Here is a 57,671-nt window from a genome sequence, read left to right on the forward strand (position 1 = left end):
AACTTTTCTATTATTAAGTCAGTAATATTTTCTTCAATCATCTCAATACTTTTTGGCATAAGCATGTGGAAAGCAATTAAAGATTTATTAATCCAAGTAGAAGAGGGAACAGTTAAAGAAATAGATGAATTTTTTTAATGAAAATAGATTTTATACACTGTATTTTGAAATCAACATAGTATTTAGTTTATAAATAATGCCACTGAATAGATTACAAAAGATAATATCTGACTCCGGTCTTTTATCAAGACGAAAAGCTGACTTAGTCATAAAACAGGGCAGAGTAACATTAAACGGAAGGCAAGCTGTTCTCGGAGAGAAAGCAGATCCAAACTCTGATCATATTTTGGTTGACGGGAGAGATTTACCTAAAAAGCTAAATCATAAAGTTTTTCTATTAAATAAACCTTATGGAGTCATATCTAGCTGCGAAGATAATCATGGAAGGAAAACAATTTTAAGTTTTATTCCATCTCACTTACGTCTTGGTATTCACCCTGTGGGAAGGTTAGATTTTGATAGCAGAGGAGCAATTCTATTGACCAATAATGGAGAGTTAACACTTAGACTTACACATCCAAAATACTCCCACACAAAAACATATCTTGTTTGGGTAAGTGGCAAGCCAAGTCAATCAATACTAGATAATTGGAGAAGGGGGATTTTACTTGATGGCAAAAAAACACTGCCAGCGAAAATAGAATTTTTGGATAACGACTCTCGCAAAACTCTTCTTAAAGTGATTTTGAAAGAGGGTCGCAATCGCCAAATTCGAAGAATAGGAGATCTCATTGGACATCCAGTTCAAGATTTGCAAAGAATATCGATCTCAAATATAAACTTAAATGGACTACAAGAAGGTAAGTGGCGAGAGCTGAAAAGGAAGGAATGGAGCTCAATAATCAATTAAAAAAATTTGCATTTTATGGCTCTAAATTTTTACTTCAAAAAATCCTCATCCAAGTTTTCTCCGGAGCAGGATAAACCTGTTTCTGATAATGATTTTTCAGAAGCAATTAATTTATTTAAAGCTGAAAGAAAGAAATCTGGGATTTCTTTAGAGCAACTATCTAATGAGACCAAGATTTCAAAAAATGTCTTAATATCTATTGAAAATGGATGGAAAAAGTATCTACCAGAGAAAACTTATTTGATTTCAATGATCAAAAGTATTGAGACTAAGTTCAATTTAGAGAAAGGTAGTTTAAATGGTTTAGTCGCACAAAAAGATAGTATTGATAAAATATCTAGGTTTAAATTTAATTTCATAAATATAGACTTTCTTAATAGCTGGGTTGGGAGCTTATTATATATTGTCTTTATGCTTTCATCGATATTAGCACTTAATATTCAACAAAGATATCTTATAAAAATAAATAGTGTTACGACTGAACCAATAATGTTAGAAAATACTAGTGTAAAAAATGAAAATAAATTCAACAAAAAAGACAAGTAATTTTATCTCTTATTTGCTTTAGCTATGTCACCATATCTTTTTAAAGATTCTTGAATATTCAAATCATTTCTAGATAATCTCCATGACCAATTATTTTCTACTGTCCCAGGTTTGTTATAACGAGACTTGTTATCAAGATTTAATAAATCTTGCATAGGCGCTACAAATAATTTGGCTTTTGTTTCCATACCCATTCGAATCAACTCCCAAGAAGTGAAATTATCAAAATCAAGAATTCTTTCTCTAAGTTGTTCTCTTCTTTCTTGATCCATTTCTCTCCACCAGCCTTGAGAAGTTGAATTATCGTGCGTTCCTGTATAAACAATCCAATTTTCATTTTTAATATTCTCTGGCAAATAGGGATTATCTAAATTCCCATCAAAAGCAAATTGAAGTATCTTCATTCCTGCTAATTCAAAGTCATCGCGCAACTTTTCAACATTTGATGTGATAAGACCGAGGTCTTCTGCAACTAAAGGAAGAAAACCACTGCAATCTTTTTTTATTAAACCTAGGATCTCTCTCCCTGGGGAAGATAACCAAAAACCATTCTCAGCTGTTTTATCTTTACCAGGAATTGCCCAAAAAGCTTCAAAAGCACGAAAATGATCAAGTCGTAAAAAATCAACTTGTTCTAGATGTCTTGAAATTCTTTTTCTCCACCATCTATATTTGCCGGCTTTATGCCTACTCCAGCGATACACAGGGTTCCCCCAAAGCTGGCCGGTTTCAGAAAAATAATCAGGAGGAACTCCACTTTGAAGGTATGTATTTGAATTCGTTAAAATAGAAAACAATGATCGATTACCCCAAACATCAGCACTATCTTTAGACACGTAAAAAGGGACATCTCCAAATAAATAAATCCCCAGATCTTTCGCAAGTTTTCTGATTGATTTCCACTGCCTGTCTAAATGCCATTGGAGCAGATTATGACCTAACAATTCTCTTTGATTATTAATTTTCCACTTTGCTAATTCTTTCTTATCCTTGGCTGCATATTTATCTGGCCATTTCCACCATGGAAGATCGTTGTTTTGAATTTTTAGTTCCATAAATATGGAATGATCATCCAACCAAAATTGTCTTGAGCACCATATTTCAAATTCTTCTTTAATAGTTCTATTTTGTTTGTCCCAATAATCAACCAAAGAAGACCGCAAGGCCTTAACTTTTGAATTAGCTAATTGAAAATCGACTCTATCAACACAAAAAATATTTTCAGGAGAGTCTATTTCTAGACTATTAGCTAAGAAACCGTCTCTCACTAAATCATTCTGATCAAGGAACCATGGATTAAAGGCAAAACTTGATGGAGAACTATAAGGAGATCCAAATGAATCCGTAGGAGCTAAAGGTAAAAATTGCCAAACTCCTATCCCAGATGCAGCTAGTTCATTCAGCCAAATTCGAGAAGGGTTGCCAAAGGTACCGCAGACAGGGCTATCAGGCAATGAGGTTGGATGAAGAAGGATCCCTGAATTTCTTTCTAATTTCACTTTTTTTATCTCTAAAAAACACGAAGAAAAACTAATAATGCTATTTTTTTATTAAATTCAAAATGGATTCCATTGTAAAATGGGAAATCTTTTTCTTAAGTATCAAAAAAATATATTAAGTATTTTTATACTAACAAATCTAATAATAATTAAACATTTATTTTAGAAAAACCAAATCTTTTTTGAATTAAAACAAAAATTATTATTATATTTCTTTCCATCAATAGCATTATTTATGCATACCGCCAAAATATTTTTCTTTTAATAAGCCACTATCAAAGGCGACTATTTAATTTGAGATTTTATATTTTTCATTCGAGGAGCCTGCTCCTCAAGATGACCCTATTTCGAAAATTCAGCTCTCTTTATCTTTGTGTTTTCAGCAAAAGCACCTTTAAAAATCTTTGAGCCTTTACCAGAAAACAAATTATTAATGTTTTCAAAAGAAAATTCTTTAGAAGATATTTATTTTACCCCATCACCCAAAAAGAAGACAGGGCAGTGATTCCAGGTTTCACAAAAGCTGATGAGATCTTTTAAGAAAAAATTAAACAACGCTTTTAGATGATCATGTATCAACATAAAGGTAGATTAGTAAATACTATTTCTTGCTTGCGGTGGAACGGTGACTAGTTTTATAACTGCAGCACATCCTGAACCTACTAGTCTCAAGCATGACACTAATAGACTCAGATTGATTAGCGGGACATCAAATACAGCATTAGCAACAGAGATTGCGACTTATATGGGCATAACCAATGTCCCTCTAGTTTCAAAAAGGTTTGCGGATGGAGAGCTATACGTTCAAATCCAGCAATCAATAAGAGGATGTGATGTTTTTCTAATACAACCAACCTGTGCTCCTGTTAATGACAGCTTAATGGAGCTCATGATCATGGTGGACGCCTGCAAAAGAGCATCTGCAAGACAAATTACAGCTGTAATTCCATACTTCGGTTACGCCAGGGCAGACAGAAAGACAGCAGGTAGAGAGTCAATAACCGCGAAACTAACCGCAAATATTCTTGTCAAATCAGGAGTAGATAGAGTATTAGCTATGGATTTACATTCGGCACAAATACAAGGTTATTTTGATATTCCCTGCGATCACATATATGGTTCACCGGTTTTAGTTGATTATCTATCAACGATGAAACTTGATGAAATCGTGGTCGTCTCTCCTGATGTAGGCGGTGTAGCCAGAGCAAGAGCCTTTGCCAAACAAATGAAGGACTCACCTCTAGCCATTATTGACAAGCGCCGCTCAGGGCATAATGTTGCCGAAAGTCTCACGGTAATTGGGGAAGTCTCAGACAAAACTGCAATATTGATTGATGACATGATTGACACTGGAGGAACTATTTGTGCAGGAGCTGAATTACTTAGGAAAGAAGGCGCAAAAAAAGTAATTGCATGTGCATCTCATGCTGTTTTCTCTCCACCTGCTTACGAGAGACTTTCAAAAGAAGGCCTTTTTGAACAAGTTATTGTCACTAATAGTATTCCAGTACCTACTAACTTAGATTTCTCTCAATTAAAGGTCTTATCAGTTGCAAATATGCTTGGAGAAGCTATTTGGAGAATTCACGAAGAGAGTTCTGTTAGCTCAATGTTCAGATAATTCTGTAAATTCACTTCAAAATTAGTTCCACTACCTCTCTTGTATTTGGTGAAATATTTGCTCTATTAATTTTTAAAATTGATTTATACATTCCCTCCTTATTTTCATCGACGTATGTTTTCCATTTACTAAAGATTTTCACCATTCTTGAGGCAGTTATTGGATTAATTTTATCTAAATCTATTAATTTATCAGCAAAAAACAAATAGCCTTGTCCATCAAGAGAATGAAACAACTCAATATTTTGACTAAATCCTCCTAGAACAGCTCTTATTGCATTTGGAGCCTTCCAATCAAATTTAGGGTGTGATAATAATTTCTCAATCACATCAATTCCTTGCTTATTAGGTCTTGACGCCTCATATGCGAACCATGAATCCAAAACCACTGCGTTGTCATTCCAGAGGTTATAAAACAAATTTGAAGCTTCATTTGTCTCAACGCAATCAAGTGGTTTCAATGCACCTAGTGCTGCCTTTGAAATAGTCATTGAAGAATGATTGATTGATTCAACACAATTCTTTTTTACATTATTATCGCCCGCAAGAGTTAAATAAGACCAAATAGTTCCTAATAGTTTTCTTTGACCTTTGCCCTCAGGCCATTCATGGTCAATATCGACAAATAATTTATAAGCTAGTGTTCTTAACTCTTGAAGAATTCCCTTACCAATTAAAACTTTGAAATCAAGTGACTTTCTATATATATTTATCGGATCCACTTTTTCAAATAGAGATTCCAATTCCGTTAAACCAGGAGTCTTTAAAAGAGTTGCCAAGAAAAAAGGATCTTTTATTTCTAAAGATTTAATGGATTGCTTGATAGCAAAAATAAACTTATCTTCCAATGAGGAATTTGCTTTGTTAAAAAGCCTATTTTTAATCATTTCACGCATTAAAAACTGACCAGAGTCCCACCTCGAGAAATAGTCATTATCGTTTAAGAAAAGAAAAAGATAATCATCTATAGACAAATCAGATTCCCAAGCAACAGGGGAAGAGAAACGTCTGAAAATTGATAGAACTGGGGCTTCTTTCTCAAATGGGAGTTTAATTTTTAGATTCTTATTATTTTTATCTAAGATAAATAAATTTTCCTCAAATATAGGTATAGCTCCTTTTTCTCTGCTATAACAAGAATAAAGAATTGGAATAATCATTTCAATATTTTCACTAGTCTGATCACTCTCTATCTTCTGCTTAAAAGAGACATTTAAAATTGAATTTTTCGAATCCCAAGATTGATTAACATATACTTTTGGTGTACCTGATTTATAATACCAATTAAGAAATTTTGATACATCAAAAGGACAATTGCTTTCTTCTATATAGGCGCCTTTGATTAATGAATCAATGAAATCCTCAGTTGTAGCGGCAGTGCCATCAAAAGTTTTAATATAGATATCAATACCTCTAAAAAACATTTCTCTGCCAAGCAATAGCTCAAGCATTCTTATCAACTCAGCGCCCTTTTCATATATAGTTGTTGTATAAAAGTTATCGATAGCCACATACTCTTTAGGCTTCACAGCATGTGAAGTAGGTCCCTTATCTTCAGCAAATTGATAATTCCTAAGAAATGAAACATCTTCTATTCGTTTAAGTCCAGTGCTATGAAGATCTGAAGTAAAAGATTGATCTCTAAAAACTGTCAACCCCTCCTTCAACGAAAGCTGAAACCAATCTCGACATGTAATTCTATTACCGGTCCAATTGTGAAAATATTCATGAGCTATAACACTTTCTATTCTCTCTAATTCATCATCAGTTGCAGTCTTTGAGTCTGCTAAAACCAATTTTGAATTAAAAATATTTAGTCCCTTATTTTCCATTGCCCCCATATTAAAATGCCTAACCGCAACAATTTTATATTCATCTAAATCATATTCAAGACCATAAGTATCCTCATCCCATTTCATTGCTTTCTTTAGAGAATTTATAGCATGTTTTGTATATTTTTCATCTCCAGATTCAACATATATTAGAACATCAATCAATCTTCCTGTGTTTGTGATATATTTATCAGAAACTGAGTTAAGCTTACCAGCAACTAAAGCGAATAAATAGCTTGGTTTAGGGAAAGGGTCCTCCCATACCACTTGATGTCTATGAATATTATTTTTTAATTTTCCTGAATATTTCTTATTTCCATTTGACAATAAGACAGGATATAATGAAGTGTCAGCTTCTAATCTTACTGTATATTTACTTAAGACATCAGGCCTGTCAGGATGATAACAGATACGTCTAAATCCTTCAGCCTCGCATTGTGTAGTTAACATCCCTGAGCTTATATATAATCCCTCTAATGATGTATTTCTAAAAGGATCAATTTGCGATCTTATTTTCAATTCAAACTCTGCACCTGGCGGACTCTTTATAATCAAGCATTTATCGGTAACTAAATATTCTTCTGACTTAAGTTCTCTTGCGTTTATTGATATTGATAATAATTCAATTTGACTACCATTAAGAATAAGCTTTGTGGATTCTTTATGCTTTGGTTTAATTATCATTCTTGATTGCACAAAAACACAATCAGTTCGAATATCAAAATTTAAATCTATTCTCGGTATTAAGAAAGGATATTCAACATAGTCTGATAATTTAATAGATTCCTGAGTGGACATATTAAATAAATTTCTTTAATTTAGAATATAATTTATTTCTTTTGGTTTAATTGTTCAACAGTTTTTAAGAATTTTTTCTTATCTTCATCTGGCACCATCTCCGGGCAATTCTTTATGGCACCATCAAGAATTTGCAAAATTGCTCCATTATAGATATTTTTTTCTGGTAATTTTTCTTTTCCTAATTCTTTAATTAATCCGCCATGTCTACTTGTTATGAGCAATTCATAATTTTTCGCAGCCAAGGAAATAGCCTTAGGGAATTCAACTTCAATTTGTCTTGCCATACACAAATAGTTTATTCCTATTTGTCTATATAAAAAAATATCTTCATCACTAGCAGGAATAATATTAATTTCCGTTTTGTCAGTTCTAATTTTGGGTGTATTAGATTCCGACTTTATGGAGTTGCTGCAACTTGATAAAAATATTGAAGCAAACATAATTGATAAAGCCAAGATTTTGTGTCTTGGTGAATTTTTAATTTTTCTCAAGAGATTTTAGTCGGTAAGAAACATATGATGCAGGGAAAAAATCTATTGAAAATTCTTCACTTGCAAATTAAATATATAACATACATTGATTTCTATCAAAATAGATTTAACAAACTCTTCAGTTGGGATTCTTAATCCTTATTTCATGATGATTTTCAACTATCTTCAACTTATCGTTAAACCAACTGTAAATAGTTCTGGATCTAAATTTATCTTGATCTATTAAGCGTGTATGTTCCAATACGTGCCAATTATCGTAATTAGTATCAAAGATCAATTCGTGTTCATCAACTTGCCTAATGTTTGATATTCCTGAAGAATCGGTTAAATAAGAACAATCACGTATTAGTTGATGCCCTTGTAATCGAGCAATTATTTCTCCTTCACTTTTATAAGTTGGTCGTTTAATAAAAAAATCTTTTTCATCCTCGCACCACCACTTAAACCGATAGCTTTCAAATTCCGAATCTCGTTGATTTAACTTGCTTACATTAATATACATTTCCAAATTAATAGCCTTTTCTTTATCAAAAAAATATTGTCTTTTAGAATGCCACAAACCAATATTTCGACCAAACCATCGCCTTAAATTACTATCAAAGTTGATTCGCAGTCTATCAATACCTACAGAAGAGTCTCTAGTCTTTTCAATACCAGATGAATGTGAAATAGCCATTTTCTGGAACTGAGAGATTTAAAAAGTATTCACTTAATTATTAGCCAATACCTAAAATGAGTCTCATTACCTTAAGGTATGCGTAATTATTTAGATCGCTCGACACTGTGGATAGTGCCGAAGCTCAGGACCGACGACAGTTAAAACTGTTGCTTGTGGCATCTCGCCACCATCTCTCAAGGGGAGATATTCGATCGTTAATTGAATATTTGGAAAAAGAGGATAGTGGTTTCATTGTAAACTTAGAATTTTCAGATCCTTCTGAAAACCCAGAATTACTAGAGCTATATAGATTGGTGGCACTTCCTGCTCTAATAAAATTAGAGCCTTCGCCCAAACAAATTTTTGCTGGAAGTTCAATTTGTTCACAAGTTAAAACTTGGGTACCAAGATGGAAACATGAAGGGCTAATCAACTCTGTTGGCATCAGTCTTAGAGCAAAGACACTTGAATCCAATCAAACACAAAAAGAACTTCTTCTAGAGGATGATCTTCTAGTTCTCCGACAAGAAAACGAAACACTCACTAAAAAAATACATTCGCAAGAAAGTCTTTTAAGAATGGTTGCTCATGAATTGAGGACTCCTTTAACAGCTGCAGGTTTAGCTCTCCAAAGTCAAAAGCTTGGACAAATAAGCATGTCAAAATTTCAAGAAGTCTTAAAAAGAAGGTTAGAGGAGATTGAACTACTTTCAAAGGACTTATTAGAAGTTGGAAGTACTCGGTGGGAAACTTTATTTAATCCTCAAAAAGTTGATTTGGCGAACTTATCTGCTGAAGCGATACTCGAGCTTGAGAAGCTATGGCTCAATCGCAAAATTAAAATAAATACTGATATTCCTTCTGATTTGCCCTCGGTCTACGCAGATCAAAGAAGAATGATGCAGGTTTTACTAAACCTCATCGAAAATGCCTTGAAGTTTTCCGATGATGAAGGTGAAATTTTTATAACAATGCTTCACAGAACAAATCAATGGGTTGAAGTAATTGTTCGAGATAATGGACCTGGAATCCCATCAGAAGAACAACATCGAATATTTGTTGATCGAGTGAGACTTCCACAAACTTCTCACGAGACAACCGGCTTTGGCATTGGTCTTTCAGTTTGTAGAAGAATTGTCGAAGTCCATGGTGGCAAGATCTGGGTAGTTTCCAAACCAACTGAAGGTGCATGTTTTTACTTCACCGTTCCAGTATGGCGAGGACAAAACAAGGATCAAGAAACCTTGACGAGTGGCAAGGCGGGCCCGTAACTTTCAATTGTGACAACAATTACTTATTCAGTGATTTGTCACTTCATCTGGCCCCATCGTCTAGAGGCCTAGGACACCTCCCTTTCACGGAGGCGACAGGGGTTCGAATCCCCTTGGGGCTATAAATAAAATTTATTTAAAACTTTTTATAGGGGAAAAACCCCCTATTTTGATTGGAAAAATTTAAATGGTATTTCCGTTTTTTTTTAATCCTTTACCAGCAGAACAATGAACATAAAAATTTAGAAAAAATTTTTCGGTCAATCAAAATCAATATCTAAAAGAATTTAAAAAGATGCATATTTGGAAGAAATCAGCTTGTGACGGTCTAAAAAGGTGAACCAGAAATTAGTAATATGATCATAAAACAGCTAAAAGTTACCTCTTATTGGTAATCTCAGGATCTAATTTAAGTTTTTATGGCTTACTCAGAGACAAAGGTAGTTCTTGGTGGTCTTGCACATATTCCTATCATAATTGGTTTTTTCTACCTAATTCAGAGACAATATTCATTTGGTGCAATTTTGCGAACTGGTAAAAATGCATTGAGCGACAAAGTTAAAGCCAAACCTGCTGCTGCTAAAACCTCTGCACCTGCAAAATCTGCTGCTGCTAAAACCCCTGCAACTGCAAAGCCTACTGCTGCTAAAACCCCTGCGACTGCAAAACCTGTGTCCGAATCAACCCCCTCTTCACCTGCAAAAGCACCGGCAACAAAAAAACCCCATGCAGATGTGCCAGTAAATACTTACAAACCAAAAGCACCTTTCACTGGGACAGTAACCGAGAATTATTCAGCTCTCAAAGAAGGAGCAATAGGGAAAGTTCAACACATAACTTTTGATATATCAGGAGGTGACCCAGACTTTAAATATGTTGAAGGTCAAAGTTGCGGAATACTTGCTGCTGGCGAGGATGCAAAAGGTAAGCCACATAGGCCAAGACTTTATTCAATTGCTAGCACTAGGTATGGTGATAACTTTGCAGGGAACACACTCTCATTATGTGTACGCCAACTTCAATACGAAAAAGATGGTGAAACAATAAATGGTGTTTGCTCTACATATTTGTGTAACCTATCCCCTGGAGATAAAGTAAAAATCAGTGGTCCAGTAGGCAAAGAGATGCTTCTTCCAGAGGAAGAAGATTCGAACATAATAATGCTTGCCACAGGAACTGGTATAGCTCCAATGAGAGCCTATTTAAGAAGGATGTTTGAACCGACGGAAATTGAAAAACATCAGTGGAATTTTAAAGGAAAAGCTTGGTTGTTCATGGGTGCACCAAAAACAGCAAACCTTCTATACGATGCTGACTTTGAACACTACAAATCAAAATTCCCAGAAAATCTTAGATACACAAAAGCAATCAGCAGAGAACAGCAAAACACAAAAGGTGGAAGAATGTATATCCAAGATAGGGTCCTAGAACATGCTGACGAAATATTTACCATGATTGAGAATCCTAAAACACACATTTACTTATGTGGACTAAAAGGAATGGAGCCAGGAATAGATGAAGCAATGACAACAGCGGCTTCTGCGAAAGGTTTGAACTGGTCTGAACTAAGACCTAAGCTAAGAAAAGCAGGTAGATGGCATGCTGAGACTTACTAGTAAAATAAGAAAGTCTGGAAAGCGATAATTATTAATTACTTTATAAATATTTTTTCTATATTTAATCAATCAATATCAATTTTGTTTTTGGACATCCGACCAGAAAATGGCGGAATGATTAGAAGCAATTTGGATAATATTTCAAATCTAATTGGCAAGGAATTTATCAATGAGCATGCCAGTAACAAACCCGTTGAGAATTGGTCTTCGCCAAGAGCGAGTAGTACCTCCTCAATGTCTGGTTATTTTTGGTGCTTCAGGGGATTTGACTCACCGGAAACTTGTTCCTGCTTTATTCGAGCTCTTTAAGCAACGAAGATTACCAAGTGAGTTTGCAGTTTTAGGCTGTGCAAGAAGGCCATGGAATGATGAAATATTTAAAGAAAAAATGGAGGAAGCTCTTTCTTCTCGAATAAAAGAAAGTCCAAAAGAATGGGAATTATTTTCTCAAAATCTTTTCTATGAACCTGTAGACCTTCAACAACCTGAGCACCTTGTAAAGCTTGGAGAAAGACTAGAAGTAATTGATAAGTTAAGAGCAACTCATGGCCATCGAACTTTCTACCTTTCAGTTTCTCCCAAATTTTATGGGAGTGGATGTAGAGCTTTAGCAGCCGCAGGATTATTAAAAGATCCTAAGCGCAGTAGAGTTGTTATTGAAAAACCTTTTGGAAGAGACTTCAATAGCGCTCAGATACTCAATTCTCTGGTTCAGAGTTGTGCTCAAGAAAGTCAAATATTTCGAATAGATCATTATTTAGGTAAAGAAACAGTTCAAAATATTCTTGTTCTCAGATTTGCAAACACGATTTTTGAACCTATTTGGAACAGAAATTACATATCGAGTGTTCAAATCACCAGTTCCGAAACAGTTGGAGTTGAAGATCGAGCAGGCTATTACGAATCTTCAGGAGCGTTAAGAGATATGGTTCAAAACCATCTAACTCAAATGCTTGCACTAACCGCAATGGAACCACCTGGGCATTTTGATCCAGAAGCCATAAGGAATGAAAAAGCCAAAGTACTACAAGCAGTAAAGCTTGCCAATGAAGAGAAGCCTTGGGATTGCTGCGTAAGGGGACAGTACTCAAAAGGAGGAAGCGATGCGGATCCACTCCTTGGATATAGAGAAGAACCTGGTGTTAATCCAAACAGCACAACCGAAACATATGTAGCAATGAAGCTTTTCATAGACAATTGGAGATGGCAAGGGGTCCCTTTTTACGTGAGGACAGGAAAACGATTAGCTAAAAGACTTAGTGAGGTTGTTCTTACATTTAGAGAAGCTCCTGTTCACCTTTTTGATGCAGCTGGGGGATGCCCAACATCAAACCAATTAATCCTCAGAATTCAACCCAACGAAGGAGCTGAATTTAGTTTTGAGGTGAAATCCCCAGGTTCTGGGATGAGAAGTAGACCTGTAAATATGGAGTTTTCTTATGATGAATCCTTTGGAGAGCCATCAGATGAGGGTTATGTAAGGCTCCTAGCTGATGCAATGCTTGGAGATCCAACATTGTTTACTCGAAGCGATGAAGTAGAGGCTGCTTGGCGTTTATATACTCCTCTTTTAGAGAAAATTGAGGATTCACCTTGGGAATTACCTGTTTATCCATATGAATCAAGGACATGGGGGCCTACTGAATCAGACTTACTAATTGGAAAAGATCAGCTTCTATGGAGAAGACCTTGAAAAAATTGAATCTAAATCTTTTATTCGAACCAAATTAAATGTCTCCTCAACTAACACTTCAAACGCCTCTTCAGCTACCTCCAGCTGAAATTCCTACTTACCTTGAGCAACTATGGTCTCATGAAGAAAGAGGAGATAAAGGAGCCAACACTTTTTGTTTAATTGTCTGGCAACCTGCTTGGATCGAACAAAAACTAGTCAAAACTGGAAAAATATCTGGGCCAGTAGTAGGTAGTCAAAGAAATGATCTTATAGAGGCTGCAAGAGAAATTATTTTAAAAGGTAATCTCCCTAACAGTACTTCCCCATTAGATTTTAGAGTTCAATCTTCAATACAATGTGAAAAGCTAATTAAAAATGTAGAAGACCTTAGAGGGCAACACATTGACACCTCAATTAGTAATTTACAACCTAGAAGATTAATAACTATTGCACCAACAATTGAGAAAGAAAATAATTTAGAGACATTAGTTGCCGCATATTGTCCTCTTCCTGAAGAAGGCGGAGGCAAAACAGCTTGTGGCGACGTAATTGTTTTACGAGGTAATAAAACCGTAATTAATGATGGGCTTGAAATTGTTGAGACTCTTGTCCCTGATGACCTTCCTTCTTGGTTGTGGTGGAATGGAAGAGTTGATGAGGCTCCTGAATTCCTTCATGCTCTAGCGCTGCCAAATCGAAGATTAATTATTGATACTGCACATGGAGAACCAATCGTTTGCTTAAATTTATTACTTCAAAGGATTCAATCGGGCCAAGCTGTTAACGACCTTAATTGGCTTCGTCTTAGAAGCTGGAGAGAGACTTTAGCGATGGTGTTTGATCCACTTCAAAGAAGAAATGCTCTTGAAAATTTACAAAAAATTGACATCGATATTGAGGGTTCTCAAACAGTTCAAGGGCTTTTACTTGCTGCATGGATTGCCGATCGTCTCAACTGGAAACTTGAAAAGTTCATCTGCTCAAAAAAAGATCAGCTGAAAGTTAATTTTCTTCGTCAAGACAAAACTCTTGTTGAAGTCGGCATAACCTCTCTACCTATTGGTAAGCCAAGCATTAATCCTGGCCAAATAGTTGGTTTAAGATTAATTTCAAAAGCCAAGAACAAACAAAAAAACGATCTTTGTGTAATTCTCGCATCAGAATCTGGGGAATGTATGAGATTAGAAGCTGGAGGCATGGCAAGAATGGAACTTATTGAACAAGTAGTTCCTATTCAAAAGACCTCTTTAGAGAATGATGTTGCTCGTTTACTTTCCAGTAGTAGAGGAAACACAAGTCCTTTACTTGCGAGTGCGGCACCAATAGCAAATGAGATCCTTGATTTAGTTAATCAATCCAAATAAATATAGTCATTAGATGGCATGCGTAATCTCTGCTATATCAAGTAACAGCGGTAAAACTCTCTTAAGTCTTCTTTTAATTTCTTATTTAAAAAGTATCAATAAAACAGTACAAACTTTTAAAGTTGGACCTGATTATTTAGACCCTCAACAACTCTCAGCGGTATCAAAGAAAGCTTGTCGAAATCTTGATTTAATTCTCTCTGGAGAAAGATGGGTTAAAGAAAACTTTAATCGCTTTGGAGGATTAACTGATTATTCGTTTGTTGAAGGTGTGATGGGATTATTTGATGGAATTGGCAGTAGTTCCGAAGGGAGTACAGCTGAATTAGCTAAGGTTTTAAATCTGCCAATAGTTCTAATTGTTGATGCCAGAGGGAAGGCTGCTTCAATAGCAGCCTTAATAAAAGGATTTAGAGAACATGATAAGGAATTAAAAATTGCAGGAGTTGTCCTAAATAATGTTCAAACTCCTAGACATGAAAAGATACTATTGGAGGTTCTTGATCAAATCAATATAAAGTCATTGGGTTCTCTACCTCCCTGCAAAGACTTATATCTTCCAACAAGGCATTTAGGTTTAGCACCAGCACATGAAATTCTTGAGTTAGAAATTAAAGTTAAAAAGTGGGCATCAATAGCAAAAGAATATCTAGACATTGAAAGTTTTAAAAAACTTTTATTAGCTCCAAAATCTAACCACAAAACATATAACTTTTTGCCAAGGAAAGATCCAAGATTTATTCACCCAATCGCTATAGCTGAAGATAAAGCTTTCCATTTTAGGTATCAAGAAACAAAAGAATTGCTAGAAGATCACGGCATGCCAACTATTACTTGGCAACCTCTTGAAAATGAACAAATTCCAAAAGAAGCTAGAGGATTAATAATACCTGGTGGTTTTCCTGAGCAACATGCAAAACAATTAAGTAATTCAAAAAATAGCCTTAATTCATTAAGAATTTTTTCTCAACAGTTTCCTATATACGCTGAATGTGGCGGAATGATGCTTTTAGGTAAAAGTATATTTGATCTTGAAGGAAGAGAACATTTAATGTCTGGGGTATTACCTTTTAAGGTCAAAAAAGGTGATTTAAAAATTGGTTATAGAGAAGCAAGAAGTAAAAATAAAAGTCCTATTACCAGTCCTGGAAATAAACTAATAGGGCATGAATTTCATCGATGGGAATTAATTAATGAAAAATATAATTCACAAATGAATCACATATGGGATATCAAAGGATGGAATATGAATATAAAGAGTGAAGGTTTTTGCAATCGTTTAATTCATGCAAGTTGGATACATCTACATTGGGCAAGTTCGCCTCTAATAATAGAAAACTGGAAAAGAAGTGTTAGGAATCATGCCTAAAGTAAATTTATTTTCAAAAATAAAATTTTTAGAAATTAATCAATTAATAGTTTCTCTAAAAGAGCTTTATCCCTATTACTTTTACTGTCACCAACAATCCAAACGCCCTCGCTTGCTCTGCTTACTGCGACGTATACAAGTCGTTTTCTAAATTCAAGATCTTTAGGCCAAAAAACATCGGAAGTTATAAACACTTCTCCAAAAGTACTTCCTTGACTTCTGTGAATTGTAAGGACAGAAGCAGGACCTAAAGAAGCGAATGAATCTCTAATAAAAAAGAAAAGTTTCCAAATCGAGGCGCTATTTTTTTTTCCTCTCTCTCTTGCTAAATTGCTCAACTCATTCAAAGAGAGGTCCAACTCGCTTCGAGATTTAGAACCTATTTGAGGCATTAACCTTAGAGAGAATTCTTTTTGATCACAGATAACTTTAGCTATCTGAGTTTGAATAACAGGTAAAAGACTTTCAAAATTATGATGAATGCCTAAAGAGGCTAAGTCAAAACTATTTGGGATTACATCTTCTACCAGCATTTCTCTATTGGAATTAATCAAAATATCTGGTTCTTCTCCAATCTCATCCTCTTTTAATGAAGCGTTTACCATTACAGCCTTGCGGCTAATTAAAACCTCACCAGGTAAAACCTGATATTGATCTGCCATCTCACCATGAATAGCTCTTCTTGCATGAGGTACTAGATTGTCAACAATTCTATTCGTATAGCAAAGAATTCTTGCTCTATCTGGATCATCCTCTAAAGAAGATAACCGCAATGCACCTTTAGCTCTTTCAAGCCAACTATTTCTATCTAATATTCCAACATTACCTTTCTTAGAATGAAAAATTGGAAGTATAGATGGCTGATTACAAGGGATTTGCCCGTCTCTAATTATCTTTGCCAATTTAAGAACAGGTCCTTGATGACGAACAACTTCTCTAAGTTCAGTATTTATTGCTCTTTTCATTAAAAAAACTGAGCTAGAGCTTTCTCCTACTGGTGGGAGTTGAGCAGGATCACCAACAAAGACCAACCGAGTCGAGTTACATCTTGCACATTCAAGAGTTATCTCCAATAATTTGGAATCAATCATTGATGCCTCATCAATCAGAACAAGTCCTAAATTCTCTAAAGATTTCTCCGTTTGATCTGTTTTCTCGCATATTTCGGCATCCGCCTGTCTTTTTAACTTAAGACGAAGCAAACGGTGAATTGTAGAAGGGAACCATGTTGGCTGAATAGATTCATTTTTCAATCCCTCCCTTAATACGCCTACAGCTTTATGAGTTGGTGCAACAACAGTCCAACACAAACCTAATTCATCTACCTTTTTTAATAGTTTCATTGATAAATATGTTTTTCCGCTACCTGCAAAGCCTTTCATTACAAAAGGTTTAAAGGAATATGGTGCCTTTAACCACTCACAAAATAATTCAAAAGATTTTTCTTGGTCCTTGGTTAAGACAACACAATCTTCTTTTATTTTTTCTTCTTTCACACAGAAAATAATCCTATCATTTGCAAAATATGCAAAGGAGAACCAAGGAAGAAAATACCTGGCAAAGCAACAATAGGTCCAACAAAACTGCCAACCAATACTTCAATTTTAGTATGTCCTAAAGACTCTTTTAAAATAGTTTCAGTCGATAATTCACTGTAATTATCTCTTAAAATCTCATTAACTTTTGCAGCCGTTAAACCTGCCGATCTTCTTATTCCTGAGGCATCATACATAACGATAAAAGCAATTGTTGAAGCCAAAGCAAATAAAGGATCATTAAACCCAAGCTGAAGCCCAATTCCTGCAGCAGTTCCTGTTACCAAAGCCGAATGACTTGAGGGCATACCGCCTGTTTCTAAAAGTACCGATGGTCTCCATCTTTGCTTAAAAATTAATTCAAATAATAATTTAGAAAATTGAGCAATACCACATGCTGCAAGGCCCCAGGCCAATACAGCATTATCAAGAATATAAATAAATTGAGATTCGAAAGCCGGATTGGTAATCATCTATCTCTACTTGTGATGTAATCAGCCAATGCAAGAAGAGGTTTTGATTTTTCAGACCAAGGATCAAGGGCATTTTTTGCTTTAGCTACTAATAGATCCGCTCTCTTTCTAGATTCCTCAAGACCAAGTAATTTTGGATAAGTAGTTTTATCAGCAATTAAATCTTTTCCTGCTGTTTTGCCCAACACTTCACTACTTGCTGTTACGTCAAGAATGTCATCAATTATTTGAAATGCCAATCCAATCCCTCTTGCATAGACACTTAATGCTTCCAGAAGCTTCTCATCAGCACCACCAATTAATGCTCCACAAGTAACACATGCCTTTAGCAAAGCTCCTGTTTTGTGAAGATGAATATACTCCAAGGTCTCCAAATCAACCTCTTTACCTTCACAATCAAGATCAACTACTTGCCCTCCCACTAATCCAGGAGCTCCTGCCACTAATGAGAGCTCACCTACTACTTTCAAGAGTCTCTCTGATGGTATCCCCTTGGTCCGTATTGATACCATCTCAAAAGCCCTAGTCAATAGAGCATCTCCAGCAAGTATTGCTACAGCATCTCCATAGACTTTGTGATTAGTAGGCCGTCCTCGACGTAAATCATCATTATCCATTGAAGGTAGATCATCATGGATAAGAGACATCGTGTGAATCATTTCCAGAGCCACTGCAGTAGGGAGAGCTTTTTCGACTTCTCCTCCAGCAAGTTCACAAGCAGCTAGACAAAGAATCGGCCTTAATCTTTTCCCTCCGGCCAAAAGGGAATAGCGCATAGATTCTCTCAGTTTTTCAGGCTTTTCAGGGCCCAGAGAGGCATCCAGCGCATGTTCAACTCGAGTTCTAGATTTTTCTAGATACTCCGCGAAGTCAAAAGAAGCGATTGCTTCCTGCATGCAAAAAATTAATTTGTATCAATTCTGTCAGGACATTGTGATTCATGGAAGTAAATGACTAATAGTTAAAGGTAATCCACAATGTTTCTGCCACCTATCAACCGTATTTGCCAGAAGCATTGTTACTGTCATAGGCCCCACACCTCCAGGCACAGGAGAATAAGCAGCTACTTTGTCTTCAATTTCAAACATCTTTACATCTCCACACAGTTTGATCTTTTTTCTGTCTTTCAGATTTTCTTCTTCAATTTTTAGTCTATGAATACCTACATCAATAACGACACAATTATCACTTATATGATTTTTTCCTATCAAGTAAGGCTTTCCAGCAGCCACAACAAGTAAATCAGCCTCTTTAGTTATAGAGACAAGATCTTTAGTTCTTGAGTGAGCAACCGTAACAGTGGCATTTGCGGCTTCAAGCATTAAAGCCATTGGTTTGCCAACTAGGATGCTCCTGCCAACTACCACAGCTCTTTTGCCTTCTATTGTTATTTGGTTTCTCTTAAGCAGAGCCATAACTCCTGCAGGGGTACATGATCTTGGGCCTTTTTCACCCTTTATTAATCGTCCAAGATTCAAAGGGTGTAATCCATCAGCATCCTTGTCAGGATCAATACTTCTAAGCAAGGAATCCTCATCCAGATGCGAAGGCAAAGGAAGTTGCAATAAAATTCCATCAACATTCTTCTCCTCATTCAAACTTTTAATAATTTCTCTAAGTTCTTCTAATGAAATATCTTCTTTTAAATGTTTAGCAAAACTTCTAACACCTATCCGATCGCAAGCTTTTTCCTTGTAATTGACATAAACTCCACTTGCAGGATCGTTACCAACTCTTAGCACAGCTAAACCCGGGGGACGCCTCGCAAGTTTTGATCCAGATTCTATAGTCTGTTTAAGAATGAGTTCAATCTCCTGAGCAAGTTTTTTTCCATCTAAAATGTTTGGCATAAATAAAATGAATACAATTACAATTAATCAACGCATTAAACCTAGCGTTAGGCGTAGGTGAAAAAAGCCTGTGGCTAAATTACCGAGTCCAAAAAAAATATGGAGAATATGGTTAGGGAGCCAATCTCCCAGACGTCCGATACTTCGCTGGTCAGCAACTGACAAGTTAGGTCTACTATTGGTCTGCCTATTAGTAGCAATATTTTCAAGTTATAAGTTACTTGCTGTTCCGGATCTCAAACCTGGAGATATTGCTCAAATCAACGAAATAGCGCCAAAGGATGCATTAGTAATAGATACAAAAGCACTAAAAGAGAAGAAAAAAGACTTAGAAGACAATTTTCTCCAAGTTATCGATGAAAATCAAACCAATAATTTAGAAAAGATTGTTTTAAAGAAAATCAAAAAACTTCGCACCTTTAAAGATTCTACTTTCGAAGCAGATATAAATAAAATCAACCCAACCGATTCAGAAAAGAAATGGCTGATTAATGTTTCCAATAGTGAATGGAAAAGCTGGGAAGAAGAGGTCAAAAAAGCATCAAAGAGAATGCTATCTCAAGGAATTATAAATACACTTGCATTTGATCAACTTAATGAAGCTTCGTCTCTACAATTACTAGATCTTGGTGTCAAAGAATATCCAAGCAGATCATTGGGAGCGAAAGTATTATCGAGTAGTTTTTATCAGAAAAGTAATTTAAAAATTGATTATTCGAAAACAAATATATTACTTGAAAATTTAATAAATAATGATGGAGTAAAAATTATAAAAGTTAAAGAAGGTAGTTTAATATCAAAAAAAGGAGAGCCAATAAGTTCTCAAGAGTTTGATATTCTAGAACATTTTAACAAGGTAAGTCGAAGTCCTAGGCCAATAAAGTGGTTAATAACCTTCACAGAATCTATGGGAAGTTGTGGGTTACTTCTGATGATTATGAGAAGAGAGAAGCCCAGACTTAAAACTAAGCATGCGTTACTTTCTTTAACTTTATTATTTGTAGTTCAACTAACAAAAGACTGGCTTGGTACGCTTGCAAGCCCAATGCAATTAATATTACCTCCTACACTACTTCTTTCACAAGGAATAGGTACAACAACCTCATTAGCTTGGATGGCTGCTGCTAGTTTAATATGGCCATCATCTCTTGATAGCTCAAATGAAATTAGATTAATAATTGCTTGCATTGCTGGATCATTAATAGCCTTTTTAGGTAGAAGAATGAGAAGCCGTGCACAAATTCTTCAAATAGCAGTTTTTATACCTTTTGGTGCATTGTTAGGACAATGGTTTATATTTAATCAACTAATTGAAGCAAAAAATTTAGAATTTAATAATCTATCATTTGATCCTAATTCTCTACTGAATGAAACACTTATTATAAGTGCAATGCTGATGGTAACGATATTAATTATTCCTATATTGGAAAATACTTTTGGATTACTTACAAGAGCAAGGTTAATGGAGCTAGCTGATCAAGAACGTCCGTTACTTCGCCGTTTATCTAGAGAAGCACCAGGTACATTTGAGCATACTTTAACAATTTTAAGTCTTGCAGAGGAAGGAGCAAGAGTAATTGGAGCTGATGTTGACTTAATAAGGACTGGAGCCCTATACCATGATGTTGGAAAGCTACACGCTCCTAATTGGTTTATTGAAAATCAGAAAGATGGAATAAACCCCCATGAAGAAATCAAAAATCCATATAAAAGCGCAGATATTCTTCAAGCACATGTAGATGAAGGATTAAAGCTTGCAAGGAGATATCGACTTCCATCACCCATTGCTGACTTCATTCCAGAACATCAAGGTACTTTAAAAATGGGTTATTTTCTTCATAAAGCCAAAGAAAGAGATCCTTCTGTCTCTGAAAAACGTTTCAGATATAAAGGCCCTATTCCTCATTCCAAAGAAACGGGAATACTAATGCTTGCAGATGGTTGCGAAGCAGCATTAAGAGCTCTAGACGCATCATCATCAGATAATGATGCTTGCAAAACAGTAAGGAAAATAATTCAGTCTCGTCAGATTGATGGCCAATTAAAAGAAAGTAGTTTAACGAGAGCAGAAATAGAAATAATACTTAGGGCTTTCGTCTCTGTCTGGAGGAGGATGCGCCACAGAAGGTTGAAATATCCCAGCTTAAATTCAAGGTAGAAAATTACCGCATCTATTGAAATATTTAATAAGTTAAAGCCTAATTCTTCTGTGACCTCTTCTACACCAGTAGAGTAGGGCCAATAAATTCAGAAAAGCAATAAGTAATGATAAGCCGCTAATACCAAAAAGATCATTTACTTTAATTAACCTAATTATCCCATAGGGCAAAGTTCCTGAAAGAGTCATAGACAAAGCAACTATTGATAAAATCACACCCCAACCTCTTTGAGCAAATAAACCCGCAGAAGCGACAATCCCAGTTACTGCAGATGGCCAGGCAAGGCTAATAGCAATTGTTATATTTGCCGTTTGCAGAGGTGGTCCTGATCCAACTACATAGGCAATAAATGGAATTGCAAGCGTATTTGAGACTAAGCCAAACCAAGCAAGTGTCCAGTAGCCGCGCATTCCTGAACCCATTTCTTTAAAAAATTATTCCTTCCAATAAAAACATACGACCTAAATCACAATTTATTTTAAGCGAGAGACAATTGCAAACAATTAGATGGATAACAAACTGTTCTCCAAGTTCCATTTCCTGCAAGCACTTGTACACCTATCCCTCTATCTTTAATTGTGCACTTCAATCCTTGTCCATTGCACCAAGACTTTGCAGCAAAAAGTGCTGCATCAATACTTTCATAAGGAGCATCTAGGACATGATGAGGAGCCCCATCAAGTCCAGTCAGTCGGTAAAGATTTCTTTTTAAAGCCATTTATGTGCGCTTATCAAATCGTCACAAGATACATTAATCTTTGAATAATGTTTAAAGAAGTTTTTCTTAAAAAAATTTACGCAACCCTATTTCAGATATCATAACGGACCTAAGTTAAACCCCTTTTTTCTCTGCCTTGGCGAGATCATGTTGCGGATGAATGGATTTTCTTCCCTCAGCGGCTACTAATCTATTAAGCGCATTTATGTATGCTTGCGCAGCTGCAACAACAACATCAGTATCAGCTGAATGACCCGAGAAAAGGCTTCCATCTCTTCTTATTCGAATCGTAACTTCTCCTAAAGCATCTATTCCTTCCGTAACGGACTTTACAGAAAATTCAATTAATTCATTGGGTTCTTCAGTTAGAGAATCTAAAGCTCGCACTACTGCATCAACAGGACCTGTACCTAGGGAAACAGCGGTTTTTTCCTCTCCATCTTCTCCAACGACAGTTACGGTTGCCGTGGGTCTTAGCGATGTGCCACAACTTACTTGGACCAATTTCAATTGGAACAAAGCTTCTGGAAGTTGAACTTGCTCACTAACAATGGCTTCTAAATCACGATCTGTTATCTCTCTTTTTCTATCAGCTAAGTCTTTAAATCTAGCAAAAGCATCATTAAGATCTTCTCTATTCAAATCATACCCAAGGTCTTCTAATCTAGCCCGAACTGCACTCCTACCACTTAATTTACCTAAAGAAATTTTATTGTCTGACAGGCCAACTGTTTTTGCATCGATAATTTCGTAGGTAAGCCTATTCTTCAAAACTCCATCTTGATGTATTCCAGATTCATGAGCAAAAGCATTTGCTCCAACAATTGCTTTATTTGGTTGAACGACCATACCAGTTAAATTAGAGACCAATCGTGAGGACTTAGTTATTTCCTCTGTTCTAACTGCTGTTAAAGGGGTTGGAGATTCAGGAGGTCTCCCAAAAAAAGGATTAAAATACGATCTTCTTACATGTAGAGCCATAATCAATTCCTCTAAAGCAGCATTACCTGCTCTCTCTCCGATTCCATTAATCGTGCATTCAAGTTGTCTAGCTCCATTCTTTACCGCCTCAAGGAAATTTGCTACAGCAAGTCCTAAGTCGTTATGGCCATGAACTGAAAGAACTGCTTCATCTATATTTGGAACATTTTTGTCTATATTTAATATTAAATCTCCAAACTCAGAAGGCGTTGTATATCCAACGGTATCTGGAATATTTATAGTATTGGCACCTGAAGATATGGCTAATTCAATTACTTCATACAAAAAATCCAAATCACTTCTTGCTGCATCTTCACAAGAAAACTCAACATCATCTACAAAACCTTTAGCGTAGTTAACCATATCTGGAACAATATCGAGAACTTCTTTTCTGGATTTTCTTAATTTATGTTCAAGATGAATATCACTAGTTGCGATAAAGGTATGTATCCTTTTTTTTGGTGCTGGAGCTATAGCATCGGCACAAGCTTTTATATCAGGTTTTGAGGCTCTTGATAATCCGCAAATAATAGGCCCTTCATCTCCACCTACTTGCTCAGCTATTTTCTGAACTGCAGCAAAATCGCCAGGGCTAGCGAAAGGGAATCCTGCCTCAATAACATCTACGCCTAGTCTTGCTAATTGTTGAGCAATAGCCAACTTTTCTTCTAAATTCAGACTCGCACCAGGGGATTGTTCTCCATCTCTTAATGTGGTATCAAAAATTAAAACTCGGCCTGGATCTTTGGCCATAGCATGAAAAATATAAAAATAACTAGACTTTTTAAGGTCTATATGAATTAACTTAATTGTAGTATATTTCTAACAAATTTTTACAAAAAACATTAAGTTTCTAACTATTCAATTGATCTTTTTATTTTTTTTATTTCTAAAAATTTAAAATTCAAGATTGAACCTCAAATTTGCATGAAGAAATTCTAAGTAATAGTTCAAAATTAATTATTTCCAACTTACTAAATCACGTATCTAATTTAACTAGATTTGGCTTAGAACTTAAAGTTTATCTATTCTAGTGCGACTAAAGAGTATAAGTATCCAAAGATCTATTCCGAAAATCTTGGAGTTTTAATGGCTAAAGGCAATCTCGCCATAGTCCTGCATGCCCATCTACCTTACGTGAGATCAGAAGAACCTGGTTCACTAGAGGAGGATTGGTTCTTTCAAGCTCTGGTGGAATGTTATTTACCACTTTTAGAAACCCTTGAAGAGGCCTCGAATGCAAAAGATCAAACACCTAAGATCACAATAGGTTTATCGCCAACGTTGCTTTCTCTTTTAGAAGATGACCTATTAAAGAATCGCTTTGAAGCATGGGTAGCTATTAGATTAGAAGTCTTAAATACACTTGAAACAAACTGTACAGCGGCGGTCCTACATCTAAAAAATCACTTTCAAAAACAATTAGAAAGCTGGAAGGGGTGTAAAGGTGATCTAATAGGACGATTTAAGCAATTACAAACATCAGAAGTAATTGATATTCTTACTTGTGCCGCCACTCATGGATATCTTCCGCTTTTAAGAGAAAACCCGGAAGCAGTTAGAGCTCAATTAAGAACTGCAGTCAGAGAACATCAACGACTTTTTGTGGACGCTCCGTTGGGCATTTGGTTACCCGAATGTGCCTATTACGAAGGCTTAGATAAATTAATGGCTGAAGCTGGCCTTAGATATGCAGTTCTTGATGGACATGGATTATTGAATGCAGAACCTAGACCAAGATATGGTTTATATGCTCCAATTTGCACTAAAAAAGGAGTAGCTTTTTTTGGTAGGGATAGTGAATCAACTCTTCCAGTTTGGTCAGCAAGGGATGGTTATCCTGGCAATCCAAACTACAGAGAATTCCATAGAGACTTGGGATGGGATTTATCAATAGAGAGTTTAAAAAAAATAGGTATTAACGAGAAAAGGCCATTAGGAATTAAATTATTTAAGATTACTTCTCAAAATACATCTTTAGCTAACAAAGAAGAATATGATCCACAATCTGCAAAAGAAAGTATTAAAAAAGACGCCGAAAATTTTTTAAAAGCAAGAAAGAAGCAACTTATAAATCTATCTAATTCAATGCAAATAGAGCCATTGTTAATTGCTCCTTTTGATGCAGAGCTTTTTGGACATTGGTGGTTTGAAGGACCAGAATTTCTCTCAAATGTATTTATCAAATCAAAAAATGAAGGTATTAAATTAATCACGCTAAAAGAGGCTCTTCAATCAACATCTAAAATCCAATTATGCAATCCTTCGCCATCTAGTTGGGGACAAGGTGGCTTTCATGATTATTGGTTAGACAAATCAAATGCATGGATTGTTCATGAATGGAGTAAAGCTGGGAGAGAGATGGTAAGTATTTGCTCAGATGGTTTAATAGATGAATCAAATATAAAAATAATTAGACAGGCTGGGAGAGAACTTTTATTGTGTCAATCCTCTGATTGGAGTTTTATTCTCAAGGCAGGGACAACTACAGAGCTTGCCAGAGAAAGAATCAACTTGCATCTAAAAAGATTTTGGATGTTAATTAATGCTATTAAAGATAGTAAAATTATCAATCAAAAAACATTAAAAGAAATAGAGAGAGAGGATTGTATTTTTCCTCTAATTTCTCCTATAGATTGGAAAAAGAAAATCTAACTTTTCTTTTTTATTAGAAAGTTAATCATTCCTAAGCGCACCTTAAATGGGGCAATAGAAAATAATTTGAGCATAACAATAAAAAGTCTTGGCAAAGGAAGCGTATTAGTTAAATATCCATACCAATCTTTTTTGGGTAATTTAAAAAAAGTATCAAAAAAAGATCTTAAGAGGGATTCGTCAAAACTCATTAGACGTTGAAGTCCAAACTGATAAAGCCGATGTCTTTGAACTAATTCAGTAGTCCAAAGAGTATTCCATCCTCTTCTCGCTATCTGAGATGTAGGCAGAGAAGGATCTTTTTTGATTGTTTTTGCTATTTCCTTTGCTAATGAAGGTGCTCTTCTTAAAAGTGATCCGACAAGGTAACCAGATGCAGGATGAACCATGCTGGCCGAGCCTCCAAAAGCCAAAAGAGGTTGATCTCTATATGGCAATGGCAAATTCATAGGAAAAAGACAATGCTCTTCATGAATTATCTCTTCAATTTGAATTCCTTTGCTTGATAATCTTGCAATTAATCTTGCTTTTAAAATTTCAAAAGAAAGAGGAGGTGCACATGCCAAGGAAGTTTCCTCAACAAAATAACTTCCATCTCCCAAGTCCATTGCATAAAGGAAAGAAGGGGGCTCACTTAGTTGCTTTGAACTTAAATGGTCAGGTCTAAAATCCATTAAGACAAATCGATTCTTCTCTACTGGAGCAGAACTAAACTTCCCAACTACACCATATGCCGCCTGCTTAGCAATTTCATCATGATCAGGTCTTCTAATAAAAGGGGTTTTGTGACCGCTTGCATCAATTACTAGCCTGGCGAAATATTTGTTTCCAGAAGTGCAAATCACAGTTGTTTCTTTTTTACCAAAATCTATTTTTTTTACTGTCTCAACTTGCCAAGTAAGTCCATTGCATCGCTCTAGAAGAGCTTCTTGAAAATTAATTGAATTAAACAGACCGTAATCAAGAGAATGGTTTGTACAAATATTGCCTTCTTCATTCAAACCATCTCCAAAGAAACTAACAGTATCTTTCCATCTATATTTAAGTAACTCCTGCATATTTAAAGACTCAAGCTCAGAGGCCCAGATCCCATAAGTATTTGGCCAGGGTTCTAGAGGAGACTTAGAAGCTATTGCCTGAACTTTAATTCCTTGTTGAACCAACTCAGCAGTAATACAAAGAGCAGCTGGTCCTGCTCCCAAAACTAATACGTCAGCAGAATCAATCAATTTCAATTGTTAGACATTGGATCTGTATTTATTGGTTCATCAATTGTGGATGATTCTCTCCCTTCCTCATCATTTGTTTGTTCTCGAGGGACTAAAACAACCTCCGACAACTTATCACCATTATCAAGTTTCTGAATTATTACCCCAGTTGCAGCTCTTGATTGTTGAGAGATTTTATCGGCACTAGTTCTAACAATTACTCCCCTTTCACTAACCAATAATAATTCTTCTCCTTTTCCTAGAACCCTTAGGCCTACAAGCTCATCACCATCTTTTCTGAATTTTATTGCTCTTAGTCCCATTCCAGCCCTCTTTTGCAAGCGAAATTGTGTAACAGGAACTCTTTTACCAAGTCCATTTCCAGACGCAACAAGAACCCAAGGGCCTTCAGAGACTGATGATTCATCCTCTAGTTCTTCTTTCACCTCACTTTTATCAACATGGTCAGCTAACTCAGTAGATAAAACATCCATACTTACAAGTGAGTCTCCAGACTTTAGATTCATTGCCCTAACCCCTCTTGCTGCCCTACCTAAAGGACGTAATTCGGAATCATTTAATCTAAAATGGATAGTCATTCCATTTTTAGAACCAATCAAAACACTGTCGCCAGATTCAGCCAATCGAACCCAAGTCAAAGCATCTCCATCCTCTAGACCTATTGCAATTAATCCATTTGCTCTAATCTTGCTAAAAGATGAAAGAGGTGTTCTTTTGATAAAGCCTCCCCTCGTAAGCATTAACAAATAGTTTTCATCATCAAAAGAACTCACAGAAAGTAATGAGGTAATAGCCTCTTCCCTTGGAATTGGAAGCAATTGAACAATAGGCGTGCCTTTTGCAGTTCTGCTACATTGAGGCACTCTGTAAGCGGGAAATGCATAAGCAACTCCTCTATCACTAAAAAGGAGGAGGCTATCATGATCATTACAGCTAATAAATTTTTTTACTTCCTCCTCTCCTTGGCTTCGGGTTCCTGCTTTACCTCTAGTACCTCGACTCGTTGCTTCAAATTCATTCACAGGCATCCTCTTTAAGTATCCTGTTTCGGTCAGCAAAACAACTGATCTTTCATTTGCAATCAAATCAATATCCTCAAGACCTCCTCCTAGATCTAGGATTTCTGTTCTTCTGGTAGAATTATATTTTTCTTTTATTTCATTTAATTCTATTTTTGTTATTTCAAAAACCCTTTCTTTCTTATTTAAAATATCTTTTAAATCTATTATTTTTTCAACTAAATCTTCATGTTCTAGTCTTATTTTATCTGCTTCTAATGCAGTCAGCCTTCTTAGCTGCATCTGCAAAATAGCATCAGACTGAATATCTGTTAAGCCATGAAGTTCTTGTAATTTAGTTTTAGCTGTAGCTGAATCAGAAGCTGATCTAATGAGACTAATTATTTCATCTAATTGATCTAAAGCTAATAATAATCCTAGTAATATGTGATCTCTACTCTCTGCCTTTTTCAGGAGATATTTAGTTCTTTTTTTAATAGTTTCTACTCTAAAATCTAGAAATACTTGCAACATCTTTCTAAGTGACAATGTAACTGGTTCACCATTGACTAATGCAAGCATATTTGCACTAAAATTAGTCTGCAAAGGAGTGAGCTTAAATAAATTATTTAAAACAACTTGAGGGTAAGAATCTCTTCTTAACTCAACGACAATTCTCATTCCATCTCTATCACTTTCATCTCTTATATCTGCAATCCCTTCAAGTTTTTTGTCATTAACCATATCAGCGATTCGCTCTATTAATGCTGCTTTATTTGTTTGATAAGGAAGTGCAGTTATTATCACTGCATCCCTATCTGGTCTACCTGTATTTTCAATTGTTTCTATTTCAGCAACTCCACGCATTGTTATTGATCCTCTGCCAGTAATGTATGTTTCTTTAATTCCACTTCTGCCAAGTATCTGTCCCCCAGTTGGAAAATCTGGGCCTTTGATAATATTCATCAACTCTATTTCTTCTAACTCAGGATTAGAAATTAAAGCCATCAATCCATCAATCAATTCCCCAAGATTATGGGGAGGTATGTTTGTTGCCATACCTACAGCTATTCCAGAAGAGCCGTTTAATAACAATTGAGGTATTCTTGCAGGCAATACTGTTGGCTCTTGAACAGATCCATCAAAATTATCTGCGAAATCAACTGTTTCAGATTCAATATCTTCAAGCAAGCTATCAGTGGTCAAAGATTGCAATCTTGATTCCGTGTACCTCATTGCAGCCGGTGGATCATTATCAACAGATCCAAAATTCCCATGCCCATCAATGAGGGGCATTTGCATTGAAAAATCTTGCGCCATCCTAACCAGGGCGTCATAAACGGCTGTGTCACCATGGGGATGGAATTTACCTAAAACTTCTCCAACCACACGTGCACATTTCCTGTATGGCCTATCACTAGTTAGCCCAAGCTCATACATGGCATACAAAATCCTTCTATGAACAGGCTTAAGTCCATCTCTCGAATCAGGCAAAGCTCTGCCAACTATCACACTCATCGCGTATTCCAAGTAGGAACGCGACATTTCGTTTCTTAAATCAGTCTGTATGATCCGATCGTCGGATTCCCCAGGACCAGTACTATTAGGCCCCAATGGATCAGCCATATATAAGGGTTTTACCAATTATAAGAACATCTGTGAATTAATAAACCTTTTAAAGTGAATAACCATACATCTGAAAGTAAATCACCCTAAACAAAATCAACTATTACAAAAACATGATATAAATTGGCTCAAAGCATTCCAAAATCATCTTCCAATAATGAAAGAAACACCAAAATCTTGATTATCTATTCCCAACATTTGCTCAATTTGGCACTTGAGTTGGTAGTTTGACGAGAACTTACAAAATTTAGGTGTGAATATTCAACTAGGACGCACCAAAACCGTTCGAAGAGCCTACGGAATTGATGAAATTGCATTAGTTCCTGGAGGAAGAACAGTTGACCCTGAAATCACAAAAACCAATTGGGAAATCGGTGGCATTAAAAGAGATATTCCCATAATCGCCAGTGCAATGGATGGCGTTGTGGATGTAAAGATGGCATTAGCCCTCTCGAGCTTAGGAGCACTAGGTGTTTTAAATCTAGAAGGAATTCAAACTAGATATGACGATCCTGAAGAAGTACTAACCAAAATCCAATCTATTGGGAAGGAAGGATTTGTTACTTTAATGCAAGAAATTTATAAGCAACCGATAAAAGAAGAATTAATTTCAAAAAGAATTCAAGAAATTAAAAAAGGTGGGGGAATTGCTGCAGTAAGCGGAACCCCATTAGCCGCGATTAAGTATAGGGAGTTAGTCAAAGAATCAGAAGCTGACCTGTTCTTTTTACAGGCAACTGTTGTTTCAACAGAACACCTGGGGAAAGAAGGTAGTCAAAACCTCGACCTTTATGATCTTTGCCAAAATATTGGATTGCCAGTTGCCGTTGGAAATTGTGTTACCTACGAAGTCTCTTTAAAGCTAATGAGAGCCGGAGCAGCCGCGGTAATGGTAGGTATCGGCCCTGGAGCAGCATGTACCTCAAGAGGGGTATTAGGTGTTGGTATTCCACAAGCAACAGCTATTTCTGACTGCGCTGCCGCAAGAGATGATTATCAAAAAGAAAGCGGAAAATATGTTCCTATCATTGCTGACGGTGGAATTATTACTGGTGGGGATATTTGCAAGTGCTTAGCTTGTGGTGCCGACTCAGTTATGATTGGCTCCCCAATTGCAAGATCTCAGGAAGCTCCTGGGAAAGGTTTTCATTGGGGCATGGCAACTCCAAGCCCTGTCCTACCAAGAGGAACGAGGATCAAAGTGGGTACAACAGGAAGTTTAAAAAGTATCCTATGTGGCCCTGCAGTTCTTGATGATGGAACGCACAATTTATTGGGAGCAATCAAAACCTCTATGGGAACTTTAGGTGCTACCAATATCAAAGAAATGCAAAAAGTTGAGGTAGTTGTGGCACCATCTTTGTTAACAGAAGGAAAGGTTTACCAAAAAGCACAACAACTTGGAATGGGAAAATAAAGTTACCGAAAGATTTCATAATTAAAGACAATCGCTAAAATTAAGTAGTGAGAGCCTCAGCTTTCACACTCCTCACACACAAAAATGCCCGACACGTTCGGGTTTTTATTATTAAATGCACGTAAATCAATATTCAAACTTCGTTTAAAAATGGCAGCAAAGCTTTTTTTAGGCAAAATACAATTGTTATGATCAAGTTCTTAAGACTTCCAAGGTATGTCCACAGCTTCTGCAGTAACTGATTCATCATTCGAACAAGAAGTCCTCCAGAGTGATGTGCCTGTTTTGGTTGATTTTTGGGCACCATGGTGTGGGCCATGCAGAATGGTTGCACCAATTGTTGAGGAGATCTCAAAAGATTTCGAAGGAAAAATAAAAGTTTTCAAATTAAACACTGATGAGAACCCCAATGTTGCGAGTCAATATGGGATCAGAAGCATTCCAACTTTAATGATCTTTAAAGGAGGGCAGAAAGTAGATACTGTTGTTGGTGCAGTTCCCAAAGCAACCCTCTCTGGGACAATATCCAAGCATCTTTAAATGGCAAATTGTAGATTTCGCTTTTCGAGCTCCTATCAAATGATTTCAGGTTAGATCTATTGGCAAAAATTGGATTAATAGATTATGGAATGGGTAATCTTTTTTCCGTACGTCAAGCTTTTAAAAGGGTTAATCAACCTTTGGATGTTATTAGCGATGTAAAAAAACTCAATTCTTGTGATGCGTTAATTCTTCCTGGAGTAGGTGCTTTTGATCCTGCTATGAGTAATTTAAAAAAAACTGATTTAATTCCTTCAATAACTAACTGGATAAATAACGGAAAACCTCTTATTGGAATTTGTTTAGGATTACAACTTCTTTTCGAGACTAGTGATGAGGGAAACTCAAAAGGTTTAGGAGTTATAAAAGGACATATTCGTAAATTACCTCAAGAAAAAAATGAGAGGATTCCTCACATTGGTTGGTCTCCAATAAATAAAATAAATGAATGTCCTATTTTAGAAAATTATCCTGATTCTAATTGGATGTATTTCGTCCATTCTTACTCGGCATGTCCTTTAGAACAAAAAAACACCGTTGCCACTACTAAATACGGTAAGACTGATTTTACATCCATAGTCTGGCATAAAAATACTGGTGCCTGTCAATTTCATCCCGAAAAATCCGGAATCGCAGGACAAAAACTTATTTTCAATTGGATTAATTGGTTGAAAAAAACAACATTTTAACTTGAAAGGAAAACTTAAACTTATTTCGGGGAAAAGGATAGAAAGTCCTTTAAACAAAAAAACAAGGCCTACTTCTTCCAAAGTAAGAGAGGCAATAATTAATATTCTTGGGGAAGACCTGGAAGGAGCAAGTTGGTTAGATCTTTGTAGCGGAACCGGCGCAATGGCATGCGAGGCACTTCAAAAAGGAGTAAAAAGGATTCTTGCAATTGAGAAGCAGAGGGAAACAGCAAAAACATGCAAGAAAAACCTTATCGAAGTATCTAAAAGTATGGATAATTCAATACATGTTGAAGTCATATGCAATGAACTGATCTCCTTTCTAAAAAAAGGACCAAAAAACAAAAAAATTGAATTTACAAAAGACTCTCAAAGTTCTGAGAAAAAATTTGATTTTGTTTTTCTTGATCCTCCATATGAATCTGGTTTATATGAACTTTCTCAAGAACTTTTATTGTCTAAGCAATGGATTAAAGAATCATCTACTTTGATATGCGAATGCTCGTCAAAATCAATGCCAAGAATACATAATGGTTGGGAACTAAACAAAGAGAAATTTTATGGAAACACCTCTCTTCTTTTTCTTATTCCCAATCAGGCATTGAACTACTTCGACGATACTGATTCCATGCACTGACAAAAAGACCTAATAAAGTTATTGGAACAAGTCCAAGAACAATCCCACACAGGAGTGGCTCAATCATTGGCTAAGATTTCTAATGATTACTAAAAACAATTCTTTCATGTCAAAGAGGTTTTAGTGAATACTCCGTCATCAAAAGCATTAATTAATAAGGATCAAAAGATTAGTCCTTGGAGAATATTCTTGTTATCCTCTGCAACTTTTATCTTCATTATCTTTCTTTGGAGCGTGGGAAGCTTTAAACAAGACCCTTTCATAACTGAAACTTTGTCTATTCAAGGTGAAGCTTTATCTGGCAGCAAATTATTCAAAATCAATTGTGTCGGTTGCCATGGGATTTCCGCTCAAGGTTTTGTAGGCCCCGACCTCCATGAAGCTACCGAAGAAATGAATGATAAAAAGATTATCAATCAAGTTATTCGAGGATTGACTCCGCCAATGCCAAGTTTTGAAATTGACCCTCAATCAATGGCAGATCTATTGGCCTATATGCACTCTCTTAATAACTAGTGGTTAATAAAAAGACTCTGATTGTAGTGCTGGTTGAGCCATCAGGACCAATCAATATTGGTAGCGTCGCAAGACTATGTAAAAACTTTAGTATTCATGAATTAAGGCTAGTTTCTCCTAAATGTGATTATTTAAATCAAGAAGCAAAAAGGATGGCTGTTAGAGGAGTAAACATTCTAAAAAAAGCTATCATATATGAGGATCTAAATTCAGCCCTCTCAGACTGCTCTAGGATTATCGCTACTTGCGGGAGAACAGAACATGGAGATATCCCGCTTAATTCAAATAAAGATGCACTCTGCTGGGCTCTCAAATCAAAACTAGAAGAAAAAATAGCTTTGGTTTTCGGAAGAGAAGATCGAGGTTTGTCTAACGAAGAACTTCTTAAAGCAAATAAAGTAATCAGTCTTAATACAAGTGGAGATTATCCATCATTAAATCTTTCTCATGCAGTAGCAATCATTCTTCATGAATTAAGTCAATTTAATGAGATTGGTTTATCAAAACACCATAAAACAATAAGCGATCCTGCTAATTTAATTAAATTAGAAGATTGTATTGATGATGCAGGTAGCCTTTTACTTGATATTGGTTTTTTAATGAAACATACTTATAAAGCCAAAATGGCGAAAATTAAAAAATTACTTGTAAGAGGTGAGATAAAAGATGATGAAGTTGCTCTAATTAGAGGAATAATTAGTCAAGCAAGATGGAAGATTAAAAATAAAGAATGATTAATTAAAATAACAAGCTACAATAAATAGGAAAGATTTATATACATTTACTTCAAAGTGAAAAGTTATCTCAAATTAATAATAAACATATTCTTAACGAGTATAGGAATATCAGTTTTGCTTGGGACCTTACTAAGCATTTTTGGTCCTATTAATCAAAGCCATAAAATAAACAAAAAAATCAATATAGGAACAAAATCATCAAGGTCTTTGGGCAAAGAATTGCTAACCAGAAGATCCAACTTGTCATTATTTTACAATAATAAATTAGAAGGATTTGAAAGGCAAAAAGAATTAATCAATAAATGGGAAACCCTTATAGTTAAAAATCCAGATTTAAATGTTAGTGCTTTTTTCTTATCATTACACAATAAAATCTATGCTGAAATAGAGTCTGAAACCAGTTTGTCTGCAGCTAGTAGCATTAAAGTTCCTATATTAATTATTTTACTTAGGATGCTAGAGAAAGAAGAAATATTTTGGAATGAAAAATTGATACTGACAGAAGATACAATTGGTGGTGGTTCAGGATGGATGGCATATCAAAAAATTGGAGAAGGATTCCCTGTTTTTGAAGTAGCTTCGGAAATGATCAGAGTTAGTGATAATACAGCTACTAACTTACTAGTAAAACGAATAGGAGGAATAAACATAGTTAATGAAAAATTCAAAGAAATTGGGTTGAAAAATACACAGCTAAATAACTATCTTCCTGACCTAGATGGAACAAATCTTACATCTACAAAGGATCTATCATTAGCAATGGCTCTTGTAGACAATGGTTATCTACTTAATGTTAGTTCTAGAGATATTTTTAGAGAAATAATGCAAAAATCAAAAACAAATACACTAATACCATCTGGCATTTTAAGAGGTCTGGGGAAAGAGTCTCAAGAAACTGACTATCATCTTTCATTGAAAGGTTATTTAGTTCACAACAAAACTGGTGATATTGGAATCGCTTATTCAGATACCGCTCTAATTCAAACTCCTTATAACTCAAGAGCATTCGCAAGTTTTATAGTTAAAGGCCCCTTTAACGATCCGAGGTCTGCAGAGTTGATAAGAAATCTATCCGCAGAATTAGTACCATTTTTAGTGCCAGATCAAAAATCAAGTAATCAAAATTAAATTTTTTACCGGCTTAAATAAACTTTTGCTATTTATTATCGTTTTTTTTTGAACTTAATCAATCTAAAGTGGCCTGCTTATGAAACAATCTTGTTAATAGTACTAAGAAAGTGAGTTCAACTAGAAAACGCAGAGTTTTTCCGTTCACCTCAGTGATTGGACAGGAAGAAATGAAGCTAGCGCTTCTTTTAAATGTTATTGACCCGAGGATTGGCGGAGTGATGATAATGGGTGATAGAGGCACTGGAAAATCAACTACAATAAGAGCCCTTGCGGATCTTTTACCTGCTATTGAAGTCGTTGAAGGAGACCCCTACAACAGTTCTCTTGATGATCCAGACCTTCAAAGCAATGATGTCAGAGAGAAAATAGACGGTGGGGGGGACATTCAAAAAGTGGAGAAACAAGTACCGATGATTGATCTTCCATTAGGTGCTACTGAAGACAGGCTTTGTGGAACTATTGATATTGAAAAGGCTCTTAGTGAGGGAGTTAGAGCCTTTGAGCCAGGACTTCTAGCGAAAGCGAATAGAGGGTTGTTGTATGTTGACGAGGTCAACTTATTAGACGATCACCTTGTTGACGTACTTCTTGACTCTGCCGCCTCAGGCTGGAATACAGTTGAACGAGAAGGTATATCGGTTCGACATCCGGCAAGGTTTGTACTTATTGGTTCAGGCAACCCTGAGGAAGGAGAATTAAGGCCGCAATTACTTGATAGATTTGGAATGAGCGTAGAAGTAAGAACTGTAAGGGAAGCACAACTTCGCGTTCAAGTTGTTGACCAACGCACAGCCTTTGACAATAATCCTGATGCTTTTAGCGATTCGGTTCAGGCAAAACAAGACATTCTTCAGAAAAAAGTGGTTGATGCTCAAAACTTACTTAAAGAGGTTTCTATCGATGAAGATCTCAGGCTAAGGATTTCTGCAGTTTGTGGTGAACTTGATGTTGATGGTCTTAGAGGAGATATTGTTACCAATAGAGCAGCTAGAGCTCTCGCAGCCTTTGAAGGAAGAAAAGAGGTAACCGAAGAAGATATTGCTCGTGTTGTCTCAACGGCTTTAAGGCACAGACTTCGAAAAGACCCTCTAGAAACAGTCGATTCAGGAGATAGAGTTATAAAGGCTTTTTGCAAAGTATTTGAGAGAAATGAAAGTGATGATGTTTCTGAATTTGAATTAGCTACAAAAAATTAAGTGCGAATAATTGGAATAGATCCAGGACTAGCAAGGGTAGGTTATGGAATTATTGATGAAATAGAAGGAAAGAAAATAATGATTGATTGCGGGATCATAGAAACAAAATCAACACAAAAAGAAGAAAATAGACTCTTAGAAATTTCAAATGATTTAAGCTCAATAATAAGAAAATGGAATCCAAGTTGTGCAGCAGTAGAAAAATTTTTTTTCTATCGCTCAAGCACGACAATTAGCGTTGTCCAGGCTCGCGGAGTCATAATGATGACTTTAGGAAAACACAATCTTCCAATTCAAGAATTCCCACCAATGCAAATCAAACTTGCAGTTACTGGCTATGGTCATTCAGATAAAGATGAGGTTTTGAGCTCTGTGATGGACGAGCTTAATATCACTTCACCGCCAAAGCCTGATGATGCTGCAGATGCACTAGCAATTGCTCTTACTGGAATCTATCTTAAATAATTCGAATCAAATTTAACTAGAATAGTTCATGAAAAATAAGCATAAAGATATTAAATTAATTAAAGAGATTAAAAGAAAAGAATATAATTTAATACGCAAATCGAACTCATCCTTACTACATGATAGAATAAAAATTAATGTAGGATTAGCATTAAAAATACTTTTACCTAAATATCATGTTAAAGGGAAATATATAGGTATTTATTGGCCATTAAAAGGAGAAGTAGATATACGATTTATCAAAGACAATAGCGATGAAAAATTTGCTTTACCATCAAGTGGTAAAACTAAAACAATTAGTTATCATCATTGGTCAAATAATCAATTAGTACTGGATTCAAACAAAATTCCAGCACCAAAGCAAGAAAATGCTATCAACCCTATTGATATTTCTATTCTGCTTGTTCCTGCAATAGCTATAGATCAAGATGGCTACAGATTGGGTTATGGAGGAGGGTACTTTGATCGTCTTCGACAAAAAGATTTGTGGTTTTCAATACCATCATTTGTAGTGATCAGTAATAATTGCATATCTAAAAAACCACTTCCTAGAGATAAATGGGACCTGCCATTTAGTGGTTGGATTAGCGAAAAAGGTCTACATCAAATTAAAGCAACTAAATAATTAGTTAGGGTTTAAGATAAATCAATTCTTGATCTATAGAGGTGACTGAAATCAAAGAAAAATCTTATGGAAGTGACTCATTGGATAATCTCATAGAGCGTCTACAATCAACCTCAGATCCCAAAAGGCGCTATGAATATATCTTATGGCTAGCTAAAAGCTTGCCATTACTAAATGAGGATCTTCGTATTGATACTACTAAAGTAAAAGGATGCATTTCAGAAGTATATGTTCTTGGAATTCTTATGAATGGAAAAATTCAATGGAAAGGCTATTCAGATGCACTCATAACAAAAGGATTGCTAGCTTTTCTAATAAAAGCTTTGAATGAACTTACCCCTTTTGAAGTACTCTCGATAGATGAAAAATTCATTGAGATGACAGGATTAAGCAAAAGCTTGACTCCATCAAGAGCAAATGGTTTTCTCAACATATTCCTGAAAATGAGATCTCAAGCTAAAAACCTCTCATTACCAAGCTCAAATAACAAATAAATAGTATTTGAACAAAATTATCGCCTTATAAAACATGAAAAAAATTGGTATCGGTTTACTCGGCCTAGGCACTGTTGGGCAGGGTGTCGCAAATATCATTAACAACCCAAATAATAGACACCCATTGGTTGGTGAACTTGAACTTGTTGGAATTGCTATAAGAGATCTCCAAAAGAAAAGACAAATCAACATACCAGATTCAATCCTTACGACAAATCCAATAGAAATAGTAAACAATCCCCAAATTCAAATAGTTGTTGAAGTTATGGGTGGTATCGAGCCTGCAAAATCACTAATCATCCAAGCCATAAGAGCAGGCAAGTCTGTTGTCACGGCAAATAAAGCAGTAATTGCAAGGCATGGTGAAGAAATTTCAAATGAAGCGAAAGCCTCCGGGGTTTATGTCCTCATCGAAGCGGCTGTAGGAGGAGGAATCCCAATAATCGAGCCTCTAAAGCAATCTTTAGGGGGGAATCAAATAACAAAAGTAAGCGGAATAATAAATGGAACAACTAATTACATACTTTCCAGAATGGATAAAGAAGGAGTTAATTATGCTGATGTTTTAAAAGACGCCCAAGTGCTTGGATATGCAGAAAGTGACCCTGCAGCTGATGTAGAGGGATCAGACGCAGCCGACAAAATTGCAATCCTTAGTGGACTTGCATTTGGGGGAGCAATTAACAGATCTAGCATTCCAACAACTGGAATAAACCGCCTAGAAGCGGTAGATGTTAATTACGCCAGAAAATTAGGATATGGAATTAAACTTTTGGCTATTTCTGAAAAGGATAACTCTCCATCCCAGATCAACGGGAGTCAACCCCTATCAATATGGGTTGAGCCCACATTGGTACCAGAAGACAATCCATTAGCAGGGGTAAATGGAGTGAATAATGCAATTCTTGTTGAAGGAAATCCTATAGGGCAAGTAATGTTTTTCGGACCAGGTGCAGGATCAGGTCCAACCGCCTCAGCTGTCGTTGCAGATATCCTTAATATTGCAGGTATTCAGTCTATGAGTGATAACAATATATTTCGTTTAGACCCACTTCTTTCTGCAAAGAGTTGGAGAACTTGTCACGTAGCAGAAAAGAAACAAATCACGAAAAAAAATTACATACGGCTAATTGCCAAAGATAGTCCTGGAGTTATTGGAGAAATAGGTACTATTTTTGGACAAAAGAAAATATCTATTGAGTCAATTGTCCAGTTTGATGTAACCGAGGAAGAAGCAGAGATAGTAGTTATTACTCACAAGATTAAACAAGGTCAACTTGAAGAGGCTCTTTTAGATATAAAAAATTTATCACAAGTTAAAAGAATTGCTGCAACAATGGGTTGCCTTTAGCTAACGAAAACTAGTCAAATCAAAATTAAGTTGCTAATTATATAAATAGAACAAAAGAAATTTTCGTTTAAGTTTCTTTTCGAAACTAAACCATGACATCATCCAAAAACGTAATTGAAAAAACCAGAAAAGAAGTAGAAAAGAATATTAATCAAGGAGATTGTGTTTACCTAAAGAATCAAGAAAAACTTTTTCAAGTATTAGGAATAGATAATGCTTATAAAAAATGCTGGGTTCGGGAATGGCCGCTTAATTCTAATGGATCTCCTGTCTTTGAGATATCAATCAAACAAGTATCTCCAAATCATTAAGAAGTGATCTTAAAAATCTTTTTAGAAAATTACACTAAATGTTCAAAAAAAATTATATTAATAATATTTTATACCTATCAAGCATTCTCTTAATCCTTCTACAGTTTTCATGCGTTCAAAGTAATAGAAGAGAAAATATTATTGTAGCAAGTGCAGGTAAAATAGAATCTCTTGATCCTGCTCAGGCAAATACTCTTAGAACAATACAAATATTAAGTGCTCTAGGTGATACTTTGTACAAAATAAATAAGGAAGGGAATCTTTACCCAAGTTTGGCTAATGATTTACCAAAAGTGAGCAAGGATGGAATGCGAATAGATGTACCTCTCAGGGAAAATGTTACTTTTCACGATGGAACTATTTTCAATGCAAAAGCGATGAAGTTTAGTCTTGATCGCTTCATGAAGATAGGTACTTTAAATTATCTATTAAATGACAAGGTAGAGGCTATTCAAGTCAAAGATGAATTTCTCCTAAGAATAAAGTTAAAGAAGCCCTCGAGTTCTTTAAAAAGCCTATTAACATCAGTAAATTTAACACCTATATCTCCAAGTTCATATTCGAAATACAAAAATAAGTTTAACAATAAAACTTTTATAGGGACTGGTCCTTACTTATTAGAAGATTTCAGCTCAAATCAACAAATAATCAAACCATACAAAAACTATTGGGGTCAAAAGCCATTAAACAAAGGTATTGATTTTATTAATTATAGTAGTTCTAGTACTCTTTTTGGAGCTATTAAAGCGAAAGAAGTTGATGTACTTATCTCAAATTCAATAGATGATATGCAACGTTTAGCATTAAATAATATGGTCAAGAATGAAAAGCTTAACTCAGGTCAAGGTGAACCGCTTGAGATAGGGTTTATAACTTTGAGAAGCAACAAATTTCCTTTAAAAAATAAAACAATTAGGGAGGCAATTTCTTATACGCTTGATAGAGAACTAATTAGTCAGCAAGTAAGTTTTGGGCTTAGAAAACCACTCAGATCAATAGTGCCTCCTCAATTATATAAAAAAGAACTTTCTCCATGGCCTAAATATGATCCTGATTTTGCAAGATTCTTACTAAAGAAAGAAGGTTATTGTGAAACGGATATTCTTACTATTCCACTAACATTTAGATCGAATGTACCTACTGATAAATTACTTGCCCTTACATGGAAAGATCAAATCAAAAGGGATTTATCTGATTGTATCAAAATAACTTTAAATGGAATTGAATCAACCACCGTTTACAAACAACTTTCTGAAGGAGCTTTTGAAGCAGTGATACTAGATTGGACTGGAGCATATCCAGACCCGGAAGCATATTTAAATCCTTTATTAAGTTGTAATGAAATAGAAAATAATATTTGCCTTAAGGGTGAAGCTGTTTTCAGTGGTAGTTTCTGGGGCAATAATGAAGTGAAAGAATTACTGCAAAAAAGTGAAGAACTAGAGGGGGAATTAAGATTAAAGAATTTAATAAAAGTGGAACAACTTGCAGCAAAAGGAGGTGCCTACATCCCCGTTTGGCTAGTTAATCCTAAAGCTTGGACTTTAAAAGATATAAGTCAACCAGAATTCTCAAGGGATGGTTTGATTATTCTAAAAAACTTAAAAAGAGATTAGTTTTGACACTTAAAAAGGAACTTTTCAAATATATCCTCTCGAGATTAGCTCTATTGCCAATTATGCTTTGGATCATTTCAAGCTTAGTTTTTATATTACTTAGAATCGCACCAGGCGACCCCGTAGATGCAATTCTAGGTACTCGTGCTAATGAATTTGCACGAGAAAGTCTTCGAATCAAACTTGGATTAGATAAACCTTTAATTAATCAATACCTTGAATATATAAATCACTTACTGCATGGAAATTTAGGAATCTCTTTAAACACACAAGAACCTGTAAAAGTAATTATTTCTAGAGCTCTTCCAGCAAGTATGGAATTAGCTATATTTGCATTATTAATAGCATCATTAGTTGGATATTTAATTGGTTTTTTAGGTGCAGTCAAACCAGAAGGGAAAATAGATTTTTTTGGAAGGCTCTTTGGTATTGGAACCTACGCTCTACCCCCTTTTTGGGCAGCGATGCTAATTCAAATAATTTTTGCCGTATTGCTTGGTTGGCTACCCATTGGTGGAAGATTACCCCCTGGGCTGAGTTCGCCTCCTCCCCTTACTGGTTTTTTACTTTTAGATAGTCTTTTAAATAAAAACATTGAAGTATTTTTTAGTTCTTTTAAACATTTATTATTACCTTCTCTCACTCTAGGGATATTATTAAGCGGAATATTTAGTCGTTCATTAAGATTGAACTTGGAGGAGATTTTAAAAAAAGATTATATCGAGGCTGCAAGAAGTCGTGGCATAAGTGATATGAGAGTGCTTTTTAAACATGCTTTACCAAATACACTGCTTCCAATATTGACAATTACTGGATTAACAGTTTCTTCTTTAATTGGTGGTGCCCTTTTAATTGAAATCACATTTTCCTGGCCTGGTATTGCTCTTGGACTCCAAGAGGCAATTAACCAGAGAGACTATGCAGTCGTACAAGGAATAGTTGTTGTAATATCAAGTCTTGTTGTATTTATTAGTATTGTAATAGATATTGTTATTGCATTTATTGACCCAAGAGTAAGCTATTGAATATCGATAAGCTTTTCAATTGTATTTCTGTCCAAAATATGAAATGTTAGCTCATCTTTAGTTAGATTTGTATTAGAAGGAATTGATTCTTTCTCTTCTAATTTTTCTAGGAAGTTTATTATCTCAAAAGATAATAAACTCTGCACAGAAAGTGGGTGATAACCAACAATTGATTCTCCTAGATTAAATAAATCCTTACCTTCGGACTGATACATCTGCCCCTCCACTCTAATAGGTGAAAAATGACTAGCCCCTTCTATTAAAAGGACTCTGCTAAATGGGCTAGAACTCACAGAAAGCAATAATCCAAGTTGTTCACTAATAGATGGTGTGACCAAATCAAAAGTTCCTCCAGTCAGAAAAAGAGGAACATTTATCTGTTTAGCTAAATTCTTTTGCCACAAGAAACTCCCAAAACTATTCATACCAATGATTGATGAAAGATTTTCCATACTTTTTCTTTCTGGCAAACTGATATCAACTAGCTGACATTGCAATAGTGAAGATAAATTAGTTAGAGAAAGATTATCAAGAACCTTCTGACATCTATTCTCAAGACGATCATCTATTTCAACTCCTGAAGCCAACATAGCAGTGAGAGCACCTAATGAATGACCCATCAAAACAACGTTCTCAATTAAAATATCAATCTTGCCTAATTCTTTTGCCTTAAGAACACTATCTAAATCATTCAATCGATCAGGGATAACTTCAGCGCCAGGGAGGGGAAGTCTTCCTTTGACCAAGGCTTCTAATGCTAACGAGTCACTTCCTGGATGATCAAGAACTACAACAGGCCAACCATTATGACTAAGACTTCTTGCCAGCCAATTAAAATGATTACGATCACCTCCCAATCCTGGCATTAACAAAACCCAGTTTTTTCTTGTTTCCTCTCTAAAGGATGGGTTCCAAACCTCTAAATTTAAAGGCTCATCTCGATGAGGCACAATTAAGGAAACCAATTTATATTCAGTTTCTTTAATCTCGAAAGGTAATACAACATTGCGTTCCTCCCTTTTAGAAGATATTTCATTAATTGCTCCCAAATCTGAAATGAGTTTTTGCTGTTTATTTAATTCACTTCTCCAATTTTTAGCAACTTCAATCCACCCATCTAAATCTATATGAATTGCTTTAACAGAAAGTGCATTTAGAAGATCAAAAGTTGTCACCTCATCCTTTTTCGCTAGAAGGTTTTCCAAAGTATCTAGAACACTCTCACCAGAGCTATCCTCATCCATAAGTATTAGATCACTTACTTCATCAAGTAATTTGCGGCCAGACCAACTTAGTAAAATTTGTCTTGCCATACTTTTATCTCTTACCAAGGGTGTATTTAAAAACTTTGCCAACCCTTTCCTTTCTTCAAAGCCAAGTAAATTGAGCCAGCTTGCCAATTCTGAATTTGTTTCTTCTAAACCATTACTCCAATCAATCAATTCTTTAATAGAAATTGGAATAGACATTCCATCAAAGTGGATTTCAAATCTCTCCGCTGCATGAAGTTTTGGATAAATACAATAAGGAGCTAGTAAGCTTCCAACTGTTCCAAGAACAACTAATTTTTTAATGAATGAATTTGTTCTCAACTTCTAGTGTTAGCAATTATTGGGAAAGATTCCCAGTATCCCTAAGATTAATCATAAAAGCTCGGTTTTGGACAGCGATAGGAGCAGGCGGAGTATTGTATTTAAGTCCAATAATTTTTAATACTTTAGGCTTTACAGCCGGACAAATCGGGAGTGGTATCACTATTGCTGCATTTGCGGGAATAACGACAAGATTAGGGACAGGGTATTTACTTGACAAAAAATTAAGCTATGCAAAAGCAATTAAAGCTGCATGCTTAGTAGCAATATTTTCTGACTTTATTCTTTTTTATTCGCAGAACTATACAGCTTATCTTTGTGGTCAGTTTTTTTTAGGGGCAGCGGCTGGAATTTATTGGCCTTCAGCAGAATTAGGAGTCCCTTTGAATTGCAATAATGACATCAAGTCAAGCGAAGGGTATTCACTTGCAAGAAGTGCTGATGCAATTGGTGTAACTGTTGGGGTTTTTTTAGGCACCCTTGGAACATACTTTGAATTGGCAAGAATGATATATTTTATAGACATTGCTTGCATGTTATATATATTTAACATGCTAATTAATAAGTTAGAATCACAAAATAAACATAATCAATTCCAATCCAAAGATGATTTAAAAGCCAAATACAAAGGGAAAGATAAAATATCAAATACAAAATGGTTAAGAAGGTTAGTTCCTTTATTATTAATAACTTTATTTGTAACAGGAGTAATGAGTTTATTGCAAAGTATTCTACCACTAGATTTAGCAAATGGAGGAATCATAAGAGCACCATTAGCGGAGGAAAGAGTTGCCACATTAGTAACAATTAAACTTGTTTTAGTTGCTATTTTTCAATGGCCAGTTGGTTATATTTTAAGAGATAAAACATCATCTTTTAAATTTAGAATATGCTTAATATCACTGCTTATAGGTTCTATTTTCTTATCGCTATCGAATTTCTTATTTCATGGATATTTATTAATACTTATAGCTTTCGTACCTCTAACAATTTCCCTATGTATATTCCTACCAACTGCTTCAGATGCAATAATAAAAACTTCTCCAATTAAATATCAAGGTTCAGCTATAGCTTTATATTCTCAGTGTTTTGGCTTTAGTTCTCTAACCGTACCATGGATGGCTGGCAAATTAATCGATAACTACGGAACAGCATTTCAATTGTGGTTAATTATTAGTCTTATTTGTATATTATTACTACCTATTTCTAAGAATATTAAATAAAAATATCTAGACCTTTAAATTAATTTAATTCCTATTCATTTCTTCTATTCTTAATTCCCTTAGATATAAAAAGAGAGGGGCAGAGAAGGCAAATGCGATTGTAAATGTAGTTAATATTACAATCCATAAGTTTTTCATCTCTAGTCTCTTTGATTCGGAGATTATCCAAATAAAGATAGCAGTTGATCCAATTAACAGATCTCTAGACAAGGACTGAGAGGCTGGATTATTATTAGCCAACTCTATAAATAATTGAATATCAAAAGAAGGGCCAAAACTTTTTGCGAATTCAATATTTGCAAGTGTAGGTAAAACAGCTCCTAATATAGCTAATAACAAATAAACCCATTTCAACCATTTAATCTGACTAATCATAAGGTTTTTTTATTTGACACAAAATAACATACCAGAAACATTAGAAACCTTTTCTATTTTATAAAAAAAATATAATAGTTTTATCTATGAACTAAAATAACTATATTAGAGACAACTTTTATAGTTAAGAATGGAAATTAATAATGCGCCCAAAGAAATATTTAACCTGCCTAAACTTAAATTAGCGGTTATTGGCCATGTTGAATGGATAACATTCTTAAAAGTCGATCAGCTTCCATTAGCAGGAGAAATTTCACATGCGAACGAATGCTTTGAGGAAGCAGCAGGAGGTGCGGCAGTTGCAGCTGTCCAGATGGCAAGATTAATAAATGAGCCTGTTGATTTAATCACATCACTAGGGAAAGACAGTTATGGTGAAAGATGCCATGAAAGACTTACCAAACTCGGTTTAAATTTAAAAGTAGCTTGGCGTAAAAAACCAACTAGAAAAGGTATTAGCCTTATCACCAAAGATGGAGAAAGGGCTATTACAGTTATTGGAGAGAGATTACAACCAATCGCTTCTGACAATCTCCCATGGAGTGACATGAAAAATTACGATGGTATTTTTGTAACCGCTACTGACAAGGAGGGACTAAGGATGGCCAGAGAAGCCAAATTCCTCTCTGCGACTCCGCGAGTAGGTGAAAACGCCTTAAGGAAATCAAAAGTAAGAATTAACGCATTAATTGGCAGTGCTCTTGATCCTGGCGAAAAAATAAATCATCAAGAACTTTTACCTCAAACAGATTTATACATAGCAACAAAAGGGAAATCAGGTGGAACCATTTTCCCTAACAATCAACATTACAAATCAATTACACCTAGCTCAAAAGAGATAGATACCTACGGATGCGGAGATTGCTTTGCAGGGGGAGTTACTACTGCACTTTCTGCAAAACTAAATTTAAATCAGGCAATTAATATTGGAGCCTATTGTGGAGCCGAATGCTCAACGCATTACGGACCTTACTAAAATGAAAAATCAAGACACCAAAAACACAAACTCAAAAAAAAATAATTCGATTACTCATAATTTTATAATCCTAATATTTTCAGTTATATCTCTTTTTTTTGAATCAATAATAATAATTTTCAGTTTATCCAAAAAAGGAATTTTAAAAAGAGAAATACTTTCAAAAAAAACTAATCTTGGCTTCGATTTAATTATTAAGAGAAAATAAAGAGGGCAAGTCAAGACAAATCAATATTATAGTTTTCAATCAACTGGCTTTATTCCAAGAAATTGCTTTAATAGGATTAGATTATATTTGCACATAGTGAAATTAATTCTGATATTTTCAATAATATTCTTTATATATATATTCTTAATTTCAAGTAAGAGAAAAAAGTTTTCTAACCGAAAGACCTTAATGGAAAGATTCAAGAAAAGATTCAAGAATATAAATATTCGTCGAAAAAGGATATCGGAGGAATTTACAAATTCTCTTTTACTTGACCCTTCTAAGAATATCCCTATAGGAACATGGTATTCAGAGGAAGAGCTAAGAGAAAAAGCAGATATTCATAGATCAAGACTAAGTAAATTTGGAAAATCAAAAATTAATGGTGAAATGCTATTTGTTGGACCTAAAGGAGGTATTTACAAAGTAAGTGCTGATGGAAAGAAAAAATATGTGTAAATCTTAAAAGACAAAAAATAATCATTATAAAAAAATCTAATTATTGCTAAAATATTCATAATTTATAAGTAAATTCAAATTGAACTTATACTTAACAGTATCATTTGGGGAGTTAGAACTATCTAACCTAACTTTTTGGAGCCTTGTTGGTATTACTTTATTATTTGTCATCTCTTTTATTTTATCAACAATTCCTCTTACTAAAAACATACAAGATGCAAAAAATATATCATCTAAAAAGTAAATTTTAAGCCACCTTTTTATATTCTGAAAAATCTCTATTTGCCCAATGCATTTTTTGTATAGATAGATCATAGATTGAAATCTTTTTAATTTCTTGTTTCATAGATATCAAATTCTTATCATCCTGAAATTGATTTGAAGTTTTATTAGAGGAGATACTTGAAAACTTCGAACGATATTTACGAGCAAAATTTTGAATTGAGAACCCTTTTGGATTAGATCGATGAGGCCAGAAATTCTTCACGATAAAATTAGACTCTTTTATCAAGAAACCCAAAAAAAATAAAATTGCAACTAATTCTTTTTTTTTATAACAAATCTTTTATAGTTTAAACTTAGATTTTAAGCAGATGGCATAGCAGGTTTATATGAATCTTTATCTCCTACACATTCAAGACTGTCCCTAGTGGATACCCCAGTAGTTGGATTTACACCATCAGCTATTTTACAAAGGTTTCTTTGATCCTCGCTATCAAGAATTGCGAAAGTGAAATCTGCTCCTTCAATTTGTGCACCAGCAAAGCTACTGCCAGAAGCAATCATATTTATCAAAATTGCATTTCTAAGATCTGTTTTCTGAAAATTAACCCTGTCGGAAAGAGTATCAGTAAGGTCAATGCCGTTAAGGTTTGAACCTTTAAGATCAGACAAAGTTAATGTTGTTCCATGAAGATCAACATCACTGAAATCAGCATCTCTTGCCATAGCTCCAGCTATTGAAGAGAGATGCAAGTCTTCTCCGTGAAAATCAAAACCAGTTATATCAGATCTAACATAGCTTGGAACTTCATCTCCTTCGCCCTTAACCGCAACATTAGCCCCGGCAAAAACTGGATTCACAGCAAAGAATATGATTAAAAAACTGAGTAGATATTTGGTTATTTTTGTAAAAAAGAGATCAAAACTCATGAGTAAAAAATGATGATCAGCCTGAATAATGCAATTATCTCCCTTATCAAAGAAATTTATGCACATTGATAAGACAAATTAATGTAATAGGAGATATTAAATCTATCAAATTATAAAAGAGGGCTTCCAGAAATGAATTCATGCATTTCGGGGTTCATCCAATAAAACCCTACGAATAACATTACAAGCAAATTAAAAAGTATCAGAGCACCACCGAGCAAAAAATTCTGGTCATTCGAGGAGATATTTTTGGTAGTTTCTTGCACTATTGCCTGAAAATTCTGAATCATTTTTCCTTAAAAGACCAAACCAAGTTACTAGAAAAACAAAATTATTGAGGCTCAAACAGGAGAATTAACAAGATCTTTCTAATTTTTTAAGATTTCAAAAATCTTTTTACTCAGAATTTTAATGAAGAATTTAAGGGTTTTTCTGAGTTAAAAAAAATCAATCTCCGGTTTCAGTATTAATATCTTTCAAAGACTTCTTAACGCATGCCATTCATTCAAGTCAACACCTCCTCCAAAAGTGTTTTAGAAGATGTTGCTTTGCTCCAAAATGATATTTCAAAAATGGTTGCTGAACTTACTGGAAAACCTGAAAATTACGTAATGACAATGATTCAAAGAGATATCAAGATGACGTTTGCTGGATCCGATGAACCCTGCTGTTTTATTAAAGTTAAATCAATTGGCTCTCTAAGTCCCTCCTCAATGAGCAAGTCTTTGTGCGAGTTAATTACATCTAAAACAAATATAAGCACTAGCAGAATTTACATTGAATTTACAGACGTAAAAGCCTCAAATTGGGGATTTAATGGTACAACTTTTGGATAATAAGTCTATTATCTTAAGTTCATAATATGTATCTATGTAGTATCAAGAAAATTAGTTCTATAAATAATCAATACATATCACAACCTCTTTCTTCACAAAGCTTTTCGATAGAAGGTCTGAAAGTGATTTTCAATCTGTGTTTAGCCCATAATCCGTAAATAAACTCAAAAAATTTGTCAAAAAAAGGGATTTTTGTTGGGGCATAAATCCAACCCAATCCAATCAAATCATAAGCCTCTTGGAAAACCTTTATATTTTTAATAATTGAACCATCACTTTTAAAGGCATGGATTCTCTCCATAGCTTGTTTGTAAGTAATTCTATTATTAAAACGAGACGAAAAATCCGAACTATTAATATCAATAAATTCTAAAAATCCTTTTTTATTTCTTGATTGCATGAAATCTACCTCTCTTTTACATAAGGGGCACCCACCATCAAAAAAAATAGTAAGTTTGACTGTATTCATAAAATTTAATTACTCACAAGTGATTGAATTTAAGCAAGAAAAGAGTATCTTCGTTGTTCAATGTAAATAAACACTTGATAGCATACGAAGAAAGAGGGATCTTAATGATATCTAACTGATAAAAAAAATGCTTACCCTATTTATTTTCATATTAATCTCAGTATTAATAGTTTCAGCCTTACTTTTTTTCAATAAAGGACAGAAATCTCAAGAGATTAAAAGCATTCTTAAAGACATATATGAAAATTTCAAAGAACTCTTTTCAAATTTGAAAAAGCTTTTTTTGATAATTAAAGAGCTAATTATGGAAAGATTAGATCAAGAACCAACTCAACTGAAAGAAGAAGTAAACAAGTCCCAAACCGAGCTGAACGCAGACCCAGAGGTGAGCACTAAGCCAGAGGTGAGCACTAAGCCAGAGGTGAGCACTAAGCCAGAGGTGAGCACTAAGCCAGAGGTGAGCACTGAGCCAGAGGTGAGCACTGAGCCAGAGGTGAGCACTGAGCCAGAGGTGAGCACTGAGCCAGAGGTGAGCACTAAGCCAGAGGTGAGCACTGAGCCAGAGGTGAGCACTGAGCCAGAGGTGAGCACTGAGCCAGAGGTGAGCACTGAGCCAGAGGTGAGCACTGAGCCAGAGGTGAGCACTGAGCCAGAGGTGAGCACTGAGCCAGAGGTGAGCACTGAGCCAGAGGTGACCGCTGAACAGGAAATCAACCCAACTAGCGAATCAAAAATCTCCTCTGAAGATTCTATTAATGACGACGAAGGTGATAAAAAAGCGAGCGATTTTTAATTATTATTCTTCCCAATAAAAAGCCTCATCAGCTTTGATGAGGCTTTTTATTATAAATGTGAGTTTGAATCTACTAGCTCTCAGTTGTTGCTAAAGAAGCTACTGATCCCACAACACGACGGAAATCAAAGCCCATAGCTCTAAGAGCATGCCAGATATGACCTTGGATAAAGAAAAATCCAAAGTAATAGTGAACATTTGACAAAGCTGCTCTAGTTGTATGGCCTAAAAACGCTGTGCTATCTGATACATCTCCTGTATCTACCCAATAAGGAGAAATTCCAAATTTCAAAGCTAAAGGCTCTCCATACCAGTCAATTGGATAAACAGTTGTATTTTGTGCACACCAGAATGCAGCAACAATTGCCATCCAACCAATACCTGCAAGAGACCATGAAAGAACTGCTTCGGCTGAGAGCAATCCTTTACCTTTGAATTCAGTGTATTCACCTAGCTGTTTTGTAGCTATGTGCCATGCACCTCCGCTTATTTGAACAAATGCCAAGAATGCATGTCCACTCATTACTTCTTCAAGGCTGTCAATAGTTAGGAAGTCGAACTGATGTCCGTAAACCATTCCAAAATCTCCATATCCAGGGAAGATTGTTCTGATTTCGCCTATAGCTGGATCGTAGATTCCATGCCATCTTGCCCACTCAACGAACCAAATATTTGCAACACCAAAGAAAATCAAATGGTGGCCAAGAATAAATGTCAAATTATCTGGGTTGTCCCATTCTAATTTGAATTTCTTAGTGGTAGGTATAGGACCATCTTTCAAGTCCGGATCAAATAAGAGTGAATGAGCTAATCCAGCTGTTCCATACACAGCTGAAAAAATCAAATGGAAAATAGCAATTGTTGCTACACCAGCTCCTGTCCATACCCCAGCTTCATCAAAGCCAATCCCAAGAGAAGCTAAATGAGCAAGAAATATGGAACTTTGATGTCCCATTGGTATTTCTGGGTTGTAGCGAGCAAGCTCCCAAAGAGTGCTTCCACCTGCTGCAAAGCAAATAAGACCTGTATGGCCTATATGTGACCCTATGAATCGACCTGCGCGATTGGTCACCACAGAATTACCAACCCACCACCCGTAGGTGACGTCTGGATTTCCGTAGGTCTGCATAATTAAGGAATTAAAGTCGAAATTTTGGCTACCTTACACTTATTGGAATTGTTTTTACCAGAATAGTTAGAGGTCTTTATAGGTATCTGTCTTTTTTTACAAAAAAAACACTTTTTACTGAAAAAAAACAAAAAAAATACCCCCCAAAGGGAGGTATTTTTTATATTTGAAAATGAATTTATCTTGGTGCTCTTCCGTTAAAACCTGCACCATCAACTCTAACAGTTGCTCCTTGAGTGTTACCTATTGCCTCGGAAACTTTTTTGAAGTCGAATCCTAAAGCACGCAAAGCATGCCAAAAATGTCCTTGTAAGAAGAAAAATCCAAAGTAATAATGAACATTAACTAGAGCTGCTCTTGTTGTATGGCCATAGAAAGCAGTTATATCAGTGCTATCAGCTGTATCTATCCAATATGGTGCAACTGAGAACTGTAATTGCAAAGGCTCTCCAAACCACTCAACGGGATAAACCGTTGTATTAGTAGCAGCCCAGAATGCTGCAACAATTGCCATCCAACCAATACCTGCAAGAGACCATGAAAGTACTGCTTCTGCAGAAAGCAATTCAGCTCCTTTGTACTTACTCCATTCACCAAGTCTCTTGTCTTCCCATTGAGTTGACCCTGCAACCATATGAATAGTTGCACCAGTCAATTCTGCAAAAGCGAGGAAAGCATGACCACCCATTACATCTTCAAGACTATCAATTTCAATGAAATCAAATTGTCGATTCCATATCATCGTTAAGTCAAGATTGTAATTAACCTGTCTTACTGAACCAATAGCTGGATCATAGATTCCATGGATTCTTGCCCATTCAACAAAGGCTATGCAAGCCATTCCAAAGAAGAATAAATGATGGCCCAAGATAAACGTCTGATTATCTGGATTATTCCATTCCAATTTAAACTTTCTAGCTCTTGGCACTTCGCTATCTGCAACATCAGCTTCAAAATAAACTGCATGCAATAAAGCACCTCCTCCGTAAACCATTGACAAAACCAAGTGAACAATGGCAATGGCTGCTACACCAACACCAGTCCAAGCACCAGCTTCATCAAAACCTACGCCAAAGGCGGCAAGATGCCCCAAAAACAAGGAGCTTTGATGCCCCATAGGGATCTCTGGATTGTAGCGAGCAAGTTCCCAAAGGGTACTTCCTCCAGCCGCAAATGCGATCAAGCCTGTATGCCCAATATGGGAGGCAATGAATCGACCGGAACGACTGGTGACCACAGAATTACCAGCCCACCACTCGTAAGTAACGTCTGGATTTCCATAGCTCTGCATAATTTCTAAGCGAATCAGGGAAATATGGTTGCAGATTACACTCTGTTGAATTGATATGTGCAGAATAGTTAAAGGTCGTTATGTTTGAAATTCTTTTTTCGAGATATATAAATGAGAATTCAAGTCTTAATTAAATTAATTAAAGCAATGTATAGATAGTTATTCATTTAAAGAATCAATAAAAATAATGAATTTAGAAGAGCAAAAAACAAAAAAAAGAGAGGATTAAATCCTCTCTTTATAAAATCACATTTTTAATTTTTATTCATAGAGCTGAGCAGGAAGAGGCTCTTTAAGAATTCTCTTAAAGTCAAATCCCATAGCTCTCAAAGCATGCCATAAATGCCCTTGCAGGAAGAAGAACCCAAAGTAATAATGAACATTTGCCAGAGCTGCTCTAGTGGTATGACCAAAGAAAGCTGGACCTCCTGATAGATCAACACTATCGACCCAATAAGGAGCAATACCAAACTTCAAGTTCAATGCTTCACCGTACCAAGCTTCTGGGTAAACAGTTGTGTTCTGAGCACACCAGAAAGCTGCAACAACAGCCATCCAACCAAGTCCTGCGCATGAGAAAGAAAGAATTGCTTCAGCAGAAAGTAGACCAGCTCCTTTAAACTTAGTGTATTCACCGACTTGCTTAGTGGCGATATGGAAAGCGCCTCCAGTTATTTCTAAGAAAGCCAAGAAAGCATGGCCTCCCAAAACATCTTCAAGACTATCGATAGCCAAGAAATCGAACTGATGATTCCAAATATTAGTGATATTTAGGTTGTATTCGACTTGTCGAACAGCTCCTATTGCAGGATCATAAATTCCGTGAATTCTGGCCCATTCAACGAACCAAATACATGCAACACCGAAGAAAAGCAAATGGTGTCCAAGTATAAAAGTCTGATTATCAGGGTTATCCCACTCTAGTTTGAACTTTCTAGCTTGAGGGACCTCTGAATCTTGCATATCACCAACGAATAACACTGAGTGCAATAATCCACCGGCTCCATAAACCATGGAAAGAACCAAATGAACTATGGCAATAGAGGCCACTCCTGCACCTGTCCAAGCACCAGCCTCATCAAAGCCGATACCAATAGAAGCTAAATGAGCAAGAAAGATAGAACTCTGATGACCCATGGGGATCTCAGGATTGTATCTTGCTAGTTCCCAAAGGGTGCTTCCACCTGCTGCAAAGGCAATTAGCCCAGTATGAGCAATGTGAGCAGCAATGAATTTACCTGATTTGTTTGTAACCCCAGCATTTCCAGCCCACCAACCATAGGTGACATCAGGGTTTCCGTAGGTCTGCATAATTTAAGATTTTTGACGTAATACGGTTAACACACCTTACAGGCCTCTGAATTCAAAAACTACTAATAGTTATAAGGCGTATAAAGAAGTAGTAAAGTTTTTTTTCTTCAAATTGGCTTAAACCCCTACTAAACTAGGTTTTCATGGAAATACTAAAAAAAAAATTTAAATATCAAAAATGAAATCTGCTTTACAACTTGAATTACAAGACCTTCATGGACTGCCTTATATAGCAACAATAATTTGGTTTATTTTACTTGCTATTTGTCTTTTAGCAGTGTTTTTTTATCTGTTTCAGAAAAATTACAGGTCCAAAGAAAAAATTCATGATGATCTCCCTCCTGATAAGAAAACACGACCCAAAGGATTTTAAATGACTAAGAAAATTTTGTTTATCTCTCTTAGTTCTCAAATTAATGTAATATTCTCAAACACGGGTTTGGCATAGTGGCCACCTGGGTTATCAATAAAAACAATTTTTTTACTCAATGATTGATTTTTCTCACCTTCTTGATTTCGCCACTCAGCTTCCACACCCATCAGATATTGGTTTAATCAAACCATCAGGTGGTTTTAATGTGGTAGCTGCTCTATGTGGATTAGGAGCAGTTTTTGGAGCCTCTCAATTCTTTTATTATTCTGATGACTCCAAAAGAATCGACCCTTGGGCAAAGCCTGAAAACTATAAAAACTAGAGAAAATTAAAAACTTTTTTTCACAATAAAAAGAGCCTCGTCTTACGACGAGGCTCTTTTTTAATTGGAATCTCTTAAAAACCAATAATTAATCAGAAAGGGTAATCCTAGCGTTATCAAGATTACTAATTGAATCAGTAACCTTCTTGAAATCAAAGCCTAAAGCACGTATTGCATGCCAAAGGTGACCTTGAATAAAGAAAAAGCCTAGGTAGTAATGAACATTTGTAAGCCAAGCTCTTGAAGTATGGCCACTAACAACTCCAGTCATATCAGCAGTATCAATCCAATAAGGAGATATACCAAATTTAAGAGCTAATGTTTCTCCATACCAAGCCTCTGGATAAACAGTTGTATTTGTTGCGCACCAGAAAGCTGCAATAATTGCCATCCAACCAATACCAGCAAGAGACCATGAAAGTACCGCTTCAGCAGAAAGAATGTTCTTTCCTTTGAACTCTGTGTATTCACCTACTTGCTTCGTAGCGATATGGAAAGCTCCACCTGTGATCTCAACAAATGCTAAGAATGCATGACCACCCATAACATCTTCAAGACTATCGATTGCCAAGAAATCAAACTGATGGTTCCAAATGTTAGTTAAGTTTAAGTTGTACTCAACTTGTCTAACAGCTCCAATAGCAGGATCATAAATCCCATGAATTCGAGCCCACTCTACAAACCATATACAAGCAACACCAAAGAAAATCAAATGATGTCCAAGGATAAAGGTCTGATTATCTGGGTTATCCCATTCAAGCTTGTATCTAGAAGCCTGACGATGCTCAGGACGATCATCTGCCCACAAACCTGAACTATTTTGAGTGTCTTCACTAAAAAGAAGAGAATGCAAAAGCCCAGCCCCTGCATAAACCATTGAGCAAATCAAATGGAATACACCTATAAAGGCAATTGAGGTGCCGTCAAATACTGTTCCAGTTGGATCAAATCCAATACCAATAGAAGCAAGATGTGGGATACTCACCATTCCTTGGTGTCCCATTGGAATATCGGGGTTGTATCTAGCGAGCTCCCAAAGGGTGTTAGCACCAGCTGCGAAACAAATCAATCCTGTATGAGCAACATGCGAGCCAATAAATCGGCTTGACTTATTTGTTACGACAGAATTACCAACCCACCACCCGTAAGTGACGTCTGGATTTCCGTAGGACTGCATAATTGAGGAAATTGAAGTCGAAATTCGACCTACCTTACATTTAGTGCAATAAATTTGCTTGAAATCGTAAAAGGTCTTTATTTAATAAACAAATTTAATAAAAAATAAGAGCTTGGATTCATGATTGATTCTCCTTACGAAACCAGTCTCAGGTCGGATTTGGGAATCCTTGCTAGATAACAGTCAATTTTTTAAACAAGAAAAAAGCCCCGCAATAAATTACGAGGCTTTTTGTGAAGTATCCAAAAATTGAATCAGTTAGCCATTGAGAGTAACTTTTGCAGTATCTAAACTAGCAACAGCATTTGTAACTCTCCTAAAATCAAAACCTAATGCACGGATTGCATGCCATAAATGACCTTGTAGAAAGAAGAACCCAAAATAATAATGGACATTAGATAATGCAGCTCGTGTGGTATGACCTGCAAACGCAGTGCTATCACTTACATCAACCGTATCAATCCAATAGGGAGAAATACCAAATTTCAAAGCCAATGGCTCTCCATACCAAGCTTCTGGATAAACAGTTGTATTTGTTGCGCACCAGAAAGCTGCAACAACCGCCATCCAACCAATACCAGCCAAAGAGAAAGAAAGTACAGCTTCAGCAGAAAGAATGTTCTTCCCTTTGAATTCGGTGTACTCACCTACTTGCTTAGTAGCGATATGAAATGCTCCACCTGTAATCTCAACGAATGCTAAGAATGCATGACCCCCAAGGACATCTTCAAGATTATCAATGGCTAAGAAATCAAACTGATGATTCCAAATATTAGTCAAATTAAGGTTGTACTCGACTTGCCTAACAGCACCAATAGCAGGATCATATATCCCGTGAATCCTGGCCCATTCCACGAAAGCAATACAAGCAACACCAAAGAAAATGAGATGGTGACCAAGTATGAATGTCAAATTGTCAGGATTGTCCCATTCAAGCTTAAATTTCTGAGTAGTAGGTCCTGGTCCATCGGCTAAATCACCATCAAAAAGAAGAGAGTGGGACAGAGCCCCTCCTGCATAAACAAGCGAAGCAATAATGTGGACTATCGCTACTGAAGCAACATTTACACCAGTCCAAACACCAGCATCATCAAATCCAATTCCAATTGAAGCAAGATGAGCAAGAAAGATTGAACTTTGATGCCCCATGGCGATAGAGGGATCAAACCTAGCTAATTCCCAAAGAGTGCTGGCTCCAGCAGCAAAAGAAATCAAGCCAGTATGTCCAGCATGGGCTGCAATAAACTTTCCAGCACGGTTAGTAACCCTTGAATTGCCAGCCCACCACCCGTAGGTGACATCTGGGTTTCCATAGGTCTGCATATCAGTTCAGGGGGGAAAATATATTTTCCACACTAC

At 35.7% G+C, this 57,671-nt stretch carries 56 protein-coding genes and 1 tRNA gene (1 of these 57 cut by a window edge); 33 read left to right on the top strand and 24 right to left on the bottom strand.

Annotation, left to right across the window (positions count from 1 at the left end; genetic code table 11):
- The 3 genes in view from AC6EI0_RS04170 to AC6EI0_RS04180 are tightly spaced (at most 58 nt apart) and all read left to right on the top strand, a layout consistent with a single transcriptional unit that may run on beyond the window.
- Positions 1-138: the 3' portion of a hypothetical protein gene (locus tag AC6EI0_RS04170; RefSeq protein ID WP_498523190.1), read on the top strand. 321 nt of this gene lie to the left of the window's left edge; the window shows 138 of its 459 coding nt (coding positions 322-459); the start codon falls outside the window, past its left edge; it ends in the stop codon at positions 136-138.
- Between the two features lie 58 nt (positions 139-196).
- Positions 197-910: a pseudouridine synthase gene (locus tag AC6EI0_RS04175; RefSeq protein WP_498523191.1), complete on the top strand. Its 714-nt coding sequence runs from the start codon at positions 197-199 to the stop codon at positions 908-910.
- Between the two features lie 15 nt (positions 911-925).
- The gene (locus AC6EI0_RS04180) at positions 926-1,456 is read left to right on the top strand and encodes a helix-turn-helix domain-containing protein (protein WP_498523192.1); all 531 of its coding nucleotides are present in this window, start codon (positions 926-928) and stop codon (positions 1,454-1,456) included.
- A gap of 2 nt (positions 1,457-1,458) precedes the next feature.
- Here the strand turns inward: AC6EI0_RS04180 and malQ are convergent, their stop codons facing one another.
- Complete coding sequence (gene malQ, locus AC6EI0_RS04185) at positions 1,459-2,955, bottom strand: 4-alpha-glucanotransferase (protein ID WP_498523193.1); 1,497 nt, start codon at positions 2,953-2,955, stop codon at positions 1,459-1,461.
- A gap of 625 nt (positions 2,956-3,580) precedes the next feature.
- On the opposite strand from malQ, the gene AC6EI0_RS04190 reads away from it, so the two are divergent.
- On the top strand, positions 3,581-4,576 hold the full coding sequence (locus tag AC6EI0_RS04190; RefSeq protein WP_498523194.1) for a ribose-phosphate pyrophosphokinase: 996 nt from the start codon (positions 3,581-3,583) through the stop codon (positions 4,574-4,576).
- 10 nt (positions 4,577-4,586) lie between these two features.
- On the opposite strand, the gene pepN is transcribed toward AC6EI0_RS04190, so the two are convergent.
- The 3 genes from pepN to AC6EI0_RS04205 form a co-directional block, all read right to left on the bottom strand.
- Complete coding sequence (gene pepN / locus AC6EI0_RS04195; RefSeq protein ID WP_498523195.1) at positions 4,587-7,205, bottom strand: aminopeptidase N; 2,619 nt, start codon at positions 7,203-7,205, stop codon at positions 4,587-4,589.
- A gap of 32 nt (positions 7,206-7,237) precedes the next feature.
- The gene (locus AC6EI0_RS04200; RefSeq protein WP_498523196.1) at positions 7,238-7,663 is read right to left on the bottom strand and encodes a DUF8650 domain-containing protein; all 426 of its coding nucleotides are present in this window, start codon (positions 7,661-7,663) and stop codon (positions 7,238-7,240) included.
- A 154-nt stretch (positions 7,664-7,817) separates the two neighbouring features.
- Positions 7,818-8,375, bottom strand: coding sequence for a hypothetical protein (locus AC6EI0_RS04205; protein WP_498523197.1), 558 nt, complete (start codon positions 8,373-8,375; stop codon positions 7,818-7,820).
- A gap of 107 nt (positions 8,376-8,482) precedes the next feature.
- Here AC6EI0_RS04205 and AC6EI0_RS04210 point away from each other — a divergent pair, with 107 nt between their 5' ends.
- The 6 genes from AC6EI0_RS04210 (at position 8,483) to AC6EI0_RS04235 (ending at position 15,652) form a co-directional block, all read left to right on the top strand.
- Complete coding sequence (locus AC6EI0_RS04210; RefSeq protein ID WP_498523198.1) at positions 8,483-9,628, top strand: histidine kinase; 1,146 nt, start codon at positions 8,483-8,485, stop codon at positions 9,626-9,628.
- 49 nt (positions 9,629-9,677) lie between these two features.
- Positions 9,678-9,750, top strand: a tRNA-Glu gene (locus AC6EI0_RS04215).
- Between the two features lie 297 nt (positions 9,751-10,047).
- Entirely contained in the window at positions 10,048-11,244 is a 1,197-nt protein-coding gene (locus tag AC6EI0_RS04220) for a ferredoxin-NADP reductase (protein WP_498523199.1), read from the top strand.
- Positions 11,245-11,413: 169 nt separating this feature from the next.
- Positions 11,414-12,937, top strand: a complete 1,524-nt coding sequence (gene zwf, locus AC6EI0_RS04225) for a glucose-6-phosphate dehydrogenase (RefSeq protein WP_498523494.1) — start codon at positions 11,414-11,416, stop codon at positions 12,935-12,937.
- Positions 12,938-12,975: 38 nt separating this feature from the next.
- The gene (locus AC6EI0_RS04230; protein WP_498523200.1) at positions 12,976-14,283 is read left to right on the top strand and encodes a glucose-6-phosphate dehydrogenase assembly protein OpcA; all 1,308 of its coding nucleotides are present in this window, start codon (positions 12,976-12,978) and stop codon (positions 14,281-14,283) included.
- 13 nt (positions 14,284-14,296) lie between these two features.
- Positions 14,297-15,652 carry a cobyrinic acid a,c-diamide synthase CobB gene (locus AC6EI0_RS04235; protein ID WP_498523201.1) on the top strand — a complete coding sequence of 452 codons (1,356 nt, stop codon included), beginning with the start codon at positions 14,297-14,299 and terminating at the stop codon, positions 15,650-15,652.
- A 35-nt stretch (positions 15,653-15,687) separates the two neighbouring features.
- Here the strand turns inward: AC6EI0_RS04235 and AC6EI0_RS04240 are convergent, their stop codons facing one another.
- Genes AC6EI0_RS04240 through folD form a run of 4 tightly spaced genes read right to left on the bottom strand, consistent with a single transcriptional unit; the run spans position 15,688 to position 19,510 of the window.
- Positions 15,688-17,148: an ATP-dependent DNA helicase gene (locus AC6EI0_RS04240; protein ID WP_498523202.1), complete on the bottom strand. Its 1,461-nt coding sequence runs from the start codon at positions 17,146-17,148 to the stop codon at positions 15,688-15,690.
- The gene (locus tag AC6EI0_RS04245) at positions 17,145-17,660 is read right to left on the bottom strand and encodes a divergent PAP2 family protein (RefSeq protein ID WP_498523203.1); all 516 of its coding nucleotides are present in this window, start codon (positions 17,658-17,660) and stop codon (positions 17,145-17,147) included. The genes AC6EI0_RS04240 and AC6EI0_RS04245 overlap by 4 nt, the downstream gene beginning before the upstream one ends.
- Positions 17,657-18,556, bottom strand: coding sequence for a geranylgeranyl diphosphate synthase CrtE (gene crtE / locus AC6EI0_RS04250; RefSeq protein ID WP_498523204.1), 900 nt, complete (start codon positions 18,554-18,556; stop codon positions 17,657-17,659). Before crtE ends, AC6EI0_RS04245 begins: the two co-directional genes overlap by 4 nt.
- Positions 18,557-18,598: 42 nt before the next feature.
- Positions 18,599-19,510 carry a bifunctional methylenetetrahydrofolate dehydrogenase/methenyltetrahydrofolate cyclohydrolase FolD gene (gene folD, locus AC6EI0_RS04255; protein WP_498523205.1) on the bottom strand — a complete coding sequence of 304 codons (912 nt, stop codon included), beginning with the start codon at positions 19,508-19,510 and terminating at the stop codon, positions 18,599-18,601.
- Positions 19,511-19,580: 70 nt separating this feature from the next.
- Between folD and AC6EI0_RS04260 the strand changes: the two genes are divergently transcribed.
- A complete protein-coding gene (locus AC6EI0_RS04260; protein WP_498523206.1) occupies positions 19,581-21,668 on the top strand; it encodes an HDIG domain-containing metalloprotein in 2,088 nt (695 codons plus the stop codon).
- 33 nt (positions 21,669-21,701) lie between these two features.
- On the opposite strand, the gene AC6EI0_RS04265 is transcribed toward AC6EI0_RS04260, so the two are convergent.
- The 3 genes from AC6EI0_RS04265 to AC6EI0_RS04275 all read right to left on the bottom strand — a co-directional run bounded on the left by AC6EI0_RS04265 (position 21,702) and on the right by AC6EI0_RS04275 (position 24,121).
- Positions 21,702-22,079, bottom strand: a complete 378-nt coding sequence (locus AC6EI0_RS04265; protein ID WP_498523207.1) for a hypothetical protein — start codon at positions 22,077-22,079, stop codon at positions 21,702-21,704.
- Positions 22,080-22,147: 68 nt separating this feature from the next.
- Entirely contained in the window at positions 22,148-22,387 is a 240-nt protein-coding gene (locus tag AC6EI0_RS04270; protein WP_498463149.1) for a hypothetical protein, read from the bottom strand.
- A gap of 114 nt (positions 22,388-22,501) precedes the next feature.
- Positions 22,502-24,121: a 2-isopropylmalate synthase gene (locus AC6EI0_RS04275; protein WP_498523208.1), complete on the bottom strand. Its 1,620-nt coding sequence runs from the start codon at positions 24,119-24,121 to the stop codon at positions 22,502-22,504.
- Positions 24,122-24,457: 336 nt separating this feature from the next.
- Here AC6EI0_RS04275 and AC6EI0_RS04280 point away from each other — a divergent pair, with 336 nt between their 5' ends.
- The gene (locus tag AC6EI0_RS04280) at positions 24,458-26,023 is read left to right on the top strand and encodes a glycoside hydrolase family 57 protein (RefSeq protein ID WP_498523209.1); all 1,566 of its coding nucleotides are present in this window, start codon (positions 24,458-24,460) and stop codon (positions 26,021-26,023) included.
- Here the strand turns inward: AC6EI0_RS04280 and crtL are convergent.
- Together crtL and gyrA are read right to left on the bottom strand one after the other, a co-directional pair.
- Entirely contained in the window at positions 26,020-27,249 is a 1,230-nt protein-coding gene (gene crtL / locus AC6EI0_RS04285) for a lycopene beta cyclase (RefSeq protein ID WP_498523496.1), read from the bottom strand. The two genes, AC6EI0_RS04280 and crtL, sit on opposite strands and share 4 nt — an antisense overlap.
- Before the next feature lie 5 nt (positions 27,250-27,254).
- Positions 27,255-29,876, bottom strand: a complete 2,622-nt coding sequence (gyrA, locus tag AC6EI0_RS04290; RefSeq protein ID WP_498523210.1) for a DNA gyrase subunit A — start codon at positions 29,874-29,876, stop codon at positions 27,255-27,257.
- Between the two features lie 253 nt (positions 29,877-30,129).
- Here gyrA and AC6EI0_RS04295 point away from each other — a divergent pair, with 253 nt between their 5' ends.
- The 4 genes from AC6EI0_RS04295 to rsmD all read left to right on the top strand — a co-directional run bounded on the left by AC6EI0_RS04295 (position 30,130) and on the right by rsmD (position 33,159).
- Positions 30,130-31,293, top strand: coding sequence for a GuaB3 family IMP dehydrogenase-related protein (locus AC6EI0_RS04295; RefSeq protein WP_498523211.1), 1,164 nt, complete (start codon positions 30,130-30,132; stop codon positions 31,291-31,293).
- Positions 31,294-31,509: 216 nt separating this feature from the next.
- Positions 31,510-31,833, top strand: coding sequence for a thioredoxin (trxA, locus tag AC6EI0_RS04300; protein ID WP_038653576.1), 324 nt, complete (start codon positions 31,510-31,512; stop codon positions 31,831-31,833).
- 59 nt (positions 31,834-31,892) lie between these two features.
- Positions 31,893-32,522: an imidazole glycerol phosphate synthase subunit HisH gene (hisH, locus tag AC6EI0_RS04305; RefSeq protein WP_498523212.1), complete on the top strand. Its 630-nt coding sequence runs from the start codon at positions 31,893-31,895 to the stop codon at positions 32,520-32,522.
- 1 nt (position 32,523) lies between these two features.
- Entirely contained in the window at positions 32,524-33,159 is a 636-nt protein-coding gene (gene rsmD / locus AC6EI0_RS04310; RefSeq protein WP_498523213.1) for a 16S rRNA (guanine(966)-N(2))-methyltransferase RsmD, read from the top strand.
- Here rsmD and petG read toward each other — a convergent pair.
- Complete coding sequence (gene petG, locus AC6EI0_RS04315; protein WP_011294783.1) at positions 33,107-33,226, bottom strand: cytochrome b6-f complex subunit V; 120 nt, start codon at positions 33,224-33,226, stop codon at positions 33,107-33,109. The two genes, rsmD and petG, sit on opposite strands and share 53 nt — an antisense overlap.
- Before the next feature lie 56 nt (positions 33,227-33,282).
- On the opposite strand from petG, the gene AC6EI0_RS04320 reads away from it, so the two are divergent.
- From AC6EI0_RS04320 to AC6EI0_RS04370, 11 genes are all read left to right on the top strand, one after another.
- Positions 33,283-33,675, top strand: coding sequence for a c-type cytochrome (locus AC6EI0_RS04320; RefSeq protein ID WP_498523214.1), 393 nt, complete (start codon positions 33,283-33,285; stop codon positions 33,673-33,675).
- Positions 33,675-34,409 (top strand): RNA methyltransferase, encoded by a 735-nt coding sequence (locus tag AC6EI0_RS04325; protein ID WP_498523215.1) that lies wholly within the window; start codon positions 33,675-33,677, stop codon positions 34,407-34,409. The genes AC6EI0_RS04320 and AC6EI0_RS04325 overlap by 1 nt, the downstream gene beginning before the upstream one ends.
- A gap of 57 nt (positions 34,410-34,466) precedes the next feature.
- Entirely contained in the window at positions 34,467-35,540 is a 1,074-nt protein-coding gene (locus tag AC6EI0_RS04330) for a serine hydrolase (protein WP_498523216.1), read from the top strand.
- 110 nt (positions 35,541-35,650) lie between these two features.
- The gene (gene bchI / locus AC6EI0_RS04335; RefSeq protein ID WP_498523217.1) at positions 35,651-36,739 is read left to right on the top strand and encodes a magnesium chelatase ATPase subunit I; all 1,089 of its coding nucleotides are present in this window, start codon (positions 35,651-35,653) and stop codon (positions 36,737-36,739) included.
- Positions 36,740-37,204 carry a crossover junction endodeoxyribonuclease RuvC gene (ruvC, locus tag AC6EI0_RS04340; RefSeq protein WP_498523218.1) on the top strand — a complete coding sequence of 155 codons (465 nt, stop codon included), beginning with the start codon at positions 36,740-36,742 and terminating at the stop codon, positions 37,202-37,204.
- 28 nt (positions 37,205-37,232) lie between these two features.
- Positions 37,233-37,829 (top strand): 5-formyltetrahydrofolate cyclo-ligase, encoded by a 597-nt coding sequence (locus AC6EI0_RS04345; protein ID WP_498523219.1) that lies wholly within the window; start codon positions 37,233-37,235, stop codon positions 37,827-37,829.
- A gap of 41 nt (positions 37,830-37,870) precedes the next feature.
- Positions 37,871-38,323 carry a SufE family protein gene (locus AC6EI0_RS04350; protein ID WP_498523220.1) on the top strand — a complete coding sequence of 151 codons (453 nt, stop codon included), beginning with the start codon at positions 37,871-37,873 and terminating at the stop codon, positions 38,321-38,323.
- Between the two features lie 34 nt (positions 38,324-38,357).
- Positions 38,358-39,674: a homoserine dehydrogenase gene (locus AC6EI0_RS04355; RefSeq protein ID WP_498523221.1), complete on the top strand. Its 1,317-nt coding sequence runs from the start codon at positions 38,358-38,360 to the stop codon at positions 39,672-39,674.
- Between the two features lie 92 nt (positions 39,675-39,766).
- Positions 39,767-39,985: a DUF8657 domain-containing function gene (locus tag AC6EI0_RS04360; protein ID WP_498523222.1), complete on the top strand. Its 219-nt coding sequence runs from the start codon at positions 39,767-39,769 to the stop codon at positions 39,983-39,985.
- A gap of 38 nt (positions 39,986-40,023) precedes the next feature.
- Positions 40,024-41,601: an ABC transporter substrate-binding protein gene (locus AC6EI0_RS04365; RefSeq protein ID WP_498523223.1), complete on the top strand. Its 1,578-nt coding sequence runs from the start codon at positions 40,024-40,026 to the stop codon at positions 41,599-41,601.
- A 2-nt stretch (positions 41,602-41,603) separates the two neighbouring features.
- Positions 41,604-42,626, top strand: a complete 1,023-nt coding sequence (locus AC6EI0_RS04370; RefSeq protein WP_498523224.1) for an ABC transporter permease — start codon at positions 41,604-41,606, stop codon at positions 42,624-42,626.
- Here the strand turns inward: AC6EI0_RS04370 and AC6EI0_RS04375 are convergent.
- Positions 42,620-44,218 carry an alpha/beta hydrolase gene (locus AC6EI0_RS04375; RefSeq protein ID WP_498523225.1) on the bottom strand — a complete coding sequence of 533 codons (1,599 nt, stop codon included), beginning with the start codon at positions 44,216-44,218 and terminating at the stop codon, positions 42,620-42,622. The two genes, AC6EI0_RS04370 and AC6EI0_RS04375, sit on opposite strands and share 7 nt — an antisense overlap.
- On the opposite strand from AC6EI0_RS04375, the gene AC6EI0_RS04380 reads away from it, so the two are divergent.
- On the top strand, positions 44,203-45,441 hold the full coding sequence (locus AC6EI0_RS04380; RefSeq protein ID WP_498523226.1) for an MFS transporter: 1,239 nt from the start codon (positions 44,203-44,205) through the stop codon (positions 45,439-45,441). The two genes, AC6EI0_RS04375 and AC6EI0_RS04380, sit on opposite strands and share 16 nt — an antisense overlap.
- Positions 45,442-45,465: 24 nt before the next feature.
- Here AC6EI0_RS04380 and AC6EI0_RS04385 read toward each other — a convergent pair whose 3' ends face one another.
- Positions 45,466-45,816, bottom strand: a complete 351-nt coding sequence (locus tag AC6EI0_RS04385; protein ID WP_498523227.1) for a DUF2834 domain-containing protein — start codon at positions 45,814-45,816, stop codon at positions 45,466-45,468.
- Positions 45,817-45,946: 130 nt separating this feature from the next.
- On the opposite strand from AC6EI0_RS04385, the gene AC6EI0_RS04390 reads away from it, so the two are divergent.
- Positions 45,947-46,792 carry a PfkB family carbohydrate kinase gene (locus AC6EI0_RS04390; protein ID WP_498523228.1) on the top strand — a complete coding sequence of 282 codons (846 nt, stop codon included), beginning with the start codon at positions 45,947-45,949 and terminating at the stop codon, positions 46,790-46,792.
- A 397-nt stretch (positions 46,793-47,189) separates the two neighbouring features.
- Positions 47,190-47,459, top strand: coding sequence for a hypothetical protein (locus AC6EI0_RS04395; RefSeq protein ID WP_498523229.1), 270 nt, complete (start codon positions 47,190-47,192; stop codon positions 47,457-47,459).
- A 247-nt stretch (positions 47,460-47,706) separates the two neighbouring features.
- Here AC6EI0_RS04395 and AC6EI0_RS04400 read toward each other — a convergent pair whose 3' ends face one another.
- Together AC6EI0_RS04400 and AC6EI0_RS04405 are read right to left on the bottom strand one after the other, a co-directional pair.
- Entirely contained in the window at positions 47,707-47,946 is a 240-nt protein-coding gene (locus tag AC6EI0_RS04400; RefSeq protein WP_498523230.1) for a hypothetical protein, read from the bottom strand.
- 98 nt (positions 47,947-48,044) lie between these two features.
- Positions 48,045-48,611: a pentapeptide repeat-containing protein gene (locus AC6EI0_RS04405; protein ID WP_498523231.1), complete on the bottom strand. Its 567-nt coding sequence runs from the start codon at positions 48,609-48,611 to the stop codon at positions 48,045-48,047.
- A 494-nt stretch (positions 48,612-49,105) separates the two neighbouring features.
- Here AC6EI0_RS04405 and AC6EI0_RS04410 point away from each other — a divergent pair, with 494 nt between their 5' ends.
- Positions 49,106-49,447 (top strand): phenylpyruvate tautomerase MIF-related protein, encoded by a 342-nt coding sequence (locus AC6EI0_RS04410; protein WP_498523232.1) that lies wholly within the window; start codon positions 49,106-49,108, stop codon positions 49,445-49,447.
- Between the two features lie 67 nt (positions 49,448-49,514).
- Here AC6EI0_RS04410 and AC6EI0_RS04415 read toward each other — a convergent pair whose 3' ends face one another.
- Positions 49,515-49,847 (bottom strand): DCC1-like thiol-disulfide oxidoreductase family protein, encoded by a 333-nt coding sequence (locus AC6EI0_RS04415; RefSeq protein WP_498523233.1) that lies wholly within the window; start codon positions 49,845-49,847, stop codon positions 49,515-49,517.
- A gap of 373 nt (positions 49,848-50,220) precedes the next feature.
- Between AC6EI0_RS04415 and AC6EI0_RS04420 the strand changes: the two genes are divergently transcribed.
- The gene (locus AC6EI0_RS04420; RefSeq protein ID WP_498523234.1) at positions 50,221-50,709 is read left to right on the top strand and encodes a hypothetical protein; all 489 of its coding nucleotides are present in this window, start codon (positions 50,221-50,223) and stop codon (positions 50,707-50,709) included.
- A 73-nt stretch (positions 50,710-50,782) separates the two neighbouring features.
- Here AC6EI0_RS04420 and AC6EI0_RS04425 read toward each other — a convergent pair whose 3' ends face one another.
- From AC6EI0_RS04425 to AC6EI0_RS04435, 3 genes are all read right to left on the bottom strand, one after another.
- Positions 50,783-51,838, bottom strand: coding sequence for a chlorophyll a/b binding light-harvesting protein (locus AC6EI0_RS04425; protein WP_269610935.1), 1,056 nt, complete (start codon positions 51,836-51,838; stop codon positions 50,783-50,785).
- Positions 51,839-52,016: 178 nt separating this feature from the next.
- The gene (locus tag AC6EI0_RS04430; protein WP_498523235.1) at positions 52,017-53,129 is read right to left on the bottom strand and encodes a chlorophyll a/b binding light-harvesting protein; all 1,113 of its coding nucleotides are present in this window, start codon (positions 53,127-53,129) and stop codon (positions 52,017-52,019) included.
- A 261-nt stretch (positions 53,130-53,390) separates the two neighbouring features.
- Positions 53,391-54,440: a chlorophyll a/b binding light-harvesting protein gene (locus AC6EI0_RS04435; RefSeq protein WP_498523236.1), complete on the bottom strand. Its 1,050-nt coding sequence runs from the start codon at positions 54,438-54,440 to the stop codon at positions 53,391-53,393.
- 488 nt (positions 54,441-54,928) lie between these two features.
- Here AC6EI0_RS04435 and AC6EI0_RS04440 point away from each other — a divergent pair, with 488 nt between their 5' ends.
- Complete coding sequence (locus tag AC6EI0_RS04440) at positions 54,929-55,135, top strand: hypothetical protein (RefSeq protein WP_498523237.1); 207 nt, start codon at positions 54,929-54,931, stop codon at positions 55,133-55,135.
- A gap of 88 nt (positions 55,136-55,223) precedes the next feature.
- Here the strand turns inward: AC6EI0_RS04440 and AC6EI0_RS04445 are convergent, their stop codons facing one another.
- Both AC6EI0_RS04445 and AC6EI0_RS04450 read right to left on the bottom strand, forming a co-directional pair.
- Positions 55,224-56,312, bottom strand: coding sequence for a chlorophyll a/b binding light-harvesting protein (locus AC6EI0_RS04445; protein WP_498523238.1), 1,089 nt, complete (start codon positions 56,310-56,312; stop codon positions 55,224-55,226).
- Positions 56,313-56,570: 258 nt separating this feature from the next.
- On the bottom strand, positions 56,571-57,635 hold the full coding sequence (locus AC6EI0_RS04450; RefSeq protein WP_498507810.1) for a chlorophyll a/b binding light-harvesting protein: 1,065 nt from the start codon (positions 57,633-57,635) through the stop codon (positions 56,571-56,573).
- Positions 57,636-57,671 lie beyond the last annotated feature (36 nt).

This window comes from Prochlorococcus sp. G5PB11, assembly GCF_059772425.1.

What these genes read in the sequence shown, in the direction of transcription:
- AC6EI0_RS04265 (WP_498523207.1), bottom strand. Translation starts at nt 22,079, where the DNA reads ATGCGCGGCTACTGGACACTTGCTTGGTTTGGCTTAGTCTCAAATACG.
- AC6EI0_RS04390 (WP_498523228.1), top strand. Translation starts at nt 45,947, where the DNA reads ATGGAAATTAATAATGCGCCCAAAGAAATATTTAACCTGCCTAAACTT.
- AC6EI0_RS04405 (WP_498523231.1), bottom strand. Translation starts at nt 48,611, where the DNA reads ATGAGTTTTGATCTCTTTTTTACAAAAATAACCAAATATCTACTCAGT.
- AC6EI0_RS04425 (WP_269610935.1), bottom strand. Translation starts at nt 51,838, where the DNA reads ATGCAGACCTACGGAAATCCAGACGTCACCTACGGGTGGTGGGTTGGT.
- AC6EI0_RS04410 (WP_498523232.1), top strand. Translation starts at nt 49,106, where the DNA reads ATGCCATTCATTCAAGTCAACACCTCCTCCAAAAGTGTTTTAGAAGAT.
- AC6EI0_RS04235 (WP_498523201.1), top strand. Translation starts at nt 14,297, where the DNA reads ATGGCATGCGTAATCTCTGCTATATCAAGTAACAGCGGTAAAACTCTC.
- crtE (WP_498523204.1), bottom strand. Translation starts at nt 18,556, where the DNA reads ATGCAGGAAGCAATCGCTTCTTTTGACTTCGCGGAGTATCTAGAAAAA.
- AC6EI0_RS04220 (WP_498523199.1), top strand. Translation starts at nt 10,048, where the DNA reads ATGGCTTACTCAGAGACAAAGGTAGTTCTTGGTGGTCTTGCACATATT.
- AC6EI0_RS04450 (WP_498507810.1), bottom strand. Translation starts at nt 57,635, where the DNA reads ATGCAGACCTATGGAAACCCAGATGTCACCTACGGGTGGTGGGCTGGC.
- AC6EI0_RS04415 (WP_498523233.1), bottom strand. Translation starts at nt 49,847, where the DNA reads ATGCAATCAAGAAATAAAAAAGGATTTTTAGAATTTATTGATATTAAT.
- AC6EI0_RS04345 (WP_498523219.1), top strand. Translation starts at nt 37,233, where the DNA reads ATGAAAAATAAGCATAAAGATATTAAATTAATTAAAGAGATTAAAAGA.
- AC6EI0_RS04280 (WP_498523209.1), top strand. Translation starts at nt 24,458, where the DNA reads ATGGCTAAAGGCAATCTCGCCATAGTCCTGCATGCCCATCTACCTTAC.
- AC6EI0_RS04175 (WP_498523191.1), top strand. Translation starts at nt 197, where the DNA reads ATGCCACTGAATAGATTACAAAAGATAATATCTGACTCCGGTCTTTTA.
- AC6EI0_RS04440 (WP_498523237.1), top strand. Translation starts at nt 54,929, where the DNA reads ATGATTGATTTTTCTCACCTTCTTGATTTCGCCACTCAGCTTCCACAC.
- zwf (WP_498523494.1), top strand. Translation starts at nt 11,414, where the DNA reads ATGAGCATGCCAGTAACAAACCCGTTGAGAATTGGTCTTCGCCAAGAG.
- AC6EI0_RS04270 (WP_498463149.1), bottom strand. Translation starts at nt 22,387, where the DNA reads ATGGCTTTAAAAAGAAATCTTTACCGACTGACTGGACTTGATGGGGCT.
- AC6EI0_RS04275 (WP_498523208.1), bottom strand. Translation starts at nt 24,121, where the DNA reads ATGGCCAAAGATCCAGGCCGAGTTTTAATTTTTGATACCACATTAAGA.
- AC6EI0_RS04205 (WP_498523197.1), bottom strand. Translation starts at nt 8,375, where the DNA reads ATGGCTATTTCACATTCATCTGGTATTGAAAAGACTAGAGACTCTTCT.
- AC6EI0_RS04430 (WP_498523235.1), bottom strand. Translation starts at nt 53,129, where the DNA reads ATGCAGAGCTATGGAAATCCAGACGTTACTTACGAGTGGTGGGCTGGT.
- AC6EI0_RS04360 (WP_498523222.1), top strand. Translation starts at nt 39,767, where the DNA reads ATGACATCATCCAAAAACGTAATTGAAAAAACCAGAAAAGAAGTAGAA.
- AC6EI0_RS04180 (WP_498523192.1), top strand. Translation starts at nt 926, where the DNA reads ATGGCTCTAAATTTTTACTTCAAAAAATCCTCATCCAAGTTTTCTCCG.
- AC6EI0_RS04445 (WP_498523238.1), bottom strand. Translation starts at nt 56,312, where the DNA reads ATGCAGTCCTACGGAAATCCAGACGTCACTTACGGGTGGTGGGTTGGT.
- trxA (WP_038653576.1), top strand. Translation starts at nt 31,510, where the DNA reads ATGTCCACAGCTTCTGCAGTAACTGATTCATCATTCGAACAAGAAGTC.
- gyrA (WP_498523210.1), bottom strand. Translation starts at nt 29,876, where the DNA reads ATGGCTGATCCATTGGGGCCTAATAGTACTGGTCCTGGGGAATCCGAC.
- folD (WP_498523205.1), bottom strand. Translation starts at nt 19,510, where the DNA reads ATGCCAAACATTTTAGATGGAAAAAAACTTGCTCAGGAGATTGAACTC.
- AC6EI0_RS04380 (WP_498523226.1), top strand. Translation starts at nt 44,203, where the DNA reads ATGAATTTGTTCTCAACTTCTAGTGTTAGCAATTATTGGGAAAGATTC.
- AC6EI0_RS04245 (WP_498523203.1), bottom strand. Translation starts at nt 17,660, where the DNA reads ATGATTACCAATCCGGCTTTCGAATCTCAATTTATTTATATTCTTGAT.
- AC6EI0_RS04355 (WP_498523221.1), top strand. Translation starts at nt 38,358, where the DNA reads ATGAAAAAAATTGGTATCGGTTTACTCGGCCTAGGCACTGTTGGGCAG.
- petG (WP_011294783.1), bottom strand. Translation starts at nt 33,226, where the DNA reads ATGATTGAGCCACTCCTGTGTGGGATTGTTCTTGGACTTGTTCCAATA.
- AC6EI0_RS04385 (WP_498523227.1), bottom strand. Translation starts at nt 45,816, where the DNA reads ATGATTAGTCAGATTAAATGGTTGAAATGGGTTTATTTGTTATTAGCT.
- AC6EI0_RS04420 (WP_498523234.1), top strand. Translation starts at nt 50,221, where the DNA reads ATGGAAAGATTAGATCAAGAACCAACTCAACTGAAAGAAGAAGTAAAC.
- pepN (WP_498523195.1), bottom strand. Translation starts at nt 7,205, where the DNA reads ATGTCCACTCAGGAATCTATTAAATTATCAGACTATGTTGAATATCCT.
- AC6EI0_RS04435 (WP_498523236.1), bottom strand. Translation starts at nt 54,440, where the DNA reads ATGCAGACCTACGGAAACCCTGATGTCACCTATGGTTGGTGGGCTGGA.
- AC6EI0_RS04230 (WP_498523200.1), top strand. Translation starts at nt 12,976, where the DNA reads ATGTCTCCTCAACTAACACTTCAAACGCCTCTTCAGCTACCTCCAGCT.
- AC6EI0_RS04365 (WP_498523223.1), top strand. Translation starts at nt 40,024, where the DNA reads ATGTTCAAAAAAAATTATATTAATAATATTTTATACCTATCAAGCATT.
- AC6EI0_RS04395 (WP_498523229.1), top strand. Translation starts at nt 47,190, where the DNA reads ATGGAAAGATTCAAGAAAAGATTCAAGAATATAAATATTCGTCGAAAA.